The organism is Pseudomonas sp. 2995-1, assembly GCF_002742505.1.
Lineage (GTDB): Bacteria > Pseudomonadota > Gammaproteobacteria > Pseudomonadales > Pseudomonadaceae > Aquipseudomonas > Aquipseudomonas sivasensis.
In genome coordinates this window covers 57,672-113,860 of sequence record NZ_LJSA01000356.1, presented here as the reverse complement: position 1 = coordinate 113,860, position 56,189 = coordinate 57,672, and the positions used below count along the sequence as shown (strand labels likewise).

Below are 56,189 nucleotides of genomic sequence, written 5' to 3'. Positions count from 1 at the left end.
TTGGCGGGGCCGAAGCCCTGGTGGCGCGCAACGGTTCGGGGATCAACAGCCCCCAGGACCTGATCGGCAAAAAGATCGCCGTGCCCTTCGTCTCCACTGGCCACTACAGCCTGCTGGCCGCACTCAAGCACTGGAACATCGATCCGTCGAAAGTGACCATCCTCAACCTCGCACCGCCGGCGATCATCGCGGCCTGGAAGCGCGGTGATATCGACGCCACCTACGTGTGGGATCCCGCGCTGGGCGTGGCCAAGGAAAACGGCAAAGTGCTGATCACCTCTGGCGAGCTGGCCAAGTTCGGCGCGCCAACGTTCGATGCGTGGATCGTGCGTAAGGATTTTGCCGAGAAGCACCCGGAAATCGTCACGGCCTTCGCCAAAGTCACTCTGGATGCCTACGCCGCCTACCGCAAAGACCCACAAGCCTGGCTCGCCGACAAAGGCAACATCGACAAGCTGGTGAAGCTATCCGGCGCTAAGGCCAGCGATATCCCGCTGTTGTTGCAAGGCAACGTCTACCCGCTGGCCGCTGACCAAGTGACCCTGCTGGGCGCCCCGACTACCAAGGCCGTGACCGATACGGCTGCGTTCCTCAAGGAACAAGGCAAGGTCGACGCCGTGCTGCCGGACTACGCGCCTTACGTCAGCGCCAAGTTCATTACTAACTGAGGAGTTCATCGCGATGGCCTTGCTACAACTGGAGCGCATCAGCGCACAGTACCCAGGCGCCCCGGAACCGGTACTGGCGGATATTTCACTCGACCTTGGGCCCCAGCAATTGCTGGTGGCCCTCGGGCCGTCCGGCAGTGGCAAGACCTCGCTGTTGAACCTGATTGCCGGTTTTGTCGAACCTTCTGCCGGGCGCATTACCCTTGATGGCGTGCCGGTCAAAGGCCCCAGCGCCGAGCGTGGCGTGGTGTTTCAGGACGATGCGTTGCTGCCCTGGCAGGATGTGTTGGCCAATGTCGGCTTCGGCCTCGAATTGGCCGGCGTACCCAAGGCCCAACGTGAAGTACGTGCCAGGGAAATGCTCGCGCTGGTGGACCTGGCGGGTTTCGACAGCCGCCGTATCTGGCAGCTCTCCGGCGGCCAGAAGCAACGCGTCGGCCTCGCGCGCGCCTTGGCGGCAGACCCGCGTGTGCTGCTGATGGACGAACCCTTCGGCGCCCTCGATGCCTTCACCCGCGAACAGATGCAGGAGTTGTTGCTGCAAGTCTGGCGCCGCACGGCCAAGCCTGTGTTCCTGATTACCCATGACATCGAAGAAGCCGTGTTCCTCGCCACTGATTTGATCCTGCTGGCGCCCAACCCAGGCCAGATCGTGGAACGCCTGCACCTGGACTTCGGCCAACGCTATGCGGCGGGTGAATCGGCGCGGGCGATCAAGTCCGACCCGCGCTTTATCGAGACCCGCGAACACGTGCTGGGCAAAGTGTTCTCCCAACGGCAGGTGTCCGCATGAGCAGCTACGAACTTCCCGCCACCGCCGCCAAGCCGGTGACGCACGCGGTCATTGCGGTGCGCCGCAGCTTAAGCACACGCTGGATCAGCCTGCTGACACTGGCCGCGCTCCTGGCAATTTGGTGGGGGGTGACCGCCACCGGTTTGATCGAACCGCTGTTCCTGCCACCGCCGTCCGCCGTGCTGCAAAAAGGCTGGTTGCTGGCGACCACGGGCTATATGGACTCCACTCTGTGGCAACACCTGGGCGCGAGCCTCAGCCGTATCGGCCTGGGCCTGGGCTTCGCGGTGCTGACCGCCGTGCCGGTGGGCATCGCCATCGGCTCCAATCGCATTGCCCGAGGCATTCTCGACCCGCTGATCGAGTTCTACCGACCGATTCCACCTTTGGCCTACCTGCCGCTGATTGTGATTTGGTGCGGCATCGGTGAGCTGTCTAAAGTGCTGCTGATTTACCTCGCGATCTTCGCACCGATTGCCATCGCCACCGCGACCGGCGTACGCACCGTCGACCCGGCCAAATTGCGCGCCGCGCAGTCGTTGGGCGCCACCCGCGCCCAGCTGATTCGCCATGTGATCCTGCCAAGCGCCCTGCCTGACATCCTCACCGGCGTGCGCATCGGACTGGGTGTGGGCTGGTCGACCTTGGTCGCTGCCGAGCTGATCGCCGCCACAAGCGGCCTGGGCTTTATGGTGCAGTCGGCGGCGCAGTTCCTGGTCACCGATGTGGTGGTGCTGGGGATCCTGGTGATCGCTCTGATCGCCTTCGCCATGGAAATGGGCCTGCGTGCCCTGCAGCGTAAGTTAGTGCCTTGGCATGGCCAGGCACATTGAGTGAGAACCGCATGAGCAGCCTGACCGTTACCCCATTGAGCACTGCCTTGGGCGCACAGATCAGTGGCGTCGATATTACCCAGCCGCTGAGCGCCGAACACCGCGATGCCATCGAGCAGGCGTTACTCCGCCACTCGGTGCTGTTCTTCCGTGACCAGCCGATCACCCCGCAGCAACAAGCGCGGTTCGCCGCGAATTTTGGCGACCTGCATATTCATCCGATCTACCCCAACGTGCCGGAACAGCCCGAAGTGCTGATCCTCGACACCGCCGTCACCGACGTACGCGACAACGCCGTGTGGCACACCGACGTGACCTTCCTGCCCACCCCGGCGCTCGGCGCGGTACTTAGCGCCAAGCTGTTGCCGGCGTTTGGTGGCGACACGTTGTGGGCCAGTGGTATTGCGGCGTATGAGGCGTTGTCCGAGCCGCTTAAGGCGTTGCTCAACGGCCTCACCGCCACCCACGATTTCACTAAGTCTTTTCCGCTGGAGCGCTTCGGCAACACCGCCGAAGACCTGTTGCGCTGGGAAGAAACCCGTAGGAAGAACCCGCCGCTGTCGCACCCGGTGGTGCGTACTCACCCGGTGAGTGGACGCAAGTCGCTGTTTGTCAGCGACGGGTTCACGACCAGGATCAATGAACTGGAACCGGCGGAAAGCGAGGCGATTCTTAAGCTGTTATTCGCCCACGCGACGCGCCCCGAATTCACTATCCGCTGGCGCTGGCAGGAAAACGACGTGGCGTTCTGGGACAACCGCGTGACCCAGCACTACGCGGTGGATGACTACCGGCCGCAGCGGCGGGTGATGCATCGGGCAACGATTCTTGGGGACGTGCCGTTCTAAACCACACTGCACATCAAATGTAGGAGGGGGCTTGCCCCCTCCCACATTGACCGAGTCATACCAAATTATTCAGCGGTCGATGGCTTTTCCCACAGGTTAATCCCGCCTTCCTGCGCAAACCGATCAATCTCCGCCAGTTCTTCCGCAGTGAAGCTCAAGTTCTTCAACGCTCCGACGTTCTCGATAATCTGCTCCGGCCGGCTCGCGCCGATCAGCGCACTGGTGACCCGTGGATCACGCAACGTCCACGCCAGTGCCAGTTGCGCCAGGCTCTGACCACGGCGCTGGGCGATTTCGTTCAGCGCACGCACATGGGCGATGTTGGCGTCGGACAAGTGCTTGGCCTGCAACGAACCACCGCCCGGGCGATTGACCCGTGCATCAGCCGGCACGCCGTTGAGGTACTTGTCGGTCAACAAACCCTGAGCCAGTGGCGTAAAAGCGATCACACCGGCGCCGAGTTCCTCGGTGGTATCGAGCAGGTCTTTTTCCACCCAGCGGTTGAGCAGGTTGTAGGCCGGCTGGTGGATCAGCAGCGGTACCTTCCACTCCTTGAGCAGCGCAGCGATTTCGCGAGTCTTCACGCCGGAATACGACGAAATGCCGATGTACAACGCCTTGCCTTGTTGCACGGCGGTGGCGAGGGCGCTGGCGGTTTCTTCAAGCGGGGTGTCGGCGTCAAAGCGGTGGGAATAGAAAATATCCACATAGTCGACGCCCAAGCGCTGCAGGCTTTGGTCCAGGCTGGCCAGCACGTATTTGCGCGAACCGCCGCCCTGGCCGTAAGGGCCGGGCCACATGTCCCAACCGGCCTTGCTGGAGATAATCAATTCGTCGCGGTACTGCTTGAAGTCTTCACGCAGCAAACGACCGAAATTGATCTCGGCACTGCCGTAGGGCGGGCCGTAGTTATTAGCCAGGTCGAAGTGGTTGATACCCAGGTCGAACGCCGTGCGCAACAGGGCGCGCTGGGTGTCGATCGGGGTGCTGTCGCCAAAGTTGTGCCACAGCCCCAGGGACAGTGCAGGCAGCACCAATCCACTGCGGCCTACGCGGCGATACGGAATAGATTCATAGCGGTTTTCGGCAGCAATGTACGTCATCGAATCCTCTCTGGGTCTAGGGCAAATAAGGCCTGGGAATAAGGTTATTCCCAGGCCTTTTAACCAGCTGAATCGCTTAAGTCTGCCCTTTCGTTGTACAGCAAAGTCCTACGCCAGAGGAACGATAAGACTCATAAAAAACTGCAATTTCACGCAAGCCCAACGTCACCGCTGGCCTGCGCAAAACCTAGCGCACCAGGTGCAGGAACTGCAGGTGCCGCTCGTACTGGTCGAGGATGTCGTTGATGATCTGCTCCTTGGTGTAGCCCACCAGGTCGTAGTCCTGGCTGCCCTCGCTCAAGTGCACTTCCGCCCGGTAATAGCGACGGTTGTTGATCTCTTTGGAGCCCATGCCGCCACGGGCAAACGACGGCGTGAAGTAGCCGCGCATCTGCACCTGGTAGATGAACGGATGCTCCTCGCCATGGCCGATTTCCAGGCTCACGCTGTCGTTGGATGGATCCGGTTGGGTGACCACCGAAAGTCCCTTCTCGACAAACACCGCCGTCACTTCTTCAATCGCCGGGCGCACCGTCGATTCAAGGAAGCGGTACACCTCATCGCGCGATGGGAAATGCACCGCTTGGCTCAAGCGCTGGCGCCAGCCGCCCTTGCCTTTACGCGAAGCCGAGATCGGCGCCAAGGAATGCAACTGGGCGATCTGCTTTTGCGACTCCAGATAGAAAGCCTTGTGCAGACCCCACATCATCAGCAACAGAATCAGCGAGAACGGCAGCGAGGTCAGCACCACCGCCGATTTCAGCGAGTCGATACTGCCAGCAAACAGCAACGCACTGGTGACCAGCGCGGTCATCGCACCCCAGAACACCCGCAGCCATTTCGGCCCGTCTTCATCGGCGTTGCCGCCTTTGGACGACAGCGTCGACAAAACTACCGTGCCCGAGTCCGCCGAGGTGACGAAGAACACGAAGCTGATAAACACGGTCACCGCGATAACGGTTTTGCTCCACGGATAGGTTTCCAGCAGCAGGTAGAGGCTCATCGACGGGTCATCGATGGCCGACTGACCGAGCGCGGTCATGCCGTGGTTGAGCACTTGGTCGATGGCGCTGTTGCCGAAGATCGACATCCACGCCAGGGTAAAGCCCAGCGGGATCAGCAGCACGCCGAACACGAATTCGCGGATGGTGCGGCCACGGGAAATCCGCGCGATAAACAGGCCCACGAACGGTGACCATGCGATCCACCAGGCCCAGTAGAACACCGTCCAACCGCCCAGCCAGTCGCTCGGCTTGTCGTAGGCGTAAACGTCGAAACTCTTGGTCGGCAGCGCGCCGAGGTAGTCACCGATGTTCTGGATCAAGGTGTTGAGCAAGTGCTGGGTAGGCCCGGCAAACAACACAAACAGCAGCAGCGCGCAGGCCAGCAGCATGTTGATGTCGGACATCACTCGCACGCCCTTATCGACGCCGGCCACTGCAACAAGGATCGCCGCGCCCATCATCAGGGTGATCAAACCGACCTGAATCCACTGGGTGTGGGCAATGCCAAACAAGTAGTCGAGGCCGGAGTTGAGGTGCAGCACGCCGAAGCCCATGTCGGCGCCAAGACCAAACACCGTGGCAATGATGCCGAAGCCATCCACCGCGTAGCCGATAGGGCCGTTGATGCGCTTACCGATCAGCGGGTACAGCGCCGAACGCAGCGCCAGCGGCAGGTTATGCCGGTAGGCAAAATACGCCAGCGCCATGCCGACAAAGGCAAACACACCCCAACCGTGCAGGCCCCAGTGCAGAAACAGAATCTGCATGGCTTGGCGCGCGGCATCGGCGTTCATCGGCGCGCCTTGGGGCGGCTGCACCAAGTGCGTCAGCGGCTCGGAGACGCAGAAGAAGAACAGCGTGATGCTGATCCCTGCGGCGAACAGCATGCCGGCCCAGGACAGGTAACTGAATTCGGGCTCGTCGTGGTCGGCACCGAGTTTTATCTTGCCGTAGCCCGATAGCGCGGTGACCACCACGAAGACCAGATACAGGGTCATCGCCAGCATGTAGTACCAGCCGACCGTATTGGCCGCCCAGTTTTGCGCTGCCAGCAACCAGGCACCGGCCTGTTGCGGGATAGCGATGACAGTGATGCCGAACAGCAGGATGAAGGTCGCGGCGAAGTAGAAAACCGGCGCATTCATGCGCACTTGGCCGCTGGCTGGGGTGGACGATGCACTCATGAGCGATGCACCCCGAGGTTGGAGCATGTGGCTGTAAATAACGGACTCAGCAAAGGTAAGCCTCCTGTTGTGAGCGGGCAGCGAACCACCGGGTTTAACTTGAACGAACATTCAAGTTAAACATGGATAGGCGGTTTTGGACTAATCGCAGGGCTGAGTGGTCGGTTATTCCTACACTAGCTCAAGGATTGGTATGACGGGTGGGGGAGGCAAATCGTTCAGCGATTGCGGGGTAAATCTGGAATGAGGCTAACAATGTGGGAGGGGGCTTGCTCCCGATGGCAGCGTGTCAGTCAATGAATGTACCAACTGACACTGCGCCGTCGGGAGCAAGCCCCCTCCCACAGGGGATCTGCGTAGGGTTTTACTTCTGCGCCCCGTCATCATGCTGCAGATTCGCCTGAGTAATGTTCGCCTCAGCCGGCACACTGCGCGTCAGCCACACATTGCCGCCAATGGTCGAGCCCTTGCCGATGGTGATCCGTCCGAGGATCGTCGCCCCGGCGTAGATCACCACATCATCCTCGACGATCGGGTGACGCGGATGGCCTTTCTGCAACTGCCCGTCTTCATCTGCCGGGAAGCGCTTGGCGCCCAACGTCACGGCCTGGTAGATGCGCACCCGCTCGCCGATGATCGCGGTTTCACCAATGACCACACCGGTCCCATGGTCGATAAAGAAGCTCGGGCCGATCTGCGCGCCGGGGTGGATGTCGATGCCGGTGGCCGAGTGGGCGATTTCCGCAATGATCCGCGCCAGCAGCGGCAAGCCGGCGCGGTACAAGTGGTGGGCCAGACGGTGGTGAATCACCGCCAGGATCCCCGGATAGCACAGCAACACTTCATCCACACTGCGCGCGGCCGGGTCGCCGTGGTAAGCGGCGAGTACGTCGGTGTCCAGCAGGCTGCGCAGAGACGGCAAGGCCAGGGCAAAACCCTGGATCAGGCGGATGGCGTGGGCATCGATCTGGCTGTCATCCTGCCCGCCCTGTCGCGCGGCATAACGCAGCTCAAGACGCGCCTGAGCGAGCAACGCATTGAGCGCGACGTCGAGGGTATGACCGACGTAAAAATCTTCACTTTCTTCACGCAAATCCGCCGGCCCCAAGCGCATCGGGAACAGCGCGCCGCACAGCGCTTCGAGGATTTGTGCAACGGCTTCTCGGGACGGCAATTCGCGTCCGCCATGCTCGCCGCTCAAGCGGCCATTGCGCGTTCGCCACTGGTCCCGGGCGCCGCGCAACTGGCTGACAATGGTCTGCAATTGCCAATGACTGGAACGCTCACTCACAGTATTTACTCCTGACGTAATGGCCATCACTTTACGATATGCACCCTGGCCGCCATTAAGAACCAATGGTGTGATGCTAAGAACCATCGGGCATAAGCGATTGACGGTTGCCCGATGAAAAGTGCCTGCCTATAGTCGCTTCATCCCTTAGCCACCGTGCGTAGCCATGATCAAGCAACAGCTCGACCGTTTTAACCGCCTGGACCTGCTCGGCGGCGCCACCGCCCTGGAAAAACTCGAACGGTTGTCGACCTGGTTGGGACGGGACATCTACGTCAAGCGCGACGACACCACGCCACTGGCGATGGGCGGCAACAAACTGCGCAAACTCGAATATCTGGCCGCCGACGCCATCGCTCAGGGGGCCGACACCCTGGTGACCGCCGGTGCCATCCAGTCCAACCACGTACGCCAGACTGCCGCCCTTGCCGCCAAGCTCGGTCTAGGCTGCGTGGCCCTGCTGGAAAACCCCACCGGTACCGAAGACCCCAACTACCTGGGCAACGGCAATCGCCTGCTGCTGGAGTTGTTCGACGCCAAGGTGGAATTGGTGGAAAACCTCGATAACGTCGACGACCAACTCAACGCCCTCGCCGATCGCCTGCGCAGCAACGGCAAGAAGCCGTACCTGGTGCCCATCGGCGGCTCCAATGCCCTCGGCGCCTTAGGTTATGTGCGCGCCGGGCTGGAACTGGCCGCGCAGATCGAAGACAGCGGCATCGAATTCGCCGCCGTGGTACTGGCGTCCGGCAGTGCGGGCACCCACAGCGGCCTGGCCTTGGCGTTGAGTGAAGTACTGCCGAACTTACCGGTAGTCGGCGTCACCGTATCGCGCACCGACGAAGCCCAGCGCCCCAAAGTACAGGGCCTGGCCGAACGCACTGCCGAGTTGCTCGGCGTGGATATCCCCGAAGCCTTCAAGGTGATCCTGTGGGACGAATACTTCGGCCCGCGTTATGGCGAACCGAACGCCGGGACCCTTTCGGCGGTCAAGCTATTGGCGAGCCAGGAAGGCCTGCTGCTGGACCCGGTCTACACTGGCAAGGCCATGGCCGGCTTGCTGGACGGTATCGGGCGCCAGCGCTTTGAAGATGGCCCGATTATTTTCCTGCATACCGGTGGGGCACCGGCGTTGTTTGCCTATGACTCGGTTTTCAACTGAATAAACGCGGGCTAAATGTGGAAAGGGGCCTGCCCCCGATAGCGGAGTGTCAGCCAGCTCATCTGTTACTGATACACCGCTATCGGGGGCAAGCCCCTTACCACATTAGACTCAACGCATATTCATAAAAAGAATATCAATTGAGTTTTATATTATTTTCAAGTCTTAAAACCGGGCTTTATCATCGCGCCGAAGGCGAAGACGCGCTTCGCGCTTTAAGGCAGGATACGACTACCGCGTCACCTGCTTCGCTCAACATAAAAACACAGGGGCTCTTCATGACTATTTCCGTATTCCGTCGCACGTTGCTGGTCGGTACTTTGGGTTTGGCTCTCGGTGCCAGCCTGCTGGGCCAGGCCGTTGCCGGCGAGCAACTGGGCAACATCAAAAAGGCCGGCGAGATCAAAATCGGCCTGGAAGGCACCTATCCGCCGTTCAGCTTCGTCGATGAAAGCGGCAAGCTCAGCGGTTTCGAAGTCGAGCTGTCCGAAGCGCTGGCCAAGGAGCTGGGCGTCAAGGTCAAGCTGCAGGCCACGCCATGGGATGGGATCCTCGCCGCCCTGGAATCCAAGCGCCTGGACGCAGTGGTCAACCAAGTGACCATCTCTGAAGAGCGCAAGAAGAAGTACGATTTCTCCACGCCTTACACCGTTTCCGGTATCCAGGCGCTGGTGCTGAAGAAGAACGTTGACACCATCAAGACCGCCGACGACCTGGCCGGCAAAAAAGTTGGTGTGGGCCTGGGCACCAACTACGAGCAATGGCTCAAGGACAACCAACCCAAAGCCATCATCAAGACCTATAACGATGATCCGACCAAGTTCCAGGACCTGCGCATCGGCCGTATCGACGCGATTCTGATCGACCGCCTGGCCGCCCTGGAATACGCCAAGAAAGCCCCGGACACCGCCGCTGCAGGCGATGCCTTCTCCCGCCAGGAAGCCGGTATCGCGCTGCGCAAAGGCGAGCCTGAACTGCTGGAAGCGGTGAACAAGGCCCTCGACAAGCTGCGCGCCGATGGCACCTTGAAGAAGCTGTCCGAGAAGTACTTCAACGCTGACGTCACTCAATAATGGAAGCAGGTTTCCAACTCGCGCTGGACTCCGCGCCCTTTCTGCTCAAGGGCGCGTATTACACGGTGATTCTCAGCCTTGGCGGCATGTTCTTCGGCTTGCTGCTGGGCTTCGGCCTGGCCTTGATGCGTCTGTCGCGCTTCAAGCTGCTGAGCTGGACTGCCCGTGTCTATGTGTCGTTCTTTCGCGGCACGCCCTTGCTGGTACAGCTGTTTTTGATCTACTACGGCTTGCCGCAAGTGGGCATCGAGCTGGATCCGATCCCGGCAGCCATGATCGGCTTTTCGCTGAACATGGCCGCCTACGCGTGTGAAATCCTGCGGGCCGCCATCGCGTCTATCGAGCGTGGCCAGTGGGAGGCCGCTGCCAGTATCGGCATGACCCGCGCGCAGACCCTGCGCCGGGCCATCCTGCCGCAGGCGATGCGCACCGCGCTGCCGCCGCTGGGCAACAGCTTTATTTCGCTGGTCAAGGACACGGCGCTGGCCGCCACCATTCAGGTGCCGGAGCTGTTTCGCCAAGCGCAACTGGTGTCGGCGCGTACCTTCGAAATTTTCACCATGTATCTGTCCGCCGCTCTGATCTACTGGGTACTGGCGAGCATCCTGGCGCATTTTCAAAATCGTCTGGAAGACCGGGTCAACCGGCATGACCTGGAGTCTTGAAGCATGATCGTGGTTGAAAAACTGACCAAACAATTCAACGGTCAGGTGGTGCTCAACGGCATCGACCTTGAGGTCAAGGAAGGCGAAGTTGTCGCCATCATCGGCCCCAGCGGTTCCGGCAAGACCACCTTCCTGCGCTGCCTGAATTTCCTCGAAGAACCCACCAGCGGCCGCATCAAGGTGGGCGACATCCAGATCGACGGCAGCAAACCGCTCAACCAGCAACAGAACCTGGTGCGGCGCCTGCGCCAACACGTGGGTTTTGTGTTCCAGAACTTCAACTTGTTCCCACATCGCACTGCGCTGGAAAACGTCATCGAAGGCCCCACCGTGGTCAAGAAGATGCCGCGCGAAGACGCTATTGCCCTGGGGCGCAAGCTCCTGGCCAGGGTCGGCCTGGCGGGCAAGGAAGACGCCTACCCACGGCGTCTGTCCGGTGGTCAGCAACAGCGCGTGGCGATTGCCCGTGCATTGGCCATGGAGCCGGAGGTGATTCTGTTCGACGAACCCACCTCGGCCCTCGATCCGGAACTGGTGGGTGAAGTGCTGGCGACCATCCGCAGCCTGGCTGAGGAGAATCGCACCATGGTCATCGTCACCCACGAAATGAGCTTTGCCCGAGACGTTGCCAACCGGGTGATCTTTTTCGACAAGGGCGTGATCGTGGAACAGGGCGAAGCCAAGGCGTTGTTTGCCAACCCCAAGGAAGAACGCACGCGGCAGTTTTTGAGCAAATTCCTCGCGCATTAACTGCACCCTACGATTGAGCATTTGTGGCGAGGGAGCTTGTTCCCTCGCCACCATTAGTATTCCTACAAGAAGTCCTCGCCCACAGCTGTAAAACACGCTCGCTATTGCGCCTTAAAATCCCCCGTCCAGTCAGACCCGTCTGAATATCACCGAACCCGCCGTTAAGCCTTTTGCCGCCATTGACGCCCCTTGGCCAACCCTCTTATCTAAGGCCCAGAGGATTGGATCCTATCCCGGCTATTCACTGAATCGTTCCTTTCAGCCCCGCTGCGCACCTGCGCCTAAGGGTCGGAACGATTGCTGCTGGCTGCATCAAGGAGATTACTTATGACGTGCACTGCAACCCCGGCCCTGCTCACCGCCCCGACGTTGCCACAGGCCCTTCGAAACGGCATCAATGCCCTGGCAGCCGCACAGCTGCTGGTCGATATCGCACCCTACCCTGGCATGGATGACGGCGATCTGATCGAGCTGTTCTGGAACAACTGTTTTGCGGCCTCACGGCGGGTGACTGCCTGCGAAGTCGGCATGCCTACCCGACTGCGTGTTCCGGAAAGTTTTGTGCAGGAGGGTGTCGCTCAGGTTCATTACCAAATCATGCAGGTCGGCCGCGCCCCGGCACGTTCGGCCATGACGCACCTGCGTGTGAAAACCAACTCCCCCGGAGGCCTGCCCTGCGCCCTCTACAGCGGTGAAAACCAGAACCTTGCCCCGGTGGGTCTGCCGGACACCATTCGCCGCTACGGCGTGAATGCCAGCCAGGTGCGGCGGGGGATTCCGCTGACCATCGAGCCCTACCTGAACATGACCACCGGCGATGCCATCACCCTGCGTTGGGGCGACGCACGCATGGACCTGCCGAAGATACAGGCCAAGGCCGTCGGCCAGGCGGTGCAGGTTTGGGTGCCGCCGACGTTGATAGTCGAGGCCGGCGACGACAGCCGGTTGGAGGTGACTTACTGCATTCTGGACCGGGTCGGCAACAATTCGCGCTGGGCGCCAGCCCGGACGCTACGTATTGCCGCCAGCGCGATCACCCGTCCGGCCGGCACCGCGCCGGTCTATCAGCGACGCCCTCTGGGCTCACCCTGTGAACCCGGTTGATCGCCCTTCTATGCATATTCCCAAAAGTTAGTTTATTTAAATATTTAACAAGCTTAGGGTATATGCACCGGACCACCGGACATCTTTGATTTTTCTGTTTTCATTTCATTGAATGCGAGGTCGGTATGGTCAGAATTACCCCGGTGCACAACGCCAGGGCATTACGTGCAGCCAAGGAGCGGCGCTGATGTCTAACTTGGCTCTAACACCCCCCCAACGTGATCTGGACGTAGCACCGCTGCTGTTGCCGGCCGCCGTGCTGCGCAACGACGCCGAGGCGCTGAACGCCGCCCATGAGCTGGCCGAGGCCGCGCGCCTGCAAGCCGCCACGCGCGATCAGCAACGCAAGCTGCCATGGGCACAGATCGAGCAGTTCACCCGCAGCGGGCTGGGCAGTATTTCCATTCCCCGCGAGTACGGCGGCCCGCAAGTGTCATTCGTGACGCTGGCCGACGTGTTCGCAATCATCAGCGCGGCAGACCCGGCCCTCGGGCAGATCCCGCAGAACCATTTCGGCATCCTGCACCTGTTGCAGGGCGCTGCCACCGAACGCCAGAAAAAACAGTTGTTCCAGAGCGTGCTCGACGGCTGGCGCATCGGCAATGGCGGCCCGGAACGCGGCACCAAAAACACCCTGGAGCTCAAGGCGCGCATCACTGCCCAAGGCGACGGCTACGTGATCAGCGGCCAGAAGTTCTACTCCACCGGTGCGCTGTTTGCCCACTGGGTAGCGATCAAGGCGCTGAACGATGACGGCAAGCAGGTCATGGCGTTCGTGCGCCGTGGCACCGAAGGGCTGCGCATCGTCGATGACTGGTCAGGCTTCGGCCAACGCACCACCGCCAGCGGTACGGTGCTGCTCGACCAGGTGCCGGTCGACGCCGACCTGGTGGTCGACAACTGGCGCATCGGCGAAAGCCCGAACATCCAGGGCGCCGTCTCGCAATTGATCCAGGCCGCGATCGACGCCGGCATCGCCCGTGGTGCTCTGGATGACACCATCAGCTTTGTTCGCGAGCGCTCACGGCCCTGGATCGACGCCAAGGTCGAACGCGCCAGCGATGACCTGTACGTGATCGCCGATATCGGCAAGCTGAAAATCGAGCTGCACGCCGCCGAAGCGCTCTTGCGCAAGGCCGGCCAAGTGCTGGATCAGGTCAGTGCCGCGCCGATTACCGCGCAGTCCGCTGCACGCGCCTCAATCGCCGTGGCCGAGGCCAAAGTGTTGACCACTGAAGTGTCGTTGCTGGTCAGCGAGAAGCTCTTTGAACTGGCCGGCAGTCGCGCCACCCTCGCTGAGTTCAACCTCGACCGGCATTGGCGCAACGCGCGCGTACACACGCTGCACGACCCCGTGCGCTGGAAGTACCACGCGGTGGGCACCTATCGCTTGAACGGCACCCTGCCTGCTCGCCACTCCTGGATTTAACCGACCAGACCTCTGGAGAAATACGCATGACCCTTTCTCATCACGTCGCGGTTATCACCAGCGATGAACAAGCCCTTGTTGTCGCCAGCGACCTGGCCGAAGACTTCCGCCGCGACAGCGCCCAGCGCGACCGCGAACGCCGCCTGCCGCTGCCCGAGTTGGACGTGTTTTCCCGCTCCGGCCTGTGGGGCATCAGCGTGCCGAAGGCATACGGCGGTGCGGGCGTGTCCAACGTCACCCTGGCGAAGGTCATCGCATTGATCGCCCAGGCCGACGCCTCCCTGGGCCAGATTCCGCAAAACCATTTCTATGCCTTGGAAGTGCTGCGCGTGAACGGCAGCCCGGCGCAGCAACAACGCCTGTACGCCGAAGTACTCGCCGGCCAGCGCTTCGGCAATGCCCTTGCAGAACTGGGCACCAAGACCGCTCACGATCGCGTCACGAGCATCACCCGCGACGGCGACGGCTTTCGCATCACGGGCCGCAAGTTCTACTCAACCGGTGCGATCTACGCGCAACGCATCCCGACCTCCGTGGTGGATGAACACGGCGTTCAGCAGTTGGCGTTTGTACCGCGCGACAGCGAAGGCCTGAGCGTGATTGACGACTGGAGCGGCTTTGGCCAGCGCACCACCGGCAGCGGCTCGGTGGTGTTCGATAACGTGTGGGTCGCTGCCCACGACGTGATCCCTTTCCAAAGCGCCTTTGAACGCCCGACTACCGTCGGCCCGCTCGCGCAGATTCTTCATGCTGCCATCGACACCGGCATCGCCCGCGCCGCCTTTGAGGATGCGCTGCACTTTGTGCGCACCAAGACTCGCCCATGGATCGATTCCGGCAACGACAAGGCCACTGAAGACCCGTTGACCCTGAAGAGCTTCGGCCACTTGAGCATCCGTCTGCACGCCGCAGAGGCATTGCTGGAACGCTCAGGTGAATTCCTCGACCGCGCCCAGGCCGACAGCAATGCCGACACCGTTGCGGCTGCCTCGATTGCCGTGGCCGAAGTACGCGCCTTGAGCACCGAAATCTCCCTGGCCGCCGGCAGCACCTTATTCGAACTCGCCGGCAGCCAGGCGACCCTGGCCGAGCACGGCCTCGACCGCCACTGGCGCAACGCACGGGTGCACACCCTGCACGACCCGGTGCGCTGGAAGTACCACGCGGTAGGCAATTACTACCTCAATGCTGAAAACCCGCCACTGCGGGGGACCATTTGATGGCGAAGAAAAAGATCCTGCTCAATGCCTTCAACATGAACTGCATCGGGCACATCAACCACGGTCTGTGGACCCACCCACGGGATACGTCCACCCAGTACAAGACCATCGAGTACTGGACTGAGTTGGCGCAAACCCTGGAGCGTGGGCTGTTCGATGGCTTGTTTATCGCCGATATCGTCGGCGTGTACGACGTCTATCAAAACTCCATCGACGTGCCGCTCAAGGAGTCGATCCAACTGCCGGTCAACGACCCGTTGCTGCTGGTCTCGGCCATGGCTGCGGTCACCAGGAATCTAGGCTTCGGCCTGACCGCCAACCTCACGTATGAGCCGCCGTATCTGTTCGCCCGACGCATGTCCACGCTTGATCACCTGAGCCGTGGCCGGGTGGGCTGGAACATCGTCACCGGCTACCTCGACAGCGCCGCCAAAGCCATGGGCCTTAGCGAGCAGGTCGAGCATGACCGGCGCTACGACCAGGCCGATGAGTACCTGGAAGTGCTCTACAAACTCTGGGAAGGCAGTTGGGAAGACGACGCGGTGCTCAACGATCCGCAAGCGCGGGTCTACGCGCAGCCGGGCAAGGTGCACAAGGTCGAGCACCATGGCGAGTTTTATCAGGTGGAGGGTTATCACCTATGTGAACCGTCGCCGCAACGTACGCCGGTGCTGTTCCAGGCCGGCAGCTCGGACCGTGGCTTGCTGTTCGCCGGGCGCCATGCCGAGTGCGTGTTTATCAGCGGGCAGAACAAAGCGTCGACCAAGGTCCAGGTGGACAAGGTGCGCGCCAGTGCAGTCGAGGCCGGGCGGAATCCGGATGACATCAAGGTGTTCATGGGCCTCAACGTAATCGTCGGCGCCACCGAAGAACAGGCCTGGGCCAAGCATGCCGAGTACCTGAGCTATGCCAGCGCGGAGGCCGGCGTGGCCCACTTCTCGGCGTCCACCGCGATTGATTTTTCCCAGTACGAAATCGACGAACCGATCCAGTACGTGAAGAGCAACGCAATCCAGTCGGCCACCAAGAACCTGCAAAACAACGACTGGACCCGGCGCAAATTACTGGAGCAGCACGCCCTCGGCGGACGCTATATCACCTTGGTCGGCTCGCCCGAACAAGTCGCTGACGAGCTGGAATCGTGGATCAGCGAAACCGGGTTGGATGGCTTCAACCTGACGCGGATTGTGACGCCGGAAAGCTATGTGGACTTTATCGACCTGGTCGTGCCGGTGCTGCAGAAGCGTGGGTCGTACAAGACCGAATATGAGAACGGCACGCTACGTGAAAAAGTCTTCCACGGCAGTGCTCGCCTACCTGAACAACACACCGGCTCGACCTACCGCCACTGAACAAAAATGTGGGAGGGGGCTTGCTCCCGATAGCGGTGTATCAGTCACCGGATTGGTTTGCTGACACTCCGCTATCGGGAGCAAGCCCCCTCCCACATTGGATCTGCATTGTTTGTCCTAATACCTAATGACTGGAAATCCACTATGAAAAAGACATTCCTCAATAACCCAGTCAAAGCACTGGCCCTGGCCTTCGGGTTGTTCAGCTCGGCGGTGTTCGCCGCCGATGCACCGTTGAAAATCGGCACCACCGCGGCCTTCGCGATTCCCCTGGAAGCCGCAGTCGCCGAAGCCGGCAAGCAAGGCTTGAAAGTCGAGCTGGTGGAGTTCACCGACTGGATCGCGCCCAACGTCAGCCTGGCCGCCGGCGATATTGACGTGAACTACTTCCAGCACATCCCCTTCCTGGAAAACGCCAAGGCCGCCGCCGGTTTTGACCTGGTGCCTTACGCGCCGGGCATCATCAACAACGTCGGGCTGTATTCGAAAAAGTACAAAAGCTTCAACGAGCTGCCCGAAGGCGCCAGCGTGGCCATCGCCAACGACCCGATCAACAGCGGTCGCGGCCTGCAACTGCTGGCCAAGGCCGGGCTGATCACCCTCAAGCCGGGCGTGGGCTACAAGGCCACCGAAGAAGACATCGTCGCAAACCCAAAGAAAATCAAAATCCTGCAAGTCGAGGCCGTGCAGCTGGTACGTGCCTATGACGATGCAGACCTGGTGCAGGGCTACCCGGCGTATATCCGCCTGTCCAAGACTTTCGACGCGGAATCGGCGCTGCTGTTCGACGGCCTCGACCACCCGGAATACGTGATCCAGTTCGTGATCCAACCGAAGAGCAAAACCGACCCGCGTGTGATCAAGTTCGTCGACATCTACCAGCACTCGCCGGTGGTGCGCGCTGCGTTGGATAAATCCCTTGGCAAGCTCTACCAAGTGGGTTGGGAAGATAAAAAATGACCGCCGCCCACTCTCAACTGCGCGACCTGGGCACACCGCCCAGGGACGCCGAGCAGACTGAACTGCATCCAGACCTGAACCGCGCGCACGTGCGCTTTATCAACCTGGGCAAGACCTACGACGGCACGGTGCATGCCCTGCAAGGCATCGACCTGGCGATCCAGCGCGGTGAGGTGTTCGGCATCATTGGCCGCAGCGGTGCTGGTAAATCCTCGCTGATCCGCACCATCAACCGGCTGGAGCGACCGAGCAGCGGGCGCGTGCTGATCGATCAGGTGGACATCGGCGACTTCGACGAAGACCATCTGGTAGCGCTGCGTCGGCGCATAGGCATGATCTTCCAGCACTTCAACCTGATGTCGGCCAAGACCGTGTGGCAGAACGTCGAATTGCCGCTGAAAGTCGCCGGCGTGCCCAAGCTCCAGCGTGAGCAAAAGGTGCGTGAGCTGCTGGAATTAGTGGGTTTGCAGGACAAGCACAAGGCCTACCCGGCGCAGCTTTCCGGTGGGCAGAAACAGCGCGTGGGCATCGCCCGTTCGCTGGTGCACGACCCGCAGATCCTGCTGTGCGACGAAGCCACCTCGGCGCTGGACCCGGAGACCACCCAATCGATCCTCGGCCTGTTGCGCGAGATCAACCGGCGCCTGGGCCTGACCATCGTCTTGATCACCCATGAGATGGCGGTGATCCGCGACATCTGCGACCGCGTGGTGGTGCTGGAACACGGGCGCATCGTCGAGCAAGGCCCGGTGTGGCAAGTGTTTGGCAACCCGCAGCACGAGGTCAGCAAGACCCTGCTGGCGCCGCTGCAACATGGGCTGCCGGAAGAACTGCAAAGCCGGTTGCAGCACTCGCCGTCATCAGCGGACGCTGCAGTGGTGTTGCGCTTGCAGCTCACCGGCAGTGCCAGCGATGAACCGGACCTGGCCGCGCTGTTCAGCGCTCTCGGCGGGCGCGTGCGCTTGCTGCAAGGCGGGGTCGAACGCATCCAGGGCCATGCCTTGGGGCAATTGCTGCTGGCGGTGAATGGCTCACCCCACAGCGCCGAAGAACTGCGCAACCGCGCCGCGAATTGGGCACAACAGGCGGAGGTGCTGGGCTATGTGGTTTGATCGTTTAGTACAGGGCGCCATCGACACCTTGTTGATGGTTGGCGTGTCGTCGCTGATTGCATTGCTGGTGGGGATTCCACTGGCGGTGTTTCTGGTGACCAGCGACAAGGGCGGCATCTACCAGGCGCCGGCGCTGAACCGGGTGCTGGGGGCCTTCGTCAATCTGTTCCGCTCGATTCCTTTTTTGATTTTGATGGTGGCCTTGATCCCGTTCACCCGGCTGATCGTTGGCACCACCTACGGTGTGTGGGCAGCGGTTGTACCGCTGACCATCGCCGCGACACCGTTCTTCGCGCGGATCGCCGAAGTGAGTTTGCGCGAGGTCGACCACGGGCTGATCGAAGCCGCACAGGCCATGGGCTGCCGTCGTTGGCACATCATCTGGCATGTGCTGTTGCCCGAAGCGCTGCCGGGAATTGTCGGCGGATTTACGATTACGCTGGTGACCATGATCAACTCGTCAGCCATGGCCGGCGCGATTGGTGCCGGCGGCTTGGGCGACATTGCGTACCGCTACGGCTATCAGCGTTTTGACACGCAGATCATGCTGACCGTGATTGTGCTGCTGGTGGTGCTGGTGGCGGTGATTCAACTGAGCGGCGATCGCCTGGCGCGGGTGCTGAACAAGAGGTGAGGTATAGTCGGGCCCTCTCAGCGCCCGGTATTCACCGTCATGACCCTCAAGCCCGACGATCTCAACCAGATCACGTCCACCACCCTCGGCCACTACAACACAGTGGCCGAGGACTTCCGTGAAGGCACTCGCGATCACGATGTAAGCCAGAATATCGACGCACTGCTGCGGCATCTCCAAGGTGCTGCGCCGTTCACCGTGCTGGATTTCGGTTGCGGGCCGGGACGGGATTTGCAGACGTTTACGCGAATGGGCCATATCGCCGTCGGCCTGGACGGCTCGGAGCGCTTTGCGCAGATGGCGCGCGAAGACAGCGGCTGCGAGGTGTTGCAGCAGGATTTCCTCAAGCTGGACTTACCCGCTGAACGCTTCGATGGGATCTTTGCCAATGCGGTGCTGTTTCATATCCCCAAGCAGGAACTGCCACGTGTGCTCAAGCAACTGCATGGGGCGCTGAAGCCTGGGGGTGTGCTGTTCAGCTCCAACCCGCGGGGTGAGAACCAGGAAGGCTGGAATGGGCCGCGCTATGGGGCTTATCACGACCTGGAGGCGTGGCAAACGCTGCTCACCACCGCCGGGTTTGTGGAGCTGGAGCATTACTACCGGCCGGCGGGGTTGCCGCGTGAGCAGCAGCCTTGGCTGGCCAGTGTCTGGCGCAGACCTTAGAGGCAACGCACTTCAAATGTGGGAGGGGGCTTGCCCCCGATAGCAGTGGATCAGTTGGAGCATCTTTGACTGACCCACCGCCATCGGGGGCAAGCCCCCCTCCCACATTTTTAACCGTGTTCTTCCTGTTGGGGTTCGCGGATCTTGTACCAGGCCACATACAGCGCCGGCAGGAACAACAGCGTCAGCAAGGTGGCGATGATGATGCCGCCAATCATCGCGTAAGCCATCGGCCCCCAGAACACTTCCCGGGCGATGGGGATCATGCCCAGACTCGCCGCTGCCGCCGTGAGCAGGATCGGACGACGCCGATGCTCGGTGGCTTCCACCACCGCGTCCCACGGCGTGTAGCCGGCCACTTCATATTCGTGGATCTGCGTCACCAGGATCACCGAGTTGCGGATGATGATGCCGATCAGCGCCAGGATACCGAGGATCGCCACAAAGCCCATGGGCGTGCCCGTGGGGATCAACGCCAGCACCACGCCGATCAGCCCCAACGGCGCGACACTGGCCACCAGGAACATCTTCTGCACGCTGTGCAGTTGGATCATCAGGAACGTCGCCATCAGGAACAGCATCAACGGCACCACGCTGGCAATCGGGCCTTGGGCCTTGCCGCTTTCTTCCACGGTACCGCCCGTGGCGACCTTATAGCCCACCGGCAGGCCGTCGCTGAATTTGTCGATCTCCGGCTTGAGCTGCTTGACCAAGTCGGTCGGCTGCATCTCGTCACGCACCGAGGCCTTGATGGTGATGGTCGGCTTGCGGTCGCGACGCCACACCAGCGGCTGCTCCAGTTCATAGCGCACAGTGGCGAACGCCAGCAGCGGGATCGAGGTGCCGTTGGGCGTGACAATCTGCAGGTTCTGCAAGGTTTCCGGGGTACCGCGCTCGGCGTCCTCGGCGCGGCCGACCACGTTGATCAGGTAGATATCGTCGTGCACCTGAGTCACCGAGGCGCCGCTGACCACGCTGTTCATCAACTGCGCCACGTCTTCGGATGACAGCCCGAGCTGGCGCGCCTTGTCCTGGGCAATGTCGATGCGCAGCACTTTGCCCGGCTCGTTCCAGTCGTAGATGATCTCGCCCAGGTGGGTGTTTTTATCCAGCAGGGTCGCCAGTTCGATGGCGTGCTTGCGCACCTGGTCGGTGTCTTTGCCGGACACGCGATACTGGATCGGGCGGCCCACCGGCGGGCCCATTTCCAATGGCTGCACAAAGCTGCCGATACCGACGAAGTCTTCACGCAGGCGTTTTTGCAGGCGCGCGATCAGCTCACCGCGTTCTTCCAGGCCTTTGCTGACGATCACCAACTGCGCGTAATACGGGTTTTCCAATTGCTGATCGAGGGGCAGGTAGAAACGGATCGCGCCCTGGCCGATATAGGTGCTCCAGCGCGTAATGTCCGGGTCGTCCTTGATGATCGCTTCGAGGCGATCAACAGCCTTGCGCGTCTCGTTGATCGAGGCGTTTTGCGGCAGGTTGAGGTCAACGAGGATTTCCGGTCGGTCCGACGACGGGAAGAACTGGTTCTGCACGAACTGCATGGAGAACACCGACGCCACGAACAGGCCCACGGTGATGCCGATGGCCCACCAACGGTTGCGCATGGCCCACAGCATGCCGCCATTGAACGCACGGCCGATGCGCCCCGGCTCGGCGCTGTGGGGTTTCACCTTGGCACTGAGGATATGCACGCCAATCACCGGCGCAAACAGCACCGCCACCACCCACGACACCAGCATCGCCACGGCAATCACCGCGAACAGGGTGAAGGTGTACTCGCCCGCCGAACTGGCGTTGAGGCCAATCGGCACGAAACCGGCGACGGTCACCAAGGTACCGGTAAGCATCGGGAATGCCGTGGAGGTGTAGGCGTAGGTCGCGGCCTGCTCCTTGGTTTCGCCTTTTTCCAGGCGCGTGATCATCATCTCCACGGTGATCATCGCGTCGTCCACCAACAGGCCGAGGGCGATGATCAACGCACCGAGCGACACGCGCTGCATGGTGATGCCGCTGTATTCCATGAACACGAACACCAGCGCCAGCACCAATGGAATCGAGCACGCCACCACCAGCCCGGCGCGCATGCCGAGGCTGATAAAGCTCACCACCAACACGATGATCACCGCTTCGAACAGCGCGCTGGTAAAGCCGCCGACGGCCTCTTCCACCACCTCGGCCTGGTCGGAGACCTTATGCACACCGACGCCCACCGGCAGGTCGGCGGTCAGTTCGTCCATGCGCGTGTGCAGCGCCTTGCCGAACGACTGGATGTTGCCGCCCTTCTGCATGGCGATGGCCAAACCAATCGCCGGCTTGCCGTTGAAGCGGAACATCGGCCGCGCCGGGTCGACGTAGCCACGGGTAATCTCGGCGATGTCCGCCAGGCGATAGAAGCGGTCATTGAGGCGCAAATTGACATCGGCCAGGTCTTTCTCCGAAGCAAACTGCCCGGATGTGCGCACTGAAATCCGCTCAGGGCCGGCCTCGATCACCCCGGCCGGGGTCACCGCGTTCTGCGATTGCAGGCTCTGCACCACCTGGCGCTGGTCAACGCCCAACGCAGCCAATTTGCGCGTGGAGAAATTCAGGTAAATCACTTCGTCCTGCTGGCCGATCATCTCGACCTTGCCCAACCCCGGCACCGAACGAATCTCGGCGCGCACCTGCTCCACGTAGTCGCGCAACTGGCGCATCGACAGGCCGTCGCCGGTAAAGGCGTAGACCGAGCCGAACACATCACCGAATTCGTCGTTGAATGACGGCCCCTGCAAGCCCTGGGGGAAGCTACCGCGAATGTCGTCGATCTTCTTGCGGACCTGGTACCAGATCTCCGGGATGGCCTTGGCGCTGGTGGTGTCCTTGAGGAACACGAACACCGTGGATTCACCCGGTCGCGTGTAGCTTTTCACGTAGTCGAGGGAGTCGAGCTCTTCGAGTTTTTTCTCGATGCGGTCGGTGACCTGCTTGAGGGTTTCTTCCTGGGTCGCGCCCGGCCAGCGGGTCTGGATCACCATGGTCTTGATGGTGAACGAGGGGTCTTCCTCGCGGCCCAGGTTCATGTACGAGAACACGCCCATCAGCAGCGCGACGAACATCAGGTACCAGACGAAGGACTGATGCTTGAGGGCCCAGTCGGATAAGTTGAAGCTCCCTTTCATCGCGGGCTGTCCTCGTCGATTTTGACTTTTTGCCCAGGCTTCAGGCTGTTTACGCCGGCGGTGACGATACGTTCGCCGGGTTTGACCCCACCGTTGAGCAAGGCGCTATCAGCATCACGGCTAAGCACTGTGATGTCGCGCGGTTGCACGGTCTGGCTTTGGGTGTCGAGGATCCAGATGCGGGTCTTGCCGTCGACATCCTGCAAGGCGCTCAGGGGCAACTCGATGCGTGGAGCGATGGCCGAACTCAAGGTCACACTGATCGCCGTGCCAAGGCGGAACGCGGGCGGTGTTTCGGCCAGGGTCAGGCGCGCGCGACGGGTGCGCGTGGCGCTTTGGGCCTGGGGTTCGATCTCGCGCACAGTGGCAGTGGTGTTGACGCTGGGGTCGAGTTGCCCGGCGACGAGGAACACCACGTCCGGGGGCAGCCGCTCGGCGAGACCGGCGGGCAGGTCGATCACCGCCTCCTTGATGTCCGGGCGCGCCAGGGTCACCACTTGCTGACCGGCGCTGACCACTTGGCCAGCCTCAGCGTTCCAGGCGGTGATAATACCGGCGTGGTCGGTGCGCAGCTCGGCGTAGTTGAGCTGGTCCTTGGCTTGGTTGACTGACGCTTGGGCCTGGTGGAGAGAGGCCTGAGTGGTTTTCAGATCGGTCTGGGCGATATCCAACTGCGCCTGGGCGCCGACGCCACGGTTGAACAATTCCTGCTGGCGGCGAGCGTTGGCCTGGGCGTTGATGAATTGCGCCTGGACGCGAGCGAGGTCGCCTTGGGCGGCGCGCAACTGGTTCTGCTGGTCGGTGGGGTCAAGGACAGCGAGCAAGGCCCCCTTCTGCACTTCAGCCCCCACATCCACGGCGCGGCGGGCGATACGCCCCGACACGCGAAACCCCAGGTTGCTTTCGTAGCGCGCCTGGATGGTGCCGGCGAAGCGGCCGAGGGTTTCCTGGTCTTCGGCCTTCACTTCCATGGACAGAACTGGGCGCACCGGCTCGGGCGCGGGTTCTTCTTTGGAGCAGGCCATCAGCAACAGGCTGGTGGTGAGTATGAGCGTCAGGCGCTTCATGGCTTGGCTCCCTGCTGGGCAATCTCGACCAACATGCCGGGATGCAGCAATTGCCCACCGGCCACGACGACTTTTTCGCCGCCTTTAAGGCCATCACTGATGATGACCTTACCGGTGAGGTACCGTGCCACCGTGACTTTATGCAACTGCGCCTTGCCGTCGCCGTCGACCAGCCACACGGCGGGTTCGCTCAAGTCTTTGGTCAATGCCGACCACGGCAGCTCGACGCTGGGCTTGGCCGGGCCATTGGCGGTGGCGCTGACCACCGAACCGAGCTGCATGCCTTTAGGCAGAGATTGCAGCGCAATCTTCACCTGCACCGTGCCGGTGTTGGCCGCCACGGCGGGCGTGACTTCACGGACTTTGCCCTGGGCCTTGATGCTGGGGTTATCCAACAGGCTGACGGTGATCGGCGCGTCAGGTGGCGGTTCCACCAACAGGGATTCATAGACGTTGAACACCGCGTCGCGCTCGCCATCGGTGGCCAGGCTGAAAATCGGCACGGTGGCTTGCACCACCTGGCCGACTTCAGCTTGGCGTGCGGTGATCACTCCCGGCGCATCCGCAATCAGCGCGGTATAGCCGAGTTGTTCACGGGCGTTGGCCAACTGGGCCTGCGCGGCGGCCAGGGCACTTTGGCTGCTGCGCAGCGCGGCCTGGGCAGAATCGTATTCGCTGCGGCTGGTGTAGCCCTTGGGCAGGAGTTTTTCCTGGCGCACAAAGGCAGCGGCAGTCTGTTTGACTCGCGCCTGTTCCGCCACGACCTGGGCCTGAGCGGAATCGACGTTGGTTTGCAAATCCTTGGGATCGAGCTTGGCCAGCACTTGTCGGGCGGTCACGCGGTCGCCCACATCCACCATGCGCTGGATGATTTTTCCGCCGACGCGGAAGGACAAGTCGGTTTGCACGCGCGCCTGGACATCCCCGGTCAGCGTGACTGCCGCGGCGAAATCCGCGGGCTGCACGGTTTGCACAAATACTCGGGAATGCTGCTTGGGTTCAGCCTTTTCCTGGCCGCAAGCGCTCAGCAACACCACTAAACCCAAACCGACGATACAGATGGAAATACGACCGCCCATGCAGACTCCTTGTGCGCGATGCGATGTGCCAGTGTGTATGCGACTGTGAGCTTAGATCAGGGTTCCTTATCTGCATGGGGAAGGCGTATTGAGGGGGGTTCACCGGCCTCATCGGGGCATAGGTATCTACACAACGTTGGCTCAACGCTGAACGTCCGGCAGATAGGGCTGTTGTGGCGAGCGGGCTTGTCCCGTTCGCCACAGGGAGATTTGTCAGGGTCTGAAAGTTGTGTAGATACCCCATGCTCCCGATAGCGGCATAACAGTCAGCGCAGAACTAGCCCTGCCACTTCCCGCCTTCAACAATCACACTTTCAGGCTTGGTGTCATCGCTCAGTTCTTTGCGCACATATTGGTCATACAGCTTGAGCAGGAATTTCTCCTCACCCAACTTCGCCAACTCGGCATTCACCCAGTCACGCAGTTCGACGTTGCCCTTCTTCACGGCAGGCGCGATGGGCGCTTCGTCGCCGAGTTTCTCTTCCAGCACGCGGTAGCCGGGGTTCTGCTTGGCCCAGCTGAACAGCACCAGGTTGTCCTGGGCATAGGCATCGCCACGGCCAGCCGACAACGCTTGCAGCGACTCGGAGTTTTTCTCGAACTTGAGCAGTTTCCAATCCGGGTGGTTCTTGGTCAGCCAGATGTCAGCAGTGGTGCCGGTGGTGACGATAGTGGTGCGGGTGGCCAGATCGTCCAAGCTTTTGACCGAGCTGTCGTTCGGCACCAGGGCCTGTACCGCGACTTTCAGGTTGGGGTTGGTGAAATCCACGGCGTCCTTGCGTTCCGGGGTCACGGTCATGTTGGCGAGGATCAGGTCGACCTTGTCGCTTTGCAGGAACGGAATGCGGCTCGCCGGCTCGACGGCGACGAATTCGACTTTGTTTTCATCGCCCAACAGGTCTTTGGCGAATCGACGGCCAATGTCGGTATCGAAGCCGACGTAACGGCCGGCTTCATCCACGAAACCAAACGGTGGCTTGTCGGTGAAGACCCCAACGATCAGCTTGTCGCGCGCCTTGATCTTGTCGAGGTAGCTCACGGCAGCAGCAGGTTTGGCGGGCTCTTCGGCCTTCTTATCGCAGCCGGCCAGTAAGGCGACGGCCAACAGTGGCAGCAGTAACTTTTTCATAGCAACTCCAGTTCCTTGGTTTTCTTGGGCAGTGTTGACACAAAGGAGAACTTCTCCAGGAACTGCTGCGCGCGTGCGGTTTGCGGGTTCGTAAAGAATTCTTCGGGGGTGTTGTGTTCGAGGATGCGACCGGCCTCCATAAACACCACGCGGTCGGCGACGGCGCGGGCGAAGGCCATTTCATGGGTGACGATGAGCAGGGTCATGCCATCGCGGGCCAGGCCTTGGATCACTTCCAGCACTTCCTTGACCATCTCCGGGTCGAGGGCGGCGGTGACTTCGTCGAACAGCATGACTTGAGGGTTCATGCACAGCGAACGGACGATAGCGATGCGTTGCTGCTGGCCGCCGGAAAGCTGGCGCGGGAAGGCATCGCGTTTGTCAGCCAGGCCCACGCGTTCCAGCAGTTTCTCGGCCTGCTCGCGGGCCTCGCGGGGGTCGCGTTTTTGCACTTTGAGCGGGCCGAGCAGGATGTTGTCGAGCACACTCATGTGCGGGAACAGGTGGTAGCTCTGGAACACCATGCCGATGTCCTGGCGTACCTGGCGCCAGTCGGTATTTTTTTCCAGCAACTCCTTGCCGGCAAACCGCAGGCTGCCGCTGTGGGCCACTTCCAACCCGTTAAGGCAACGCAACAAGGTGCTTTTGCCGCAGCCGCTGGGGCCGAGGATCACCACCACTTCACCGCTTTGCACACTCAGGTCGATGCCCTTGAGCACCTGCTGGTCGCCGAAGAATTTGTTGAAACCCTGGAACTCGATCAATGCGCTCATGCTTGGGCCCAGCGCCGTTCCAGCACCTTTGAGGCGGCCGACAACGGGTAGCAGATAAAGAAGAAAAACAGGAACAGCACGCCGTAAATCAGAACCGACTCATAGGTGCGCTCGATGATTTGCTGGCCCACCTTGATCACATCCACCACGCCGATCAGCACCGCCAGGGAGCTGGTCTTGATGATGCGCGTGTAGACGTTGATGGTCGGCGGGGTCATACGCTTGAGGGCCTGGGGCAGCAACACGTAGCCGTATAACTGCGGGTCGGACAAGCCAATCGACAGGCCGGCTTCGCGCTGGCCACGGGGCAGCGAATGCAACGCGCCGCGCACCACCTCGCCCACTTCGCTGGCGCCCCACAACGACAGCACCAGCACCGCGCACCAGAAGCTCGGGATGCTCAGGCCAAAGAAGATCGGCAGGCCAAAGAACAGCAGGTACAACCACACCAGCACCGGAATCGCCCGGAACAGCTCCAGGTATAGCCGCAGCACCGCGTTGATCAGCGTGTTGTTCAAGGTGCGCAGCACGCCATACAACACGCCGCCGACCGTACTGAAGGCGATGCTCAAAAACGAAATCGACAGGGTTTGCGCAGCGCCCTTACCCAATTGCGGCAACGACACCCACAACAACTCAAGACCCGAACTGGCCATGCTGGAGCCTCCTTTCCAAGCGGCTGAGCAGCAGCGATAGCGGCAAGAACAACAGCACGCAAATCAGCGTCAGCACGGCGAGCATTTCGTAGGTCTTGTAGTAGAGGGCGATGTAGCTCTTGGTGGTGTAGAGAATCTCCGGCACCGCCACGGCAGAGACCACGGTGGTCTCCTTGAGCAAGAAGATGAAGTTGGCGAACAACGCCGGCAGGCTGAGGATGCCCGCTTGAGGCAGGATCACGTGGCGCAGCAGTTGCCAGTGAGACAGGCCAATGGACTTGCCCGACTCGATCTGCGCCAGCGGCACCGCTTCCACACCGGCGCGCAGCACTTCGGTGAGGTAGGCGCCGCCCAGGAAAGTCATGGTGATGATGGCCGCCCAGAACCCGGAGATATTGAACCCCAGGGCCGGCAAGGCGAAGTACACGAAGAACAGCTGGATCAGCAGCGGCGTGTTACGCGCCAGCTCCACGTACAGCGCCACCAGGCGCGACAGGTAGGGCGTGCGAAACACCAGCAGCGCGGCGTTGATCAGCGCCACCAACAGCGAGGTGGCAATGGCGATCAAGCCTACTTGCAGTGTCACCCCAACGGCTTTTAGAAACGCCGGCAGGGTGCTGAGGATAAATGCGAAATCGAAGGTCATCTTGAGTCCATATCGCCGCATGGGTAATGCCGCGAGCGCAGTCCGTTCCGGCGTGGGTAACGCCGGGTAGCGCGAACTCTAAAGGTATAAAAAGCAAAATTTAAATACCTAAATAGCATATTGATATCACCCAAAAAGATAACCCCCGGATTCGCGGGTTGGACAGGTGGCAGCTATGGTTGGGGGGTCTGTTTTTCGAGGGAATGAACCATGAACAAAGCGAAACCGATTGATCCGCAGGAGCTGGTGAAGTGGTTGGTGGCGTTGCGCAGGGCGATTAACAGCCGAGCTCTCTAAAACCACGGACAATCCAAAGTGAGATGAAGATCAAGTGTGGGAGGGGGTTTGCTCCCGATAGCGGTGGTTCAGTCAGTACATCTTTGACTGACACACCCCTATCGGGAGCAAGCCCCCTCCCACATGTCGATTGCATTCCAAATTCCAGGCATAAAAAAACGCCGACGCTCTACAAGCCGTCGGCGTTGAAACCTTGAAGGGGGTTTTGAGTTACATCAGAACGCCGGCACGACCGCGCCGTTGTACTTCTTCTCGATGAATGCTTTCACTTCCGGGCTGGTCAGGGCCTTGGACAGTTTCTGGATAGCGTCGCTGTCCTTGTTGTCCGGGCGAGCCACCAGGAAGTTCACGTAAGGCGAGTCGGCACTTTCGATGATCAGCGCGTCCTTGGCTGGGTTGAGGCCAGCTTCCAGGGCGTAGTTGGTGTTGATCAAATCCAGGTCAACCTGGTCCAGCACGCGTGGCAGCAGGGCCGATTCCAGCTCTTTGAACTTCAGGTTCTTCGGGTTGCTGGCGATGTCTTTCGGCGTGGCCAGGGCGTTGGTCGGGTCTTTCAGGGTGATCAGACCGTTCTTTTGCAGCAGCAACAGGGCACGGCCGCTGTTGGAACCTTCGTTCGGGATGGCAACGGTGGCGCCATCTTTGAGCTCAGAAATATTCTTGATCTTTTTCGAGTAACCGCCGAAGGGTTCAACGTGCACGCCAACCACGGTAACCAGGTTGGTGCCCTTGCCCTTGTTGAAGTTTTCCAGGTACGGCAGGGTCTGGAAGTAGTTGGCGTCCAGGCGCTTCTCGGCAACCTGCACGTTTGGCTGTACGTAGTCGGTGAAGACTTTGATTTCCAGGTCCACGCCTTGCTTTTTGAGGGCTGGCTTGACCAGTTCGAGGATCTCAGCGTGCGGCACTGGGGTCGCGGCTACGACCAGTTTCTCGTTGGCCTGGGCGAAGCCGGCAGTCAGGGCAGCCGCCAGAGCGGTAAACAACAGAACCTTTTTCATGCAGTGTCCTTATCGGAATTCCGGGGGCGTCGGTGACGACCGTTTTTATGTGGTGTGCCAGCGAAGTGCTATCGCGGCGTGAAACGGACAATACCTATATTTTTTATTCCCGAACAATATCTTTTATTCACGTTGATATTCCATTTTGCTCATACAGGAATTTTCGCAATGATTCCTGCTCGGCAGGACTGGCAGCGTTGAAAATCCGCTGCAGCTGCTCCACCGGTGAACCCGCCACCGGCAGGTTCAAGTGTTCGGGCAAAATCTCGTCGCCGCTGCTGACCAGCAAGGCAAAGTGAATAACGTTCTCCAGCTCGCGCGTATTGCCCGGCCAGCTGTGGTGCTCCAGGACTCGCTGGGCAGCGTCGCTGATCAACGGCACCGGCAGGTCCAGGCGCTGACTGTAGATGCCCAGAAAATATTCGGCCAACGAAAGGATGTCGCCGACCCGCTCGCGCAGCGCTGGCAAGTCCAGTCGGCCTTCACTCAAGTAATGGAACAGTCGCTCATGAAACTTGCCCGCCGCCACGGCCTGGGCCAGGTCAATGCTGGTGGCAGCTACCAAGCGCACATCCACCGGGCTGGGCTGATGGGCGCCGACGCGGGTAACTTCGTGGTTTTCCAGGGCTGCGAGCAATTTCACCTGAATCGGCAGCGGCAAGTCGCCGATCTCATCCAGGTACAAGGTGCCGCCATTGGCCGAACCAAACCACCCGGCCCGGCTGCTGGCCGCGCCGCTGTGGGCACCCGCCGCGTAGCCGAACAACTCGGCGTCGGCGTACGTCGGGCTGATGGCTCCGCAATTGACGGAGACAAACAGCCCGGTGCGATCACTGCCCCGGTGAATATGCCGCGCCAGCAGTTCTTTACCGCTGCCGGTCTCGCCGCGAATCAACACGGGCAAAGCACGCGGTGCGAGGCTTTCCAGCTCTTCGCGCAGTTGACGCGAACGCGGGTCGACGAACACCAGTGCCTTGGCACGAATGCTCAGTGGGCTTTTTTCGGCGTCGGGGAAGGTCAGCAACGGCTGGCCGAAGGTTTCATGCAGACTCATGGCAGGCTCCCGCCCCAAATCCACTCAGGGACGGGGCGTTGAAAAAATTTATGCGCTACGCCGGGCGTGGTGCTCAAGGCGGCTTTGCAGGCGATAGAGGTAGGCGAAACCCTGCTCCCAACGCTGGTGGCCGGACTTCACATTGATATGGCCGGCGCCGGACAGGATGCCGGCTTCGGCGCCCCAATTGCGCGCCAGTTCCAGCGCACGCGGGGCGCTGACGGCACTGTCGTTGTCGGAGCTGACCACCTGACTGGGAAAAGGCAGCAAGTCGGTCGGGATCGGCGCGAAGTTGCGCAGGGCTGGAGAGCAAGCCGGACGTTCGACATCGGCCGGCGCCACCAGCAAGGCACCGCGCACCTGCCGCAAGTACTGCAACGGCGCAGCGGCGGCCCAATGGGCCACAGTGATGCAGCCAAGGCTATGGGCGATCAGGATTACCGGCGTGCTGTCGGCAGCGATGGCTTCAGCCAACGCGGCCACCCAGTCTTCGCGACGCGGGGTGAGCCAATCGGCCTGCTCAACGCGCGCGCTGTTGGGCAAGCTATTTTGCCAATGGGTTTGCCAATGATCTTCTGGCGATCCTTGCCAGCCCGGCACGATCAGATAACGAATCGACTCGCTGTGCATGGGTGTGCCCTCCTGCAGCGTTTAACGTTGTAGGACAGTATAGGGACGAGGGTTATATTCGTTAAGGAATAAGAAGCTATTTATTAATAACCAAAAAACCAAATGTATCTAGGCTCAAAATGTGGGAGGGGGCTTGCCCCCGATGGCGGTCCGTCAGCAACAAATAGGTGGCTGATCCACCGCTATCGGGGGCAAGCCCCCTCCCACATTGACTCGATTTCACATTCAATTTGCAGTGGTTTTTAGATGACGTGATGGGAACGAGGCATGCAGTCGATGGTGCGATTTACCACGGTCTTGGCCATTTCCAGCAAATGCCACACCGCATGGACTTTCGAGCGGTCGTGCGGCTGCAGGTGCTCACAACAGTCCCATACGGTGGCCTAGACGCTGTGAATCAGATGGGCGATATAGAGTTGGGCGTCCTCGAAACCGAGGTTGTCGTTGGCGACGAGACAGTCAACGGGTGGATCGGGAAGTCCTTTGGTCATGGTGCAACTCCTATTGAACACCGGAGCTACCACTAGCGCTGCTAAACGATAGGTGGCAGCTGTACGCGGGTTAGCAGACTGGTCAATAGGAACACCAGCGCACCCGAGGGTGCCCCACGCACAGCCACCATAAATGGAGATGTGAACCGTGTGCCTATTGACATCAGGCTGCTAAACCCGATCACTGGAAACCAGCGACGGGCCGAAGACTAGCCATCCATTCCAACAGCCACAAGGCGGCGGGGATTGTCTCGGAAACGTCCTGCAATTTAAAGGGACATGACTTGCTGGCCCTTTAAAAACCATGACGGTTCTTAATGGCAGCACTGACGAGCTTTCGCTTCTGACCATGGCACATGACTGCGTTAAATAGCCGCCTTCATTTCCTCCCCCGCCCGAGCCCCATGGACAACTCCAACATCGCGATCACCCTAGTTTTGATATCTGCCCTCATGCACGCCACTTGGAACGCAGTCGTCCGGGCCGGGAGCAGTCGCTTGATGACCTTGGCCATGGTCGACGGTACGGCGTTGCTGATCTGCCTGGCGGCGCTGCCGCTGGTGAATGCGCCAAGCCTGCAGGTGTGGGGCTACGTGCTGGTTTCCGTAGTGCTCAACACCGCCTATCGATTGTTCCTGATCAAAGCGTATGAAACCGGTGATTTCGGCCAGGTCTACCCGGTGATGCGTGGAGTGCCACCGGTTCTGGTCGCACTGTTTTCTTACGTCCTGCTGAATGAGCATCTGTCGTTCCACGCATTGGGCGGGGTGTTGCTGATTTGTGTAGGCATCATCAGCCTGACATTCGTGCGAAGGATGACCGCGCGCATGTTCAAACCAATCTTGATGGCCGTATGTGCTGGTGCGTTTATCGCGTCATACACGGTGGTGGATGCCAAAGGGGTAAGAGCCAGTGAGACGGTGCTGCAATACATCCTCTATCTGACGGTATTCCAGAGCATTCCGATTCCGGCGCTGGCGTTTTTCAAGAAGCGTTTGGCATTCGCCGAGGCCATTCGCAACCATTGGAAAGTCGGCGTTATGGGCGGCGTTCTTTACCTCATTTCCTACGGATTGGTGCTGTTTGCGCTGTCCCTGGACGCGGTGGCCAAGGTCTCAGCGTTGCGGGAAACCAGTGTTATTATCGGCGCCATTATTGCCGCGCTGTTTTTTCACGAGCGGTTCGGCTGGCGGCGGATGCTTTCGGCGTTCGTCATTGTTTGCGGGATCATCCTGATCAAAGTGAGCACCTGATGGGCCAACGTCCGCCACCTACTCCCATGCTGCAAGCCTTCGTCAGCGCTGCGCAAACGGGGAGTTTTGCGCGCGCCGCCTCCCAGTTGAACCTGACCGCCAGTGCGATAAGCCATCAGATTGCAGGGCTGGAGGAGTGGTGGGGCGTGCAGTTGTTCGAGCGCCACTCTCGGGGCGTCAATCTCACCGCTGCGGGACAGGCTTTGTTGCCGGTGGCTGACGGTTTTTTCAACGCGCTTGACGCGGTGTTGCACACACTTAACCCGAGCAAGTCCCAGCCGCTTTACCTCTCGTGCACGTCTTCTCTGTGTTCCAGCTGGCTGATTCCCAGGATGCATGGTTTTCACTCCGACGCTTCATTGAATCTCGACCTGGTATTGACCAGTGCGGATATGAACAGCACCCATCTCGGCGCCCATCAATTCGATGTTGCGATTGTGATGGGATACGGCAACTACCCGGATCATCATGCCGAGCTACTTATGCGCGATGCCGTGTTCCCGGTTTGCTCACCGGCATTTCAACAAGCGAACGGCGATATTCCGCTGACAGATATTGCGCGATACCCGCTCATTCACCGCGTGGACGATCAAGTGTGCCCGGGGTGGGAAAGCTGGTTTGCATTTCAGGGCTTGGCGGCTGCGCCTTATCACCATGGGCCGCGCTTTCCGGACTCAAGCCTGGCAATCAGCCTGGCGGTGAAGGGGGGCGGGATTGCGCTGGCCAGAACAGCGTTGGTGTATGACCAGTTGGAAGAAGGTGCATTAGTCACGCTAGGCGGCCCGGTGATGATGTCGCCGGCCGCGTACTACGTTATTTGTCGGAATGGGCGGCAGTCGGAGCCTGATATCGCCAGGTTGATTAACTGGCTAAAAGAGAGCGTTAGAACGTTTCAGCGAGAAGTTGAAATCCGGTATCCACAAATCGCTGGGGTTGGCGCACTTTGAACGTGTGGTATTGCTGAAACCCAGGCAAAAAAAAGGCCGCACCCTGCCAAGGAGACGGCCAAAAAATTGTCGAAGCTTTTGAAGCTAACGTGCAGTAATCACCGACAGTTTGGTAATCCCCGCGCGCTCGATAGACGCCATGGCTCGCGCCACTTCGCCGTAGTTCACTCCGTCATCCGCCTGCAGTTGCACCCGCACATCGGGGTCCTTGGCCTTGGCCGCCTGCAGGTTGAATTCCAGCAGGTCCGGCTGGATTTCGTCCTTGTTGATAAACAGTTTGCCGGCGCCGTCGATGCTCACCACCAGCGGGTCTTTCTGCTCCACCGGCGCCACGGCCTCGGTCTTGGGCAGGTTGATCGGGATCGCGTTGGTCAACAGCGGCGCGGTGACGATAAACACCACCAGCAGCACCAGCATCACGTCCACCAGGGGCGTGACATTGATCTCGCTCAGTACCTCATCACTGTCTTGTGTAGAGAAGGCCATTTCAGGACGCCTCCTTCACTTTTTGCGGGTTGCCGGCAGCGCTTTTGTTGAGCGCCGGGTGCAGCAGCACACGGAAGGAATTTTTCTGCGCCAGGCTATAGAAGTCGTGGGCGAAGTCATCCAGGTCGGCGGCAGTCAGCTTGAGGCGACGCAGGAAGTAGTTGTAAACCAGCACCGCAGGTACGGCGACGGCGATCCCCACGCCTGTTGCAACCAGTGCGGCACCGATGGGGCCGGCCACGGTTTCCAGGCTGGCGGAACCGGCGGCGCTGATGCCCTTGAGCGCTTCCATGATCCCCCACACGGTGCCGAACAGGCCGATAAACGGCGAGGTGCTGCCGATACTGGCGACCACGGCCAAACCGGTCTCCAGAGAGCGGCGCTCACGTACGATCTGCTGGCGCAGGGCGCGTTCGAGGCGGTCCTGATGGTTGATTGCCTGGCTCAAGTCGGCAGCGTGAGGCGCATCGCCAACCTGGATCGCGGCATAACCGGCCTGGGCCACGCGGGCAGCGGCACCCGGTTGGGTCTCTGCCAATTCAGCGGCTGAATCAAGACTCGACGCCGCCCAGAACTGTTTGTGGAACTTGCGATCCTGTGCCTTGAGGCGACCGAACTGCACGCCCTTGAGCAAGGCCAAGCCCCAGGTGGCGACCGAAAAGACCACCAGCAGCCAGATCACCGCGCTTTCGATGGATTCAAGTGGAGATGCTAATGCCATGATGTTTTCCCTCTGTACAAGTCGCGGCGTGTGCAACACACCGAAGCGCAATAGTTAGTGAATCTTGAAGTCGATCGGAACGCTGACCCAGCCGTCCTGGGCCACATCGCCCTGCTTGGCCGGCACGAAGCTCCAACGCTTTACGGCGGTCAGTGCGGCGTCGTCGAGTTGCTGGCGACCGCTGCTTTTCTGGATCTGGATCTCACCCGGCTTGCCGCTGGCCAACACATGAACCCGCAACAACACCGTGCCTTCCCAGCCCCGGCGCTGGGCCAGTGACGGGTATTCAGGTGCCGGGTTCTTCAGGTACGCGGCGTTGGCAGAAGCCGGAGTAACCGGGGCGGGCGCAGGCGCGGCGACCGGCGCTGGCGCAGGTGGCGCAGGGACCGGTGGCGCCGGCGGTTGCTCTACCGGTTTGGCGACCGGTTTGGGCACGGGTTTTGGCACCGGCTTGGGTTTCGGAATCTTTTTCGGCGCCGGCTTGGCAGCCAACTCATCCACCACAGGGGGCGGTGGCTCGACCACAGGCGGCGGTGGTGGTGGCGCAGGCGGTGGAGGTTCAACCACTGGCGGCGCTGGCTGGGAAAACTCGATGGTCATCGGTGGGATTTCCGGCGGCACAATCGGCAGCACTGGCGTCGCCTTCTGGCTCACCCAATAGATCACCGCACCGTGCAGGGCCAGCACCAGCAGCCCCAGCAGAATCCCTTCGCGGCGGCTAGAAAAACGCTTTGGAGTCTTCTGCGTTCGCAGTTGCCCCAACGGCGCGCGGTGCGGCCGGCCAAGGTCGACCAACTCACCACCAGGTGCCTGACGCCATAGCGCCTCGTGTGCACTGGCGGCGGTCTGGACATTGCCCATTGATTCACTCCCTACGGTCTTAAAACAAAAACCGACAGGCCTGCGTGGAAGGCCGTCGAGGGCTGAATCATCGGGGCCAGACGCTTATCTCTTAAAGTAATCTTTGAAGTTATACATAGATCTAAATTGAATAAACGAAGTCGGCACGAACGCCCAAGCCAGAGCCTGCAAGGCCTGGCGCCGAGGTGTGTTTTTTCAATGCTTTTCAGGCATAAAAAATATTCAGTAAAGGCATGGTTCGACGGGGCTGTTTGCGCACAAATCCAACAGTTCAGCCTGCAAGCATTGCCCCGCCGCGCTCAGGCCAGGACGCGCATATAACGCCAGGCGCACGCCTTGCACCGCCGGTAAACCGCTGTCCGGCCCCAACTCCACGTGCCCAGGCTGCACCACCCGGCGCGGTAACAGACTCACGCCCAACCCCGCCGCCACAGCCGAACACACACTGGCCAGGCTGGCGCTGGAATAGCCGATGCGCCAGCGCCAGCCGCTGACTTCCAGGTGGTGCAGCATTTCGTTGCGGTACAACCCGCCCACCGGAAAGGCCACCAACGGCAAGGGGTCGCGGCCCAACGACGGCATGCTGCGGCTATCGACCCAACACAGCGGCTCGGGCCACGAGGCCAGACAGTCATCGCTGTCGCCCATCTGCTTGACCAACAACACATCGAACTCGCCGCTGCGGAATTGGCGCTGCAACTCGGGACCGAGACCGCTGGTGACCTCCAGGCGCACCCGTGGATACGCCAACACAAACGCCGAGAGCAGCGGCATCAGGCGCTCTGCGGCAAAGTCTTCCGGTACCCCCAGGCGCAGCACGCCGTCACTCTGCTGGTTGATCAGCACATCGGCGGCTTCTTCATGCAGCGCAAGGATGCGCCGCGCATAGGCCAGCAAGCGCTCACCTTCAGCCGTGGCGACCACGCGGCGTTGGTCGCGGTCCAGCAACTGGCACGCTACCGCGTCTTCGAGGCGCCGAATCTGCTGGCTGACGGTGGATTGGGTCAAATGCAGGCGCTCGGCGGCGCGGGTGAAGTTGCTGCAGTCCACCACGGCGACAAAGCTTCTGAGCAACACGGGATCGAACATCATCATTCCCTTTGCCACTGGTTGGCATGGTTATATTTAATTTCAGAATACCTGTGGCGATGGCCATACTCACGCCTCATTTACCCACTGCATGGACGCTGCATGATCCTCAACAAATCCCTCGCCGGCTGGGGCCTGCTCGTAGTGCTGGGCCTCAACCTTCGGCCGATCCTCAGTTCTATCAGTCCGCTGCTCGGTGAAATCCGCTTGGCCACCGGCCTCAGCTTCCAGAGCAGTGCCCTGCTTACCAGCTTGCCGGTGGTGTGCATGGGGCTGGTGGCGTTGGTGGGCGTGCGCGTGGAAGCGCAACTGGGCGAACGGCGCGGTATCGCCCTGGGTTTAACGATGATTCTGCTGGCGTGCCTGGCGCGCTGGGTGATGGGCCAAGCGTCGGCGCTGCTGGTCACGGCGTTGCTCGGCGGTGCCGGTGTGGCGCTGATCCAGGCGTTGGTGCCCGCGATGATCAAGCGTGAGTTCCATCATCGCGTGCCGGTGGCGATGGGCGTCTATTCGGCCTCGCTGATGGCCGGTGGTGGCTTGGCGGCGCTGCTCAGTCCGTTGGTGGCCACGCATTTCGAGGACTGGCAGGCAGGATTGGGCGTGTGGCTGTTGCCAGCGCTGGGCGCCTTGTTGCTGTGGGCCTGGCTGCCGCTGGGCGCAGCAAAAAACCCCCAGGTGGTGCCCGCATTCAAGGGCCTGCGCAATCGTCGCGCCTGGCTGCTGGCGGTGTATTTCGGGCTGGTGAACTGTGGCTACATGAGCCTGGTGGCGTGGCTGCCGGCCTACTATCAGCAATTGGGCTGGGGCGTGCTGCCCAGCGGTTCGCTGCTGGCGTTCATGACCATCTTCCAAGTGATTGCCGCGCTGCTGATGCCAGTGCTCGCGCAACGCGGTATCGACCGTCGCCCCCTGCTCGGGATCAGCCTGCTGGCACAAACGGTGGGTTACCTCGGTCTGCTGCTGGCGCCGCTGCAATTTCCTCATCTGTGGGTGGCGTTGTGCGGCTTCGGTCTGGGCGCGTGTTTCGCCTTGAGCCTGCTGTTGACCCTCGACCACCATCGCGACCCTCGGCAAGCCGGGCAACTGGCGGCCTTCGTACAAGGCGTAGGCTTCCTGATCAACGCGATCTCGCCGTGGATGACCGGCTGGCTGCGCGAGATCACCGGCAACTTCACCAGCGCCTGGGTGGTATTGACGGTGACTGCAGTGGCGATGCTGATGGTGACGCGGGTGTTCAGCCCGACGAGTTACCGCACGGCACCCGCTCTATAGATATGCTTTTAAGATCTAATTAAACCAATAAAGCTTCGTTGACGGCATAAGCAATCCCCTTAAAATCCCGGTTCCCTTAAAGGATGCCGGGCACACCATGGACCTTCGCCAACTGCGCTATTTCATCGCGCTGAATGAGTACCGCAGTTTTGTGCGCGGCGCCGAAGCCATGGGCATCACCCAGCCGGCTTTCAGCCGCAGCATCCAGGGCCTGGAGCAAGAGTTCGGCTGCGTCCTGGTGGATCGCGCCCATAAAGACCTGCGCCCGACCCCCGAAGGCCAGGTGGTGTTGCAGCATGCCTTGAGCCTGGTTCAAGGCGCCGCATTGCTCAGCCATGAAGTCACACGCATGACCAAGCTCGACGCCGGTGAAGTACGCTTTGGCAGCGATGCGGTGGCGGCGGTCAACTTGGTGCCCCAAGCGATGGCACGGTTCATCACCGCCTACCCCAAGGTACGCAGCGCGTTGCAAGTGGATAACTGGGAAAGACTCGGGCGCAGCCTGAGCCGTGAAGAGATCGAATTTTTTATCGCCGATGTGCGCCACTTCGAAGCCGACCCAAACTTCCAGACTCAGGCGCTCACGCCGCGGCGCAGTGTGTTTTTCTGCCGTGCCGGGCACCCGTTGCTGGCCAAGGACAGCCTGTCGACCAATGACCTGTTCGACTATCCCCTCGCCACGCCACTGATCGCACCGGGCATTCGAAAACTGTTAGCGAACCTGAGTGGGCGCATCGACTTTGCCCCCGCTATCGAGCTGGAGCAGTTTGCCGCGCTGGCCCTCATCGTGCGCGAGTCAGACACCATCGGCCTGGGCGCAGAAGAAGCCTTCGCCGCCCCCTTGGCCAGCGGCGAATTGAACGTGCTGCACTGGCGCAATGTGCCTCATGCCTTGGAAAGCCTGAACAACCGATGCGCAGTGATCAGCCGCGCTGGGGTTCGCTTGTCGCCTGCGGCGAAGGCACTGATCGAAACGCTGCTGGCGGTGGAAAACCAAGCCGATTGGCCCGCGCAAACGTCCCAAAATCATTGAACCGCACACCCATCTCGGCCATGACCTTGTGCGCCACCTTGGCGGTCATCTGGCGGATGTAAAACGGCTCTTTCACCACAAAATGGTGAATCCCGTGAGTGCTGCCGAAGTTGAAGCAAAACGCCTGCAACGGCCACATCCACCAGGGGTTCAGTACTTGGGTTTGCTGGATCACGTTGCCCAGTTCCACATCGCCGTAGTAGTGCATGTTGGAGCTGACAAAGTGCAGGCAAAAGGTGCGCAACACGTTGGGCCCGATGATCACCACGGCGGCAATATCGATCACCTGCATCATCTGCAAGGTGCCGGCGGACCATTCGATAGGCGCACCCAGCAGACTGGCGACGCCGTTGGCTGCATGGAAGCCGAGGAAGATGTACCACGCCCCCCAATGCAGCAGTGCCAGCGGTGCGTAGACCAGCAGCGAGCGTTTCAGGATCTTGAGTTTGTGGCCCCAGGTTTTGGCGCGCAGCATGCGGATAAACGCCGACATCACGTTATCGCCCACCATCAGCAACCGCGCAAAGCCCCAAGGCTCGCCATTGGTGATGGCGCGCTCTTCCATATCGGTCTCGGTGCCGGAGACTTTGTGATGGTTGAGGTGCAGGTGCCGGCGAATCCACGGATTGATAGTGCTTGGCCGCGCAAGCCACACCAGGCCCATCATCAAATTGTGGGGCAGGCGCTGCTTGCGAAAGTACATGCTGTGGATCAGGTCGTGTTCCAGCTCGTGGGTCAGCGAGGCCAGGAAGGCGTTCAATAACAGGCACGCCCACCAGGCCATGTGACCGGTGATGTAGAGCGCCGCCGAGCCAATCATGCCAAGCAGCGCGAAGGCCAGGATGCCCGCGCCCAAGGCGTCTTGATGCAGCAACCACGGGTGCTGCTGGCGCAGGCGCACGCCTTCGGCGAGTACGACTTCACGGATATGTGCTGAACGCTGTTGTGCGTTCATCTGCTGGGGACTTGCAGAAGTACCGTCCATGCTCCCATCCTCTTGTTCATAGATGGTTACATCCTGCACCAGGCCTTCATGCAGGACGCTAGCCCCACACGCCAACCTGTTGACCGCAAGCGCCAATCGCCATGACAGAACCCACGTCCCTCGCCAGTTGGACCCGCGCCCTGCGCAAGCAGCTCGACGCCCTCGGCCTCGACAGCGCCGCGCTGTGCATCGAGGCTGGGCTCGACCCGCAGCAGATGGAAGATCCCAATGCGCGCTATCCGCTGTCGGCGACCACGCGCCTGTGGGAGCTGGCAGTGCAGGCCAGCGGCGATCCGGCAATTGGATTGCGCGTGTCGCGTTTTGTCAGCCCTACCACTTTTCACGCGTTGGGATACGCACTGGTGGCCAGCGGCAGTCTGCGGGAAGTGTTCGAACGCATCGTGCGTTATCACCAAGTGGTCAGCGATGCGCTGAAGCTGGAGCTGAGTCGGGACGGCGAACGCTACCGTTTCCGCCTGCTGCAACCCCAAGGCAGCCCCGCACCGGCACTGGAAGCCATCGATGCGTTCGCGGCGATCTATGTGCGCACCTGCCGCAATCGCCTGGGCCGTGACTACGCGCCCTTGGCCGTGCATTTGCGGCGCCCGGAACCGGCCGATCCCAAGCCTTGGCACACGGTGTTCCGCGCGCCGGTATTTTTTGGCGCCGATGAGGACTGCCTGGAATTTGCAGCCCAGGACTTCGACAGCCATCTGGACGACGCCAACCCCGAGTTGGCCGAACACAACGAAACTGTGCTCAAACGCACCCTCGCCCAGCTGCAACCGCTGACCTGGGAGCGCAAGGTGCGCGCCACGATCGAGGCACAATTGCCCGACGGCGAGCCGAGTGCCGAGCGGATTGCCCAGGCGCTGCACTTGAGTTTGCGCAGCTTGCAGCGGCACCTGGCGGATGAAGGGTGTCGGTTTGATGCGTTGCTCAACGAGTGCCGGCAGAACCTGGCGTTGCAGCATCTGCGGGACCCGCAGTGCTCATTGGCAGAGATCAGCCATTTGTTGGGGTTTGCCGATACCAGCAGTTTTAACCGGGCGTTCAAGCGTTGGACGGGGGTGACGCCAGGGCAGTTTCGCGATGGGTTGCGGTAGGTGGATTCGCGCAGAGGCTGAAGGCCTCATCGGGGCAAGTCCCCTCCCACAGGGGAACGCATTTCAAATGTGGGAGGGGACTTGCCCGCGATAGCAATGGTTCAGGCACTGAACATGCCGGGGCAATCAGAGCCCGCGATCGCGCCGCAATAACTTCCTCACCCGCGCCACCAACGCCTTGGCCTCAAACGGCTTGAGCAGGTAATCATCCTCATGTAATTCCAACCCACGCAGGCGATCTTCGATGCCGCCCGGCGTGGTCAGGAACAACACCGGCGTCTTGCCCTTGTGCCGAATCGCCTGCTGCAATTTCCAGGCATTCAAGCCGGGCAGCATCACGTCGAGAATGACCAAGTCGTATTCGGTGCTTTCCACAAAGCGCTGCGCCGCCATGCCATTGGCCGCGACTTCCACCGCGAAACCGGCCTCGCTTAAGCCTTGAGCCATGAGCTGCGCCAGTTGCGGCTGGTCTTCCACTAACAACACATGCATGCCTTACCTCTGGGTTTGATTACAAACCTGTCATCAAATTGTGCGGTTTCTGACCCTGTTGACTGGCTACGGTAGCGGCCTGTTTTCCGGAGTCGTCTTTATGTCCCGCCATGCCTTGTTCTTGAGCCTCGCCGTCTGCACCGGTGCGTTCGCTGCACCGCAGCTGCCACGCCATGCCGACCTCGATTTGCACACCGCACGCCAACTGGCCGATGCCAGCCTTGCCCACTGCAGCGCCGCGCTGACGGTACTGGACCGGGGCGGCAACCTGCTGCTGAGCCTGCGCGCCGACGGCGTCGGCCCGCATAACAGCCTCGCCAGCCAGCGCAAAGCGTACACCGCGCTGTCGACCAAAACCCCGACGCGGCTGTTTGCCGAGCGCGCGCGTAACAACCCCGAGGCCGCCAACCTTAACAGCTTGCCCGAGTTGCTGTTACTCGGCGGCGGCGTGCCGCTGTTTGCCGAGGCCGAACTGGTCGGCGCGCTGGGCATCGCCGGTGCCGGCGGCGCAGCACAGGACGAGTCCTGCGCAATAAAAGCCGCCGAGCAACTGGGCCTGAAAACTTCCCTCTGATTCCCCTCCAAAGGATCTCTCGATGAAAACCCTCAGCATGACCCTCGCCGCCCTCAGCCTCAGCGGCCTGTGCAACCTGGCCCTGGCCGACGGCAACCCTCTGAGCGTGCATGTGCTCAACCTGGAAAACGGCCTGCCGAGCGCCGGTGTCAGCGTCACCCTGGAACAGCAGGTAGGCGACAAATGGCAGTCGCTGTCCGAAGGCGTCACCAACCAGCAGGGGCGCATCGCCGAACTGTTCCCCGCCAACCGCAGCATGACGCCGGGTGAGTACCGCGTGGTGTTCAAGACCGGCGACTACTACAAAAAGGCCAACCGCGAGACGTTCTTCCCTGAAGTGCCGGTGATCTTCCAGGTGAAACAGGCGGACCAGCATTACCACATCCCGTTGTTGCTCAGCCCTTACGGTTTCTCCACCTATCGCGGGTCGTAGTTCATAGACCAGCGGCCTGCTGCAAACCGTGCAGGTCCAGCACTTCAATCGCGCCGTAACTCAGGCCGATAAGGCCTTGTTGCTCCAGCGCCTTGAGCAGACTGTTGGTGGTCTGGCGCGACAGGCCCAGCATCGCGGCCAGGTCCTCCTGGGGCAGTTGCAAGGTGCGGCGCGCCTGGTCTATTTCGCCGTAGCCCTGCGCGATCATCAGCAGCCGATGGGCCAGACGCGCCGACGCGGGCATCAGGCTCATCTGTTCGATATTGATCAACGACAGGCGCAGTTTGTGGCTCATCAACAGGGCCACATCGCGCCAATACGCCGGATGGTCTTCGAGGATGGTCAGCATCGCCGCCTGTGGCACCTGCAACAACGTGCAAGGCCCCATGGCCAGGGCATCGTGGGTGCGCGGCAGGTTATCGAACAGGCAGATTTCGCCGAACCAGTTAGGCGTTTCCACCAGGCTCAACACCGCCTCCTTGCCCTGGGCATTCACCGCGCTGATGCGCACCGCGCCTTCCAGCACCGCATACAGGCCGCAAGGCGGGTCGCCGCGCTTGAACAGGCACTGCCCCGCCGCGAGCGTGCGCAGCCGCGCCGCCGCCAGCAGACTACGCTGTAGATCTACAGGCAGATGGCTGAACCAATGGCCGCTGGCCAAGCGGGCGTGCCATTTCTCTGCGTCCATGAGAACTCCGAAGATTGTCGCCCAGCTGACAGTCAGGCGCAGGCTGACAGGGCATGATCCAACATCCTACAGGAGGAACAACAATGAAAAGCCTCGTCGACCACCTCAGTCAATACGCCGCCTACCACCGCGACCCGCGCAATATCGCCAGCCACTTTATTGGTATCCCGCTGATTGTGGTGGCAGTAGCCGTGCTGCTGTCGCGTCCCGAATGGACCGTGGGAGGCCTATGGATTTCACCGGCGGTAATCGTGGCGTTGTTTTCGGCGTGGTTTTACCTGCGCCTGGAACTGGCCCTGGGCGTGCTGATGACGGTGCTGATGGGCTTGTCGGTATGGGCCGGGCATGAGTTGGCGGCGCAGAGCACGATGGTGTGGCTCAGCAGCGGCGTCGGCATGTTCGTGGTGGGTTGGGTGATTCAGTTTGTCGGGCACTACTACGAAGGCAAGAAGCCGGCGTTTGTGGATGATGTGTCGGGGTTGATCGTAGGACCGTTGTTTGTGGTGGCGGAGGTGGCGTTTTTGCTGGGGTTGCGGCAGGGCTTGAAACAACAGATTGAAGAGCGCTCGGGGCCGGTGGTTCGACGCGATCTGAAGCCGAGAGAGGTCTAATTGTGGGAGGGGGCTTGCTCCCGATGGCGGTGGGTCAGTGACATATTTATCAGCTGACCCACTGCTATCGGGAGCAAGCCCCCTCCCACATTGGCCCCATTTTCACATTAGGTAATGCGGGGTTATCAGGCTTTTTGCCAGACCTTGGGCTTGAAGAACAAGGTTTCGCCCCGCGCCAAACCGGTCAGGCTGTCGTGGTCTTTCACCACTTCGGCTTCGATCAGGTCGGTCTGGCCTTCGACCTTCAAGGTCACCCGCGTGGTCGCGCCCAATGGACGAATATCACGCACTTCGGCCGCGTGGTGATCTTCCAGTTCATGGCGCGACAGCGACACTTCGTGGGGACGGAACAGCACGTGCTTATCTTCACCCAGGTGCAGACGGTTTGAGTCGCCAAGGAAGTGGTACACAAAGTCACTGGCCGGGTTTTCATAAACGTCGCCCGGTGAGCCGATCTGCTCGATCACGCCCTTGTTCATCACGACGATACGGTCGGCAACTTCCATGGCCTCTTCCTGGTCGTGGGTCACGAACACCGAGGTCAAGTTGATGTCTTCGTGCAGGCGTGCCAGCCAGCGGCGCAGTTCTTTACGCACCTTGGCGTCGAGGGCGCCGAACGGTTCGTCCAGCAGCAGCACTTTCGGCTCGACCGCCAGGGCGCGGGCCAGGGCGATACGCTGGCGCTGACCACCGGAGAGTTGTTCCGGATAACGATCAGACAGCCAATCGAGTTGCACCATGTTCAGCAGCTCGTGAACCTTGGCCGCGATCTGGCTTTCGTTCGGGCGCTGGTTCTTGGGCTTCATGCGCAGGCCGAACGCAACGTTGTCGAACACGGTCATGTGGCGGAACAGCGCGTAGTGCTGGAACACAAACCCGACGTTGCGATCGCGCACGTCGTGGCCGGAGACGTCTTCACCGTGGAACACGATGCTGCCGTCATCCGGAGTTTCCAGGCCTGCGATGATGCGCAGCAGGGTGGTCTTGCCGCACCCGGATGGGCCAAGCAACGCCACCAGCTCGCCGCTCTGGATATCCAGATTGATGCTGTTCAGGGCCTTGAAGGCGTTGAAGTTCTTGCTGACATTACGGACTTCGATCGACATGACTTATTCCTCACCGGCACTTTTGCGCAGGCGGTTGATACGGTTCTCGCTCCACTGCTTGAGCAGCAGGATGAAGAGCGCCAGGATCAGCAGCAGGCTGGCCACCGCAAACGCGGCAACGTGGTTGTATTCGTTGTAGAGAATCTCGACGTGCAGCGGCAAGGTGTTGGTCACGCCGCGAATGTGGCCGGACACCACCGACACCGCGCCGAACTCACCCATGGCCCGCGCGGTACACAGCACGACGCCGTAGATCAGGCCCCATTTGATATTCGGCACAGTCACATGCCAGAACATCTGCCAGCCATTGGCGCCGAGCAGGCGTGCAGCCTCTTCTTCCTGGGTGCCCTGCTCCTGCATCAGCGGGATCAGTTCACGGGCCACGAACGGCACGGTGACGAAGATGGTCGCCAGCACAATGCCGGGCAAGGCGAACACGATCTGGATGTCATGCTCCTGCAACCACGGGCCAAACAGGCCCTGGGCGCCGAACATCAGCACGTAGACCAGGCCTGCGATCACCGGGGAGACCGAGAACGGCAGGTCGATCAGCGTCACCAGGATGCTCTTGCCACGGAACGAGTACTTGCTCACGCACCAGGCGGCGCTGACGCCGAATACCAGGTTGAGCGGCACCGAAATCAGCACGGCGATCACCGTGAGTTTCAGCGCGGACAACGCGTCCGGTTCAAGAATCGCGGTGAAAAACGCACCGAGGCCGTTCTTCAAGCCCTGAGACACCACGATAAACAGCGGTAGCAGCAAAAACAGGAAGAACACCAGCCAGCCAAGGCCGATCAGGATACGTCGCGACACCGCACTGCCACGCCGGGCAGCGTTGGCCGAGGACGCGGCGGAAATAGACGATTGGGACATGTTCCGCGCCTCCTTATGGACGTTCGATGCGCCGCTGCAACAAGTTGATCAGCAGCAGCAGGACAAAGGAAACCACCAGCATCAGCACGCCAATGGAGGTGGCGCCGCGGTAGTCGTACTGGTCAAGCTTGACCATGATCAGCAGCGGCAGGATCTCGGTTTTCATCGGCATGTTGCCGGCGATGAAGATCACCGAGCCGTACTCACCGACGCCACGGGCAAACGCCAGGGCGAAGCCGGTCAGCCAGGCGGGCAGCAGCGCGGGGACGAGGATGTAGCGGAACACCTGCAACGGCTTGGCGCCCAGGCAGGCAGCGGCTTCTTCGATTTCCCGGGGGATATCGGCGAGTACCGGCTGCACCGTGCGCACCACGAACGGCAGGGTCACGAAGGTCAGCGCCAGGGTGATGCCCAACGGGCTGTAGGCGATCTTGAAGCCCAGATCAGCGGCGAACTGGCCCACCAGCCCGGTCGGCGTGTACAGCGCCGTCAGGGCGATACCGGCCACAGCGGTGGGCAGCGCGAACGGCAGGTCGATCATCGCATCGATAATCTTGCGGCCGGGGAAGGTGTAGCGCACCAGCACCCAGGCCAGCAGCGTGCCGATCACGCCATTGATCAGGGCGGCGTACAGCGCGGTGCTGAAGCTCAGTTTCAACGCCGCCAGCACACGGGGTGCGGAGATGATGTTCCAGAACTGATCCCAGGTAAGTTGAGCGGCGTGTACAAACATCGCCGCGAGGGGGATGAGTACGATCAGGCTGAGGTACACCACGGTGTAGCCCAGCGTCAGCCCGAAGCCGGGTATGACGGGGGAAATACGACGCGACATAAGAGTCCTTGGTTAGCGGAACTGACACACAAAACCCGCAGGTGAATGCGGGCTCCGTGGGTGTGTATTTCTCGGCTTACTGCGCCGTGTAGATCTGGTCGAACACGCCACCGTCGTTAAAGAATTTCGGTTGGGCAGTTTTCCAGCCGCCGAAGTCTTTGTCGATAGTCACCAGGTCCAGTTTCGGGAACTGCTGGGCGTATTTGGCGGCTACTTTTGCATCGCGTGGGCGGTAGAAGTTTTTCGCCGCAATCTCCTGGCCAGCCGGGCTGTACAGGTGCTTGAGGTATTCAGTGGCGATCTCGGTATTGCCCTTTTTCTCGGCGTTCTTGTCGACCACGGCCACTGGCGGCTCCGCGAGGATCGACAGGGAAGGTACAACGATGTCGAACTTGTCGGCGCCGCCGTCTTCTTTCAGGGCCAGGAAGGCTTCGTTTTCCCAGGCCAGCAACACGTCGCCCTGACCGTTGTTGACGAACGTGATGGTCGAACCGCGCGCGCCGGTGTCGAGGATCGGCACGTGCTTGAACAGTTCTTTCACGTATTCCTGGGCCTTGGCTTCGCTGCCACCGGATTTCAGGCCGTAGGCCCACGCGGCAAGGAAGTTCCAGCGCGCACCGCCGGAGGTTTTCGGGTTCGGCGTGATCACGGAAACGTCTTTCTTGATCAGGTCGCCCCAGTCTTTGATGCCTTTAGGGTTGCCCTTACGCACCAGGAACACGATGGTCGAGGTGTACGGGGTGCTCGCATCCGGCAGGCGGGTCTGCCAGTTTTCCGGCAGGGGTTTTCCCAATTTGGCGATTTCGTCGATGTCGCCAGCCAAGGCCAGGGTCACTACGTCGGCGCGCAGGCCGTCGATCACCGCCCGGCCTTGCTTGCCCGAACCACCGTGGGACTGCTGGATCTTAACGGTGTCGCCAGGGTGGGACTGCTTCCAGAAGTTGGTGAACTCAGCGTTGTAATCCTGGTACAGCTCGCGAGTCGGGTCGTACGAGACGTTGAGCAACTCGTAGTCCTTGGCAACAGCGGAACCGGCAAACACGGCGCTGGCCAGTGCGGCCAGGGCATAACGGCGAATCGACGACATAGAAGCTCCTGAAATTCTGGGGTGTTGGCTTTTTCTTATAGTGACGGGTCTATCGCCGCGGTTGCTTAGCTCGGTTTGTTACCCGGGTTCTGCAGACGGAATTTTTCTTTGCGTTCGATCTGGACCACTTGGGCGTTATGCACAGTGATTTCCACCGCGCCAAACCGCAGATCGCGCAGGGCGCTCTGGATCTCACGCAAAATGGCTGCTTCGTCCTGGCCGTCGACGCTACGTAGAGATGCGCTCATGGTCTCGCTCCTTAAATGAATAGTGCCTGGCAGTGGCGGCACTGCTTGCGGCGTAGGGCGATAGTAGATAAGCGCAGATATTCTTAAAAATACTATTTAAGAATGTTTATATAACCAGAAAGAATTTTCTGATGGGACGTGGGGTTGCGAGAGGGTTTTGCGCCCGAGCGCCGAAATAACGCGTTTTGAAGTTCCAAAATGCGGGTGGGGGCTTGCCACCGATGGTGGTGAATCAGGTACCAATGTTCGGCCTGACACAACGAAATCGGGGGCAAGCCCCCTCTCACATTGGAATGCGTTTCAAGTCTGGATGGTGGGCGCGCGGCCCCAGTCAACGTCCTGCGCCGGCACCGGCTTTCCAAACCAATACCCCTGCCCCAAATCGCAGCCCTGCTCCAACAAGAACCGCGCCTGTTCCATCTGCTCAATCCCCTCAGCGTGTACCTGCATGCCCATGCTTTTCGCTAATGCGATCACCACGCGCACAATCGCCGCGTCGTCGTCATCCCATGGCACCCCGGCAACAAAGCCCTGGTCGATCTTCAGCTTCTGCACCGGCAGGCGCTTGAGGCGCAGCAGGGACGAATAGCCGGTGCCAAAGTCATCAATGGCCAGGCGCAAGCCCAACTCACGCAGGCGGTGCAGTTGCTCCAGGGCTTCCTCGGGGTCGTCCATGACTGCACTCTCAGTGACTTCCAGCTCCAGGAAAGCCGGATCCAGGCCGGTGGCGTGCAGCACCTGGGCGACTTGCTCGTACAGTTCGCGACGGGCAAACAGACGGCTGGACACGTTGATCGCAATAAAGCTCAGCAGCACGCCATCGGCCAGCCATTGGCACATCTGGCGGCAGGCCTGCTCCAAGACCCACGCGTCGATATCGGCGATCAAACCGGTACGTTCGGCGATGGGGATGAACTCGCCCGGAGGCACCAGGCCACGTTCCGGATGTTGCCAGCGCACCAAGGCTTCGACGCCGACCAGACGGCTGCCTTGCAGGTCGTGTACAGGCTGGTAGTAGACGCGCAACTCCTGCTGGTCGAGGGCGCGGCGCAGTTCGCTGGCGATTTCCACACGGTTCTGCGCGTGGGCGGTGAGTTCTTCGGTGTACAGGGCATAGCCCTCGCGGCCCACGCTTTTGGCCTTGAACAGCGCAGAGTCGGCGTTGCGCAGCAGTTGTTCCGCGCTCAATGCATCGTTGGGAAACAGGCTGATGCCGATGCTGGCGCTGATAAACAGTTGATGGCCGTCGAAGATGAACGGTTGCTTCATCACGTCCAGCATGCGCTGCGCCAATGCCGCCGCCTGCATCACCTGTGAACAACTTTCCGCCAGCACCGCGAACTCATCGCCGCCCAGTCGCGCCAGGGTCACACCGGGGCCGAACAGCGTATTGAGCCGCTCGCCCACCAGCTTGAGCAACTGGTCGCCGACGTTATGGCCAAGGCTGTCATTGATAATCTTGAAGTGATCCAGGTCCAGCAACAGCAGCGCGCAGCCGCGTTTGTGCAGTTGCGCCGAGGCCAGCGCCTGCTCGGCGCGGTCGGTGAACAGTAGGCGGTTGGGCAGGTCGGTCAGTGGATCGTGATGCGCCAGGTGCGCCAACTCGTGCTCGGAATCCTTGATGGCACTGATGTCGGAAAACACCGCGACGTAATGGCTGATGTGGCCTTGGTCATCGTGAATCACCCGGATGGTTTGCCACTGTGGATAAATCTCGCCGCTTTTGCGCCGGTTCCAAATTTCTCCGCTCCATTCACCGGTGCGCTCCAGGGTCTGGAACATCTGCTGGTAAAAATTCGACGAATGGCGCCCGGACTTGAACAGGCTGGGCTGCTGACCCATGACGTCTGCGCGCTGGTAGCCGGTGATCTCCATGAATGCCCGGTTTACGTGCACGATCAGGCCCCTGGTGTCAGTGACCAACACGCCTTCACGGGTGCAGTCGAAGACCGCAGCCGCCTGGCGCAACCGATCGAGGTTTTCCTTCAGGGGTTGCTGCAACTGCTGGGCCCGGGCAAAGCGCGCGCATAAGAAGTAAATGGCCAAGGCACTCAGGGCCACCCACACGTAGCCGCGCATCTGCAGCCAATACCCCAACTCCCCCCGTTCATCGAGAAAGTTGATCAATATCTGATTGCTGAGCTGGAGCCACACAATCGAAACCAGCAGGTATACCAGCCCCACACGCAGGGCACCTCGGTATGAAAACAGCATATGGCCAGTAGTCCTTACTAAAAAAACAGAATCGTCCTACAACGCGCCGAGATTATAGATTAGGAAACACCTTGTAAGTCTTATCTGAAACGGTGACTGGTTTTATCCTTAAAGCCAGTGATAATGCGGGTGCTATTTTTTTCTTTATCAGAGGGCCAAACAGCCTATGTGGTACAACGGTTTTCTTGACCTGTCAGCCTGGCAACTGGTTGCAGTCACTCTGTTGATGACCCACGTGACCATTGTTGGGGTCACGGTTTATCTGCACCGCTATTCAGCCCATCGCTCCCTGGAGCTCAATGCCGGCCTGAAACACTTCTTCCGCTTCTGGCTGTGGCTGACCACGGCGCAGAACACCCGCGAGTGGACCGCTATCCACCGCAAACACCACGCCAAGTGCGAAACCGTCGACGACCCGCACAGCCCTGTGATCAAGGGCCTGTCCACGGTGCTGCGCAAAGGCGCCGAGCTGTACCGCGCCGAGGCCGAAAACCCCGAAACCCTGCGCATCTACGGCAAGAACTGCCCGGATGACTGGATCGAACGCAAGATTTACACCCCCTACCCGCTGCTGGGCGTGGCGATCATGGGCGTAATCGATCTGCTGCTGTTCGGCACCATCGGCATCACCATCTGGGCGATCCAGATGATGTGGATCCCGTTCTGGGCCGCCGGCGTCATCAACGGCCTGGGCCATGCCGTGGGCTATCGCAACTTCGAATGCCGTGACGCGGCGACCAACCTGGTGCCGTGGGGCATCATCGTCGGCGGCGAAGAGCTGCATAACAATCACCACACCTACCCCAACTCGGCCAAGCTGTCGGTTAAGAAGTGGGAGTTCGACCTGGGCTGGGCGTGGATCAAGCTGTTCAGCTTCCTGCGCTTGGCCAAGGTCCAGCGTGTGGCGCCGATTGCTCATCGCGTCGAGGGCAAAGGCCATCTGGACATGGACACTGCCATGGCGATCCTCAACAACCGCTTCCAGATCATGGCCCAGTACCGCAAGTTGGTGATCGGCCCGCTGGTCAAGCAGGAGCTGGAAAAGGTCGATCACTCGGTGCGCCACCAGTTCCACCGTGCCAAACGCCTGCTGTCGCGGGAAACCAGCCTGCTGGATGACCGCCACCACCTACGCATCCAGAGCATGTTGGAACACAGCCAGGCCTTGAAAGTGATCTACGAAAAGCGCCTGGCATTGCAGCAGATCTGGCTCAAGACCAGCACCAACGGCCACGATATGCTCGCTGCTATCAAGGAATGGGTGCACGAGGCCGAGGCCAGCGGCATCCAGTCCCTGCGGGATTTCGCCCACCAATTGAAGACCTATTCGCTGCGTCCTGCGGCAGTCTGACAAAGCCGTGGGAGGGCTTGCCCTCCCACGCATCCTCTTTTTGGCGTCATTTTCCGGGCACCGCCAATCGGCACCGTTCACGGAACTTCATCGCATTTACCCTCTCTCAATGAACACTTCGCCATCATGGTGGCCCCTTGTTGTGACCGCTGCTAAATCCTGCGGCGCGCCCAGAGAGAGTTGTGCCGATGGTTCACGAAATGCCCTTTCCTACCGACATCGCTACCGCTGACCCCCCGCGTCCGGCTGCGGCAGCGACCCTGCTGGCACTGGTGCATGCCCAGGGCGAAGTCGAGCGGTTGAGCGAGCGCGAGCAATTGCTGAGCTCACTGCTGGTCAGTGTGAATGCCGTGCTCTGGGCCATCGATTGGGAGACCCGCCGCGTGCTCTACGTGAGCCCGGCCTACGAGCGGATATTCGGCCGTTCGACCGGGCTGTTACTGGCCGATCATCGGGAATGGCGCAACAGCATTCACCCCGAAGACCTCGACTACGCCGAACACAGCCTGGCCCGCGTGCTGGAACAGGGCGCCGTGGAAGATCGCGAATACCGCATTATCACCGCCGACGGGCAGATCCGCTGGCTGAGCGACAAGTGCTACATCAACCAGCAGGCCGAGCCCGGCGAGCCGCTGATCGTCGTGGGTATGGCCGAAGACATCACTGACAAGAAGCAGCTGGAACTGGAGCTGCACCGCCTCGCCACCACCGACGTTCTGACTCAGAGCAGCAACCGCCGGCACTTCTTCGAATGCGCCAACCAGGCCTTCGACACCGCCTGTGCCCAAGGCGCGCAACTGGCCTTCCTGTTGCTGGACATTGATGATTTCAAGGACGTCAACGACACCTATGGCCACCTGGAAGGCGACCAGGTGCTGCGGCGTATCGCCGAGAGTGGTCGTGGCGTATTACGCCGTGGTGACCTGTTCGGGCGCATTGGCGGCGAAGAATTTGCGGCCGTACTGCCGGGTTGCGCGCCGGAGATGGCCTTGCAAGTGGCTGAGCGCCTGGGCAAGGAAATCCAAGAGCTGAGTTTCAGCTACGAAGGCCAAGCGTTCGGCGTGACCATCAGCCAGGGCCTGGCCAGCCTCACTGAAGAAGACTCGACCCTGGACAGCCTGTTCGCCCGGGCCGATGCCGCCATGTATGAGGCGAAGCGCCAGGGCAAGAACCGCGTGATTGCGGGTTAGGCTCATCCCCCACTCTATGCAACAGCAGAGATGACCTGTGGGAAGGGCTTGAATGTCATCACCCTCTAGGCCTTGCGCACCCGCGTCAGCTCAGACAAACCGATCTTGAGCAAGCGCGCGGTCTTGCTCACGGCCAGCGCTTCCAGACCTTCATGTTCGGTCAGTCGTGCCATCTGCGCCGCCAGGTTCACCACCAGCGCATCCCGGGCATACACCCCGCCCTCCAGTGAATAAATCGCGGCGATCAGCTGGCGCAACTCCAGCGGCAAGCGCCAGCGCGCCCGCAACGCCGAACCAAAGGCGGCGCCGAAGGTGTAAAGGGACTCACCAATTGCTTCGTCATCCAACGCCCCGCCGCCCTGGCGCCAGTCTTCCAGGCAGCGCAGCAAAGCCAAATCACCCAGCCGATGCAGAATGCCGGCGGCGTAGCAGCGCTCGTGATCCAGCTCCAACATGCGCGCCAGGCGACCGGCAAAGTCGGCGGTGTCCTGGGACACCTGCCAATGACGCTCGGCGTAAGCCTCCAAGCCCGGGTCGCCCAGCACCACATTGTGCTTGAGAGCCAGGCCGAGGATCAGGTTCATGCTTTGCCCAGCGCCGAGCTTGTGCAAGGCCGACGGTAGCGTCTGCACCGGCTTGCCGTGATGGCCGGCGCTGTTGGCGGCAGCGACCAGCACGGCGGTGATCTGCGGGTCCATGCGCACGAGGTCTTCCAGGCGTTTGAGGTCCAGGCCATCAGGCCCGAGGCTGGCTTGTACGGCAGCTTTCACATCGACACGCAACGGCGCGCCATCAGACGCTTCGCGACGACGCTCCAGGAACACGGGCAACGTCATGCCGGGCGCCAGCGGCGGAATTTCGCAGTACACGTTTTCGCCTTCATTAAGCAGCAGATCCTGCAGGCGCTGGGTCAGGCTTTCCATGTTCAGGGGTTTGGTGAGGTACGCCGTGGGCGCCAGGGGCAAGGCTTCACGCACGCTGGCGCTGTCATTGCGACTGCTCAGCAAAATAAACGGTAACGCGGGCGAGCGGCGTTGCTGGCGGACATTGCGCAGCAGGCTCAGGCCGTCGATGCCCGGTAGCTCCCAATCCGCCAGGATCAGGTCGTAGCCCTTTTCGCGCAGCAACGTAGCCGCGTGCTGCCCATCGGCACACACATCCAGCCGCGCGTCGCAACGCACATTCAACAGCACTTGCTTGAGCAGATCCCGCGACCAGGGATCCGCCTCGGCAATCAACACGCGGGGTACAGCCGGTAAATCAACAGCAGTCATCCAGCACGCTCCATCGGCAATGCTGCAACCTTAGACAACGCAAGCCCATACGTACAATGAACAAGGCCTGAATACGCGGCAACGGGCACAAAAAAACCCGCCGAAGCGGGTTTTTTCTGTCGCAGAGGTCAGCTTGCGCTTACAGCTCCGAGAAGCACTCTTCGATGATCGCCAAGCCTTTGTCCAACTGCTCGTCCGGCGAGGTCAGCGGGACCAGGACGCGCAACACGTTGCCGTAAGTGCCGCAGGACAGCAGGATCAGACCCTTGTCGCGCGCCTTGGCTACTACAGAGGCAACGGCCGCTGCGTTTGGCTTGTGGCTGTCGCCGTCTTCGAACAGCTCGACCGCGATCATTGCGCCCAGGGCACGCACTTCACCGATCACCGGGTACTTGGCCTGGATAGCTTTCAGACCGGTCACCAGACGCTCGCCCACTGCTTTGCAGCGGTCCAGCAGGTGCTCTTCTTCGAACACTTCCATCACCGCCAGCGCAGCGGCGCACGCGATCGGGCTACCGGCGTAGGTGCCGCCCAGGCCGCCTGGAGCGATGGCGTCCATGTATTCAGCCTTGCCGCACACACCGGCCAGCGGGAAGCCGCCAGCGATGGATTTGGCGAAGGTGGTCAGGTCGGCGGCAACGCCCATCTGTTCCATGGCAAAGAAGGTACCGGTACGGCCGGCACCGGTTTGCACTTCGTCAGCGATCAGCAGGATGCCGTGCTTGTCGCACAGCTCGCGCAGGCGCTTCATGAACGATTTAGGCGCGACGTAGAAACCGCCTTCGCCCTGCACCGGCTCAATGATGATGGCTGCGATGTCACGCGGCTCGGCATCGTTCTTGAAGATGCGTTCGATGCTGGCGATGGAATCGTCGTCGCTCACACCGTGCAGCTCGTTCGGGTACAGCGCGCGGAACACGCCGCCTGGCATCAGGCCCATGCCGGCCGAGTAAGGCACGACTTTGCCGGTGAGGCCCAGGGTCATCATGGTACGGCCGTGGTAAGCGCCGGTGAAAGCGATCACGCCAGCACGGCCCGTGGCGGCACGGGCGATTTTCACGGCGTTTTCAACGGCTTCGGAACCGGTGGTGACCAGTAGGGTTTTCTTGACGAAATCACCTGGCACCTTGGCGTTGATCTTTTCGCACACTTCTACGTAAGGCTCGTAAGCCAGTACCTGGAAGCAGGTGTGGGTCAACTTGTTCAGTTGCTCGGTCACGGCGGCGATAATTTTCGGGTGCACGTGGCCGGTGTTCAGCACGGCGATACCGCCGGCGAAGTCGATGAACTCGCGACCTTCAACGTCGGTCACGGTGGCGTTCTTCGCCGACTCAGCGAAGATCGGGTGAATCTGGCCAACACCGCGTGGTACAGCGGCTTCGCGGCGTTTCATCAGGGATGCGTTGGTCTTGCTCATAAAGTCCTCATTCGCCACTCATCGGGTGGCGTGGTCCAAGGAATACGTGGCGGGGAGGCAACTACGGCAGCATGCGATGATCGACTGCCACAGCTTTCCCGGCCACTACGAATAACGGTGTGAAACACGCAAAGGGTCAGCGCTCTCGTGCCCTTTGCGTTTACTGCAATGCCAAACCGGGGCTTAGATGCCCAGGCAGAGGTAT

The 56,189-nt window shown here is 60.8% G+C and carries 55 protein-coding genes and 1 pseudogene (2 of these 56 cut by a window edge); 26 read left to right on the top strand and 30 right to left on the bottom strand.

The features are described 5' to 3' along the window. The 4 genes in view from tauA to tauD are tightly spaced (at most 13 nt apart) and all read left to right on the top strand, a layout consistent with a single transcriptional unit that may run on beyond the window. On the top strand, positions 1-668 hold the 3' portion of the coding sequence (gene tauA / locus AOA61_RS16120; protein ID WP_099602133.1) for a taurine ABC transporter substrate-binding protein. Its footprint begins 310 nt before the window's first position; only the last 668 of its 978 coding nucleotides appear in the window; the start codon falls outside the window, past its left edge; the stop codon is at positions 666-668. A 13-nt stretch (positions 669-681) separates the two neighbouring features. Next, positions 682-1,461: a taurine ABC transporter ATP-binding subunit gene (gene tauB / locus AOA61_RS16115; RefSeq protein WP_032884932.1), complete on the top strand. Its 780-nt coding sequence runs from the start codon at positions 682-684 to the stop codon at positions 1,459-1,461. After that, a complete protein-coding gene (gene tauC, locus AOA61_RS16110) occupies positions 1,458-2,294 on the top strand; it encodes a taurine ABC transporter permease TauC (RefSeq protein WP_032884931.1) in 837 nt (278 codons plus the stop codon). The genes tauB and tauC overlap by 4 nt, the downstream gene beginning before the upstream one ends. Before the next feature lie 11 nt (positions 2,295-2,305). Continuing rightward, positions 2,306-3,142 carry a taurine dioxygenase gene (tauD, locus tag AOA61_RS16105; RefSeq protein ID WP_099602132.1) on the top strand — a complete coding sequence of 279 codons (837 nt, stop codon included), beginning with the start codon at positions 2,306-2,308 and terminating at the stop codon, positions 3,140-3,142. Positions 3,143-3,207: 65 nt separating this feature from the next. On the opposite strand, the gene mgrA is transcribed toward tauD, so the two are convergent. The 3 genes from mgrA to epsC form a co-directional block, all read right to left on the bottom strand. Continuing rightward, positions 3,208-4,245 (bottom strand): L-glyceraldehyde 3-phosphate reductase, encoded by a 1,038-nt coding sequence (mgrA, locus tag AOA61_RS16100; RefSeq protein ID WP_032884927.1) that lies wholly within the window; start codon positions 4,243-4,245, stop codon positions 3,208-3,210. Positions 4,246-4,432: 187 nt separating this feature from the next. Further along, positions 4,433-6,394, bottom strand: coding sequence for a choline transporter BetT (gene betT, locus AOA61_RS16095; RefSeq protein WP_163033287.1), 1,962 nt, complete (start codon positions 6,392-6,394; stop codon positions 4,433-4,435). Between the two features lie 403 nt (positions 6,395-6,797). Next, entirely contained in the window at positions 6,798-7,724 is a 927-nt protein-coding gene (gene epsC / locus AOA61_RS16090) for a serine O-acetyltransferase EpsC (RefSeq protein ID WP_095186296.1), read from the bottom strand. A 166-nt stretch (positions 7,725-7,890) separates the two neighbouring features. Here epsC and AOA61_RS16085 point away from each other — a divergent pair, with 166 nt between their 5' ends. The 12 genes from AOA61_RS16085 to AOA61_RS16030 all read left to right on the top strand — a co-directional run bounded on the left by AOA61_RS16085 (position 7,891) and on the right by AOA61_RS16030 (position 19,851). Next, on the top strand, positions 7,891-8,886 hold the full coding sequence (locus tag AOA61_RS16085) for a D-cysteine desulfhydrase (RefSeq protein WP_032884924.1): 996 nt from the start codon (positions 7,891-7,893) through the stop codon (positions 8,884-8,886). A 278-nt stretch (positions 8,887-9,164) separates the two neighbouring features. After that, entirely contained in the window at positions 9,165-9,959 is a 795-nt protein-coding gene (gene tcyJ, locus AOA61_RS16080; protein ID WP_032884923.1) for a cystine ABC transporter substrate-binding protein, read from the top strand. Beyond that, positions 9,959-10,624: a cystine ABC transporter permease gene (gene tcyL / locus AOA61_RS16075; protein WP_032884921.1), complete on the top strand. Its 666-nt coding sequence runs from the start codon at positions 9,959-9,961 to the stop codon at positions 10,622-10,624. The genes tcyJ and tcyL overlap by 1 nt, the downstream gene beginning before the upstream one ends. A gap of 3 nt (positions 10,625-10,627) precedes the next feature. Beyond that, positions 10,628-11,374, top strand: a complete 747-nt coding sequence (gene tcyN / locus AOA61_RS16070; RefSeq protein WP_032884920.1) for an L-cystine ABC transporter ATP-binding protein TcyN — start codon at positions 10,628-10,630, stop codon at positions 11,372-11,374. Positions 11,375-11,701: 327 nt separating this feature from the next. Next, positions 11,702-12,478 carry a hypothetical protein gene (locus tag AOA61_RS16065; RefSeq protein ID WP_099602131.1) on the top strand — a complete coding sequence of 259 codons (777 nt, stop codon included), beginning with the start codon at positions 11,702-11,704 and terminating at the stop codon, positions 12,476-12,478. Between the two features lie 187 nt (positions 12,479-12,665). Further along, entirely contained in the window at positions 12,666-13,907 is a 1,242-nt protein-coding gene (locus AOA61_RS16060; protein WP_099602130.1) for an SfnB family sulfur acquisition oxidoreductase, read from the top strand. Between the two features lie 26 nt (positions 13,908-13,933). Beyond that, the gene (locus AOA61_RS16055) at positions 13,934-15,127 is read left to right on the top strand and encodes an SfnB family sulfur acquisition oxidoreductase (RefSeq protein ID WP_099602129.1); all 1,194 of its coding nucleotides are present in this window, start codon (positions 13,934-13,936) and stop codon (positions 15,125-15,127) included. Further along, a complete protein-coding gene (locus AOA61_RS16050) occupies positions 15,127-16,479 on the top strand; it encodes an LLM class flavin-dependent oxidoreductase (protein ID WP_099602128.1) in 1,353 nt (450 codons plus the stop codon). The genes AOA61_RS16055 and AOA61_RS16050 overlap by 1 nt, the downstream gene beginning before the upstream one ends. A gap of 144 nt (positions 16,480-16,623) precedes the next feature. Continuing rightward, positions 16,624-17,439 carry a MetQ/NlpA family ABC transporter substrate-binding protein gene (locus AOA61_RS16045; protein WP_032884914.1) on the top strand — a complete coding sequence of 272 codons (816 nt, stop codon included), beginning with the start codon at positions 16,624-16,626 and terminating at the stop codon, positions 17,437-17,439. Next, complete coding sequence (locus AOA61_RS16040; protein WP_099602127.1) at positions 17,436-18,551, top strand: methionine ABC transporter ATP-binding protein; 1,116 nt, start codon at positions 17,436-17,438, stop codon at positions 18,549-18,551. Before AOA61_RS16045 ends, AOA61_RS16040 begins: the two co-directional genes overlap by 4 nt. Beyond that, entirely contained in the window at positions 18,541-19,185 is a 645-nt protein-coding gene (locus AOA61_RS16035) for a methionine ABC transporter permease (RefSeq protein WP_003187635.1), read from the top strand. The genes AOA61_RS16040 and AOA61_RS16035 overlap by 11 nt, the downstream gene beginning before the upstream one ends. Before the next feature lie 39 nt (positions 19,186-19,224). Continuing rightward, positions 19,225-19,851, top strand: coding sequence for a bifunctional 2-polyprenyl-6-hydroxyphenol methylase/3-demethylubiquinol 3-O-methyltransferase UbiG (locus tag AOA61_RS16030; protein ID WP_095186302.1), 627 nt, complete (start codon positions 19,225-19,227; stop codon positions 19,849-19,851). Between the two features lie 110 nt (positions 19,852-19,961). Here the strand turns inward: AOA61_RS16030 and AOA61_RS16025 are convergent, their stop codons facing one another. From AOA61_RS16025 to AOA61_RS15975, 11 genes and pseudogenes are all read right to left on the bottom strand, one after another. After that, positions 19,962-23,018 carry an efflux RND transporter permease subunit gene (locus AOA61_RS16025; protein ID WP_099602126.1) on the bottom strand — a complete coding sequence of 1,019 codons (3,057 nt, stop codon included), beginning with the start codon at positions 23,016-23,018 and terminating at the stop codon, positions 19,962-19,964. After that, the gene (locus AOA61_RS16020) at positions 23,015-24,085 is read right to left on the bottom strand and encodes an efflux RND transporter periplasmic adaptor subunit (RefSeq protein WP_032884909.1); all 1,071 of its coding nucleotides are present in this window, start codon (positions 24,083-24,085) and stop codon (positions 23,015-23,017) included. Before AOA61_RS16020 ends, AOA61_RS16025 begins: the two co-directional genes overlap by 4 nt. Continuing rightward, positions 24,082-25,164, bottom strand: a complete 1,083-nt coding sequence (locus AOA61_RS16015) for an efflux RND transporter periplasmic adaptor subunit (protein WP_099602125.1) — start codon at positions 25,162-25,164, stop codon at positions 24,082-24,084. The genes AOA61_RS16020 and AOA61_RS16015 overlap by 4 nt, the downstream gene beginning before the upstream one ends. Before the next feature lie 277 nt (positions 25,165-25,441). Next, the gene (locus AOA61_RS16010; RefSeq protein WP_095186306.1) at positions 25,442-26,293 is read right to left on the bottom strand and encodes a transporter substrate-binding domain-containing protein; all 852 of its coding nucleotides are present in this window, start codon (positions 26,291-26,293) and stop codon (positions 25,442-25,444) included. Next, entirely contained in the window at positions 26,290-27,066 is a 777-nt protein-coding gene (locus tag AOA61_RS16005) for an amino acid ABC transporter ATP-binding protein (RefSeq protein WP_099602124.1), read from the bottom strand. Before AOA61_RS16005 ends, AOA61_RS16010 begins: the two co-directional genes overlap by 4 nt. Continuing rightward, positions 27,063-27,722, bottom strand: a complete 660-nt coding sequence (locus AOA61_RS16000) for an amino acid ABC transporter permease (RefSeq protein ID WP_099602123.1) — start codon at positions 27,720-27,722, stop codon at positions 27,063-27,065. Before AOA61_RS16000 ends, AOA61_RS16005 begins: the two co-directional genes overlap by 4 nt. Further along, positions 27,703-28,368, bottom strand: a complete 666-nt coding sequence (locus AOA61_RS15995) for an amino acid ABC transporter permease (RefSeq protein WP_032884903.1) — start codon at positions 28,366-28,368, stop codon at positions 27,703-27,705. Before AOA61_RS15995 ends, AOA61_RS16000 begins: the two co-directional genes overlap by 20 nt. Before the next feature lie 512 nt (positions 28,369-28,880). Beyond that, positions 28,881-29,663, bottom strand: coding sequence for a MetQ/NlpA family ABC transporter substrate-binding protein (locus tag AOA61_RS15990; RefSeq protein ID WP_095186308.1), 783 nt, complete (start codon positions 29,661-29,663; stop codon positions 28,881-28,883). A gap of 127 nt (positions 29,664-29,790) precedes the next feature. Then, a complete protein-coding gene (locus AOA61_RS15985; RefSeq protein ID WP_032884899.1) occupies positions 29,791-30,717 on the bottom strand; it encodes a sigma 54-interacting transcriptional regulator in 927 nt (308 codons plus the stop codon). 48 nt (positions 30,718-30,765) lie between these two features. Beyond that, the gene (locus tag AOA61_RS15980; RefSeq protein ID WP_032884898.1) at positions 30,766-31,347 is read right to left on the bottom strand and encodes an alpha/beta hydrolase; all 582 of its coding nucleotides are present in this window, start codon (positions 31,345-31,347) and stop codon (positions 30,766-30,768) included. A 242-nt stretch (positions 31,348-31,589) separates the two neighbouring features. Then, a pseudogene (locus AOA61_RS15975) lies at positions 31,590-31,838 on the bottom strand (hypothetical protein). 404 nt (positions 31,839-32,242) lie between these two features. Between AOA61_RS15975 and AOA61_RS15970 the strand changes: the two are divergent. Together AOA61_RS15970 and AOA61_RS15965 are read left to right on the top strand one after the other, a co-directional pair. Next, positions 32,243-33,091 (top strand): EamA family transporter, encoded by an 849-nt coding sequence (locus AOA61_RS15970; protein ID WP_099602122.1) that lies wholly within the window; start codon positions 32,243-32,245, stop codon positions 33,089-33,091. Beyond that, on the top strand, positions 33,091-34,038 hold the full coding sequence (locus tag AOA61_RS15965; RefSeq protein WP_099602121.1) for a LysR substrate-binding domain-containing protein: 948 nt from the start codon (positions 33,091-33,093) through the stop codon (positions 34,036-34,038). The genes AOA61_RS15970 and AOA61_RS15965 overlap by 1 nt, the downstream gene beginning before the upstream one ends. Before the next feature lie 84 nt (positions 34,039-34,122). On the opposite strand, the gene AOA61_RS15960 is transcribed toward AOA61_RS15965, so the two are convergent. The 4 genes from AOA61_RS15960 to AOA61_RS15945 all read right to left on the bottom strand — a co-directional run bounded on the left by AOA61_RS15960 (position 34,123) and on the right by AOA61_RS15945 (position 37,195). After that, positions 34,123-34,524 (bottom strand): biopolymer transporter ExbD, encoded by a 402-nt coding sequence (locus AOA61_RS15960; RefSeq protein WP_010565408.1) that lies wholly within the window; start codon positions 34,522-34,524, stop codon positions 34,123-34,125. Between the two features lies 1 nt (position 34,525). Continuing rightward, positions 34,526-35,248, bottom strand: coding sequence for a MotA/TolQ/ExbB proton channel family protein (locus AOA61_RS15955; RefSeq protein WP_099602154.1), 723 nt, complete (start codon positions 35,246-35,248; stop codon positions 34,526-34,528). A gap of 51 nt (positions 35,249-35,299) precedes the next feature. Then, a complete protein-coding gene (locus tag AOA61_RS15950; protein ID WP_099602120.1) occupies positions 35,300-36,106 on the bottom strand; it encodes an energy transducer TonB in 807 nt (268 codons plus the stop codon). A 222-nt stretch (positions 36,107-36,328) separates the two neighbouring features. Beyond that, positions 36,329-37,195 carry a LysR family transcriptional regulator gene (locus AOA61_RS15945; protein ID WP_032884891.1) on the bottom strand — a complete coding sequence of 289 codons (867 nt, stop codon included), beginning with the start codon at positions 37,193-37,195 and terminating at the stop codon, positions 36,329-36,331. A gap of 102 nt (positions 37,196-37,297) precedes the next feature. Here AOA61_RS15945 and AOA61_RS15940 point away from each other — a divergent pair, with 102 nt between their 5' ends. Both AOA61_RS15940 and AOA61_RS15935 read left to right on the top strand, forming a co-directional pair. Beyond that, on the top strand, positions 37,298-38,467 hold the full coding sequence (locus AOA61_RS15940) for a CynX/NimT family MFS transporter (protein ID WP_099602119.1): 1,170 nt from the start codon (positions 37,298-37,300) through the stop codon (positions 38,465-38,467). 97 nt (positions 38,468-38,564) lie between these two features. Beyond that, on the top strand, positions 38,565-39,500 hold the full coding sequence (locus AOA61_RS15935) for a LysR family transcriptional regulator (protein WP_081797602.1): 936 nt from the start codon (positions 38,565-38,567) through the stop codon (positions 39,498-39,500). On the opposite strand, the gene AOA61_RS15930 is transcribed toward AOA61_RS15935, so the two are convergent. After that, complete coding sequence (locus tag AOA61_RS15930) at positions 39,391-40,485, bottom strand: fatty acid desaturase (RefSeq protein WP_099602153.1); 1,095 nt, start codon at positions 40,483-40,485, stop codon at positions 39,391-39,393. The genes AOA61_RS15935 and AOA61_RS15930 overlap by 110 nt on opposite strands. 101 nt (positions 40,486-40,586) lie before the next feature. Between AOA61_RS15930 and AOA61_RS15925 the strand changes: the two genes are divergently transcribed. Continuing rightward, positions 40,587-41,591, top strand: a complete 1,005-nt coding sequence (locus AOA61_RS15925) for an AraC family transcriptional regulator (RefSeq protein ID WP_032884887.1) — start codon at positions 40,587-40,589, stop codon at positions 41,589-41,591. Positions 41,592-41,717: 126 nt separating this feature from the next. On the opposite strand, the gene AOA61_RS15920 is transcribed toward AOA61_RS15925, so the two are convergent. Beyond that, positions 41,718-42,083: a response regulator gene (locus tag AOA61_RS15920; RefSeq protein ID WP_099602118.1), complete on the bottom strand. Its 366-nt coding sequence runs from the start codon at positions 42,081-42,083 to the stop codon at positions 41,718-41,720. Positions 42,084-42,183: 100 nt separating this feature from the next. Between AOA61_RS15920 and AOA61_RS15915 the strand changes: the two genes are divergently transcribed. Next, positions 42,184-42,657: a heme-binding protein gene (locus AOA61_RS15915; protein WP_032884884.1), complete on the top strand. Its 474-nt coding sequence runs from the start codon at positions 42,184-42,186 to the stop codon at positions 42,655-42,657. Positions 42,658-42,679: 22 nt separating this feature from the next. Beyond that, positions 42,680-43,090, top strand: coding sequence for a hydroxyisourate hydrolase (uraH, locus tag AOA61_RS15910; protein WP_032884882.1), 411 nt, complete (start codon positions 42,680-42,682; stop codon positions 43,088-43,090). Position 43,091: 1 nt separating this feature from the next. On the opposite strand, the gene AOA61_RS15905 is transcribed toward uraH, so the two are convergent. Further along, positions 43,092-43,778, bottom strand: a complete 687-nt coding sequence (locus AOA61_RS15905) for a Crp/Fnr family transcriptional regulator (RefSeq protein ID WP_099602117.1) — start codon at positions 43,776-43,778, stop codon at positions 43,092-43,094. Positions 43,779-43,861: 83 nt separating this feature from the next. Between AOA61_RS15905 and AOA61_RS15900 the strand changes: the two genes are divergently transcribed. Then, the gene (locus AOA61_RS15900) at positions 43,862-44,389 is read left to right on the top strand and encodes a DUF962 domain-containing protein (protein WP_032884879.1); all 528 of its coding nucleotides are present in this window, start codon (positions 43,862-43,864) and stop codon (positions 44,387-44,389) included. A 125-nt stretch (positions 44,390-44,514) separates the two neighbouring features. On the opposite strand, the gene AOA61_RS15895 is transcribed toward AOA61_RS15900, so the two are convergent. The 6 genes from AOA61_RS15895 to dibA all read right to left on the bottom strand — a co-directional run bounded on the left by AOA61_RS15895 (position 44,515) and on the right by dibA (position 50,752). Continuing rightward, positions 44,515-45,495, bottom strand: coding sequence for a sulfate/molybdate ABC transporter ATP-binding protein (locus AOA61_RS15895; protein WP_032884878.1), 981 nt, complete (start codon positions 45,493-45,495; stop codon positions 44,515-44,517). 3 nt (positions 45,496-45,498) lie between these two features. Next, positions 45,499-46,371 carry a sulfate ABC transporter permease subunit CysW gene (gene cysW / locus AOA61_RS15890; protein ID WP_032884876.1) on the bottom strand — a complete coding sequence of 291 codons (873 nt, stop codon included), beginning with the start codon at positions 46,369-46,371 and terminating at the stop codon, positions 45,499-45,501. A gap of 13 nt (positions 46,372-46,384) precedes the next feature. Beyond that, positions 46,385-47,203: a sulfate ABC transporter permease subunit CysT gene (gene cysT, locus AOA61_RS15885; protein ID WP_027607868.1), complete on the bottom strand. Its 819-nt coding sequence runs from the start codon at positions 47,201-47,203 to the stop codon at positions 46,385-46,387. A 76-nt stretch (positions 47,204-47,279) separates the two neighbouring features. Further along, positions 47,280-48,290, bottom strand: coding sequence for a sulfate ABC transporter substrate-binding protein (locus tag AOA61_RS15880; RefSeq protein WP_099602116.1), 1,011 nt, complete (start codon positions 48,288-48,290; stop codon positions 47,280-47,282). A 65-nt stretch (positions 48,291-48,355) separates the two neighbouring features. After that, the gene (oscA, locus tag AOA61_RS15875) at positions 48,356-48,538 is read right to left on the bottom strand and encodes a sulfur starvation response protein OscA (RefSeq protein ID WP_003170956.1); all 183 of its coding nucleotides are present in this window, start codon (positions 48,536-48,538) and stop codon (positions 48,356-48,358) included. A gap of 300 nt (positions 48,539-48,838) precedes the next feature. After that, entirely contained in the window at positions 48,839-50,752 is a 1,914-nt protein-coding gene (dibA, locus tag AOA61_RS15870; protein ID WP_099602115.1) for a phosphodiesterase DibA, read from the bottom strand. Between the two features lie 166 nt (positions 50,753-50,918). On the opposite strand from dibA, the gene desA reads away from it, so the two are divergent. Then, on the top strand, positions 50,919-52,103 hold the full coding sequence (gene desA, locus AOA61_RS15865; protein ID WP_032884873.1) for a delta-9 fatty acid desaturase DesA: 1,185 nt from the start codon (positions 50,919-50,921) through the stop codon (positions 52,101-52,103). A 188-nt stretch (positions 52,104-52,291) separates the two neighbouring features. Then, on the top strand, positions 52,292-53,293 hold the full coding sequence (locus tag AOA61_RS15860) for a sensor domain-containing diguanylate cyclase (RefSeq protein ID WP_032884871.1): 1,002 nt from the start codon (positions 52,292-52,294) through the stop codon (positions 53,291-53,293). 65 nt (positions 53,294-53,358) lie between these two features. Here the strand turns inward: AOA61_RS15860 and AOA61_RS15855 are convergent, their stop codons facing one another. From AOA61_RS15855 to gabD, 3 genes are all read right to left on the bottom strand, one after another. After that, a complete protein-coding gene (locus AOA61_RS15855; protein ID WP_032884869.1) occupies positions 53,359-54,567 on the bottom strand; it encodes an HDOD domain-containing protein in 1,209 nt (402 codons plus the stop codon). Between the two features lie 139 nt (positions 54,568-54,706). Further along, positions 54,707-55,984: a 4-aminobutyrate--2-oxoglutarate transaminase gene (gene gabT / locus AOA61_RS15850; protein WP_032884867.1), complete on the bottom strand. Its 1,278-nt coding sequence runs from the start codon at positions 55,982-55,984 to the stop codon at positions 54,707-54,709. A gap of 183 nt (positions 55,985-56,167) precedes the next feature. Continuing rightward, positions 56,168-56,189: the final stretch of an NADP-dependent succinate-semialdehyde dehydrogenase gene (gabD, locus tag AOA61_RS15845; protein WP_095186318.1), read on the bottom strand. Its footprint extends 1,421 nt past the window's final position; the window shows 22 of its 1,443 coding nt (coding positions 1,422-1,443); its start codon lies beyond the right edge, outside the window; the stop codon is at positions 56,168-56,170.

Bases quoted from the DNA above. Each gene is read 5' to 3' on its own strand.
- AOA61_RS15935 (WP_081797602.1), top strand. From the start codon at position 38,565: ATGGACCTTCGCCAACTGCGCTATTTCATCGCGCTGAATGAGTACCGC.
- AOA61_RS15990 (WP_095186308.1), bottom strand. From the start codon at position 29,663: ATGAAAAAGGTTCTGTTGTTTACCGCTCTGGCGGCTGCCCTGACTGCC.
- dibA (WP_099602115.1), bottom strand. From the start codon at position 50,752: ATGCTGTTTTCATACCGAGGTGCCCTGCGTGTGGGGCTGGTATACCTG.
- desA (WP_032884873.1), top strand. From the start codon at position 50,919: ATGTGGTACAACGGTTTTCTTGACCTGTCAGCCTGGCAACTGGTTGCA.
- AOA61_RS16060 (WP_099602130.1), top strand. From the start codon at position 12,666: ATGTCTAACTTGGCTCTAACACCCCCCCAACGTGATCTGGACGTAGCA.
- AOA61_RS15860 (WP_032884871.1), top strand. From the start codon at position 52,292: ATGGTTCACGAAATGCCCTTTCCTACCGACATCGCTACCGCTGACCCC.
- betT (WP_163033287.1), bottom strand. From the start codon at position 6,394: ATGAATGCGCCGGTTTTCTACTTCGCCGCGACCTTCATCCTGCTGTTC.
- AOA61_RS15880 (WP_099602116.1), bottom strand. From the start codon at position 48,290: ATGTCGTCGATTCGCCGTTATGCCCTGGCCGCACTGGCCAGCGCCGTG.
- mgrA (WP_032884927.1), bottom strand. From the start codon at position 4,245: ATGACGTACATTGCTGCCGAAAACCGCTATGAATCTATTCCGTATCGC.
- gabT (WP_032884867.1), bottom strand. From the start codon at position 55,984: ATGAGCAAGACCAACGCATCCCTGATGAAACGCCGCGAAGCCGCTGTA.
- AOA61_RS16025 (WP_099602126.1), bottom strand. From the start codon at position 23,018: ATGAAAGGGAGCTTCAACTTATCCGACTGGGCCCTCAAGCATCAGTCC.
- AOA61_RS15900 (WP_032884879.1), top strand. From the start codon at position 43,862: ATGAAAAGCCTCGTCGACCACCTCAGTCAATACGCCGCCTACCACCGC.
- AOA61_RS15895 (WP_032884878.1), bottom strand. From the start codon at position 45,495: ATGTCGATCGAAGTCCGTAATGTCAGCAAGAACTTCAACGCCTTCAAG.
- AOA61_RS15920 (WP_099602118.1), bottom strand. From the start codon at position 42,083: ATGCATGTGTTGTTAGTGGAAGACCAGCCGCAACTGGCGCAGCTCATG.
- tauC (WP_032884931.1), top strand. From the start codon at position 1,458: ATGAGCAGCTACGAACTTCCCGCCACCGCCGCCAAGCCGGTGACGCAC.
- AOA61_RS15945 (WP_032884891.1), bottom strand. From the start codon at position 37,195: ATGTTCGATCCCGTGTTGCTCAGAAGCTTTGTCGCCGTGGTGGACTGC.
- AOA61_RS15925 (WP_032884887.1), top strand. From the start codon at position 40,587: ATGACAGAACCCACGTCCCTCGCCAGTTGGACCCGCGCCCTGCGCAAG.
- AOA61_RS16035 (WP_003187635.1), top strand. From the start codon at position 18,541: ATGTGGTTTGATCGTTTAGTACAGGGCGCCATCGACACCTTGTTGATG.
- AOA61_RS15980 (WP_032884898.1), bottom strand. From the start codon at position 31,347: ATGCACAGCGAGTCGATTCGTTATCTGATCGTGCCGGGCTGGCAAGGA.
- AOA61_RS15970 (WP_099602122.1), top strand. From the start codon at position 32,243: ATGGACAACTCCAACATCGCGATCACCCTAGTTTTGATATCTGCCCTC.
- AOA61_RS15855 (WP_032884869.1), bottom strand. From the start codon at position 54,567: ATGACTGCTGTTGATTTACCGGCTGTACCCCGCGTGTTGATTGCCGAG.
- tauB (WP_032884932.1), top strand. From the start codon at position 682: ATGGCCTTGCTACAACTGGAGCGCATCAGCGCACAGTACCCAGGCGCC.
- AOA61_RS16050 (WP_099602128.1), top strand. From the start codon at position 15,127: ATGGCGAAGAAAAAGATCCTGCTCAATGCCTTCAACATGAACTGCATC.
- AOA61_RS15995 (WP_032884903.1), bottom strand. From the start codon at position 28,368: ATGACCTTCGATTTCGCATTTATCCTCAGCACCCTGCCGGCGTTTCTA.
- AOA61_RS15965 (WP_099602121.1), top strand. From the start codon at position 33,091: ATGGGCCAACGTCCGCCACCTACTCCCATGCTGCAAGCCTTCGTCAGC.
- oscA (WP_003170956.1), bottom strand. From the start codon at position 48,538: ATGAGCGCATCTCTACGTAGCGTCGACGGCCAGGACGAAGCAGCCATT.
- uraH (WP_032884882.1), top strand. From the start codon at position 42,680: ATGAAAACCCTCAGCATGACCCTCGCCGCCCTCAGCCTCAGCGGCCTG.
- tcyL (WP_032884921.1), top strand. From the start codon at position 9,959: ATGGAAGCAGGTTTCCAACTCGCGCTGGACTCCGCGCCCTTTCTGCTC.
- AOA61_RS16055 (WP_099602129.1), top strand. From the start codon at position 13,934: ATGACCCTTTCTCATCACGTCGCGGTTATCACCAGCGATGAACAAGCC.
- tauD (WP_099602132.1), top strand. From the start codon at position 2,306: ATGAGCAGCCTGACCGTTACCCCATTGAGCACTGCCTTGGGCGCACAG.
- tcyN (WP_032884920.1), top strand. From the start codon at position 10,628: ATGATCGTGGTTGAAAAACTGACCAAACAATTCAACGGTCAGGTGGTG.
- AOA61_RS16030 (WP_095186302.1), top strand. From the start codon at position 19,225: ATGACCCTCAAGCCCGACGATCTCAACCAGATCACGTCCACCACCCTC.
- cysT (WP_027607868.1), bottom strand. From the start codon at position 47,203: ATGTCGCGTCGTATTTCCCCCGTCATACCCGGCTTCGGGCTGACGCTG.
- AOA61_RS15940 (WP_099602119.1), top strand. From the start codon at position 37,298: ATGATCCTCAACAAATCCCTCGCCGGCTGGGGCCTGCTCGTAGTGCTG.
- AOA61_RS15905 (WP_099602117.1), bottom strand. From the start codon at position 43,778: ATGGACGCAGAGAAATGGCACGCCCGCTTGGCCAGCGGCCATTGGTTC.
- AOA61_RS16085 (WP_032884924.1), top strand. From the start codon at position 7,891: ATGATCAAGCAACAGCTCGACCGTTTTAACCGCCTGGACCTGCTCGGC.
- AOA61_RS15985 (WP_032884899.1), bottom strand. From the start codon at position 30,717: ATGAGTCTGCATGAAACCTTCGGCCAGCCGTTGCTGACCTTCCCCGAC.
- AOA61_RS16065 (WP_099602131.1), top strand. From the start codon at position 11,702: ATGACGTGCACTGCAACCCCGGCCCTGCTCACCGCCCCGACGTTGCCA.
- tcyJ (WP_032884923.1), top strand. From the start codon at position 9,165: ATGACTATTTCCGTATTCCGTCGCACGTTGCTGGTCGGTACTTTGGGT.
- AOA61_RS15950 (WP_099602120.1), bottom strand. From the start codon at position 36,106: ATGGGCAATGTCCAGACCGCCGCCAGTGCACACGAGGCGCTATGGCGT.
- AOA61_RS15960 (WP_010565408.1), bottom strand. From the start codon at position 34,524: ATGGCCTTCTCTACACAAGACAGTGATGAGGTACTGAGCGAGATCAAT.
- AOA61_RS16040 (WP_099602127.1), top strand. From the start codon at position 17,436: ATGACCGCCGCCCACTCTCAACTGCGCGACCTGGGCACACCGCCCAGG.
- AOA61_RS16005 (WP_099602124.1), bottom strand. From the start codon at position 27,066: ATGAGCGCATTGATCGAGTTCCAGGGTTTCAACAAATTCTTCGGCGAC.
- cysW (WP_032884876.1), bottom strand. From the start codon at position 46,371: ATGTCCCAATCGTCTATTTCCGCCGCGTCCTCGGCCAACGCTGCCCGG.
- AOA61_RS16045 (WP_032884914.1), top strand. From the start codon at position 16,624: ATGAAAAAGACATTCCTCAATAACCCAGTCAAAGCACTGGCCCTGGCC.
- AOA61_RS16010 (WP_095186306.1), bottom strand. From the start codon at position 26,293: ATGAAAAAGTTACTGCTGCCACTGTTGGCCGTCGCCTTACTGGCCGGC.
- AOA61_RS15915 (WP_032884884.1), top strand. From the start codon at position 42,184: ATGTCCCGCCATGCCTTGTTCTTGAGCCTCGCCGTCTGCACCGGTGCG.
- AOA61_RS15930 (WP_099602153.1), bottom strand. From the start codon at position 40,485: ATGGACGGTACTTCTGCAAGTCCCCAGCAGATGAACGCACAACAGCGT.
- AOA61_RS16015 (WP_099602125.1), bottom strand. From the start codon at position 25,164: ATGGGCGGTCGTATTTCCATCTGTATCGTCGGTTTGGGTTTAGTGGTG.
- AOA61_RS16000 (WP_099602123.1), bottom strand. From the start codon at position 27,722: ATGGCCAGTTCGGGTCTTGAGTTGTTGTGGGTGTCGTTGCCGCAATTG.
- AOA61_RS16020 (WP_032884909.1), bottom strand. From the start codon at position 24,085: ATGAAGCGCCTGACGCTCATACTCACCACCAGCCTGTTGCTGATGGCC.